The sequence below is a fragment of the Streptomyces dysideae genome (assembly GCF_001514305.1).
In the GTDB taxonomy this organism is placed as follows: domain Bacteria; phylum Actinomycetota; class Actinomycetes; order Streptomycetales; family Streptomycetaceae; genus Streptomyces; species Streptomyces dysideae.
The window spans coordinates 57,672-113,194 of the sequence record NZ_KQ949107.1 but is presented as its reverse complement, the minus strand read 5'-3'; the positions used below and the strand labels follow the sequence as shown (position 1 = coordinate 113,194).

The 55,523-nt window shown below is 71.4% G+C and carries 52 protein-coding genes, 1 other RNA gene and 4 pseudogenes (2 of these 57 cut by a window edge); 27 read left to right on the top strand and 30 right to left on the bottom strand.

What is annotated here, in order from left to right:
- The 3 genes in view from AQJ91_RS37230 to AQJ91_RS37220 are tightly spaced (at most 19 nt apart) and all read left to right on the top strand, a layout consistent with a single transcriptional unit that may run on beyond the window.
- Positions 1-598, top strand: the 3' portion of a protein-coding gene (locus AQJ91_RS37230; RefSeq protein WP_067030775.1) for a Nif3-like dinuclear metal center hexameric protein. The gene continues 269 nt to the left of window position 1, outside the view; the window shows 598 of its 867 coding nt (coding positions 270-867); its start codon lies beyond the left edge, outside the window; the stop codon is at positions 596-598.
- On the top strand, positions 595-1,338 hold the full coding sequence (locus AQJ91_RS37225; RefSeq protein ID WP_079085510.1) for a zinc ribbon domain-containing protein: 744 nt from the start codon (positions 595-597) through the stop codon (positions 1,336-1,338). The genes AQJ91_RS37230 and AQJ91_RS37225 overlap by 4 nt, the downstream gene beginning before the upstream one ends.
- A 19-nt stretch (positions 1,339-1,357) precedes the next feature.
- On the top strand, positions 1,358-2,950 hold the full coding sequence (locus AQJ91_RS37220; RefSeq protein WP_067030768.1) for a bifunctional RNase H/acid phosphatase: 1,593 nt from the start codon (positions 1,358-1,360) through the stop codon (positions 2,948-2,950).
- Here AQJ91_RS37220 and eda read toward each other — a convergent pair.
- Positions 2,925-3,572: a bifunctional 4-hydroxy-2-oxoglutarate aldolase/2-dehydro-3-deoxy-phosphogluconate aldolase gene (eda, locus tag AQJ91_RS37215; RefSeq protein WP_067030765.1), complete on the bottom strand. Its 648-nt coding sequence runs from the start codon at positions 3,570-3,572 to the stop codon at positions 2,925-2,927. The two genes, AQJ91_RS37220 and eda, sit on opposite strands and share 26 nt — an antisense overlap.
- Positions 3,573-3,653: 81 nt before the next feature.
- Positions 3,654-4,436 carry a peroxide stress protein YaaA gene (yaaA, locus tag AQJ91_RS37210; protein ID WP_067030762.1) on the bottom strand — a complete coding sequence of 261 codons (783 nt, stop codon included), beginning with the start codon at positions 4,434-4,436 and terminating at the stop codon, positions 3,654-3,656.
- A 416-nt stretch (positions 4,437-4,852) separates the two neighbouring features.
- Between yaaA and AQJ91_RS37205 the strand changes: the two genes are divergently transcribed.
- Positions 4,853-6,292: an RNB domain-containing ribonuclease gene (locus AQJ91_RS37205; RefSeq protein WP_067030759.1), complete on the top strand. Its 1,440-nt coding sequence runs from the start codon at positions 4,853-4,855 to the stop codon at positions 6,290-6,292.
- Here AQJ91_RS37205 and AQJ91_RS37200 read toward each other — a convergent pair.
- Together AQJ91_RS37200 and AQJ91_RS37195 are read right to left on the bottom strand one after the other, a co-directional pair.
- The gene (locus AQJ91_RS37200; protein ID WP_067030756.1) at positions 6,240-6,848 is read right to left on the bottom strand and encodes a hypothetical protein; all 609 of its coding nucleotides are present in this window, start codon (positions 6,846-6,848) and stop codon (positions 6,240-6,242) included. The genes AQJ91_RS37205 and AQJ91_RS37200 overlap by 53 nt on opposite strands.
- A complete protein-coding gene (locus AQJ91_RS37195) occupies positions 6,845-7,609 on the bottom strand; it encodes a MerR family transcriptional regulator (RefSeq protein WP_067030752.1) in 765 nt (254 codons plus the stop codon). Before AQJ91_RS37195 ends, AQJ91_RS37200 begins: the two co-directional genes overlap by 4 nt.
- A 163-nt stretch (positions 7,610-7,772) precedes the next feature.
- On the opposite strand from AQJ91_RS37195, the gene AQJ91_RS37190 reads away from it, so the two are divergent.
- The 6 genes and pseudogenes from AQJ91_RS37190 (at position 7,773) to AQJ91_RS37165 (ending at position 15,714) form a co-directional block, all read left to right on the top strand.
- Complete coding sequence (locus AQJ91_RS37190; RefSeq protein WP_067030748.1) at positions 7,773-8,348, top strand: Uma2 family endonuclease; 576 nt, start codon at positions 7,773-7,775, stop codon at positions 8,346-8,348.
- A gap of 63 nt (positions 8,349-8,411) precedes the next feature.
- Positions 8,412-9,236, top strand: a complete 825-nt coding sequence (locus AQJ91_RS37185; RefSeq protein ID WP_067030745.1) for an AraC family transcriptional regulator — start codon at positions 8,412-8,414, stop codon at positions 9,234-9,236.
- Positions 9,237-9,255: 19 nt separating this feature from the next.
- Positions 9,256-10,038, top strand: a pseudogene (locus AQJ91_RS58540) (DMT family transporter); the annotation flags it as partial.
- Between the two features lie 115 nt (positions 10,039-10,153).
- Positions 10,154-10,555, top strand: an RNA gene (rnpB, locus tag AQJ91_RS37175) — RNase P RNA component class A.
- 540 nt (positions 10,556-11,095) lie between these two features.
- Positions 11,096-11,896, top strand: coding sequence for a serine/threonine protein kinase (locus AQJ91_RS37170; protein WP_067030739.1), 801 nt, complete (start codon positions 11,096-11,098; stop codon positions 11,894-11,896).
- A 47-nt stretch (positions 11,897-11,943) separates the two neighbouring features.
- Positions 11,944-15,714 (top strand): NACHT domain-containing protein, encoded by a 3,771-nt coding sequence (locus AQJ91_RS37165; RefSeq protein ID WP_067030736.1) that lies wholly within the window; start codon positions 11,944-11,946, stop codon positions 15,712-15,714.
- A 25-nt stretch (positions 15,715-15,739) separates the two neighbouring features.
- On the opposite strand, the gene AQJ91_RS37160 is transcribed toward AQJ91_RS37165, so the two are convergent.
- The 5 genes from AQJ91_RS37160 to AQJ91_RS37140 form a co-directional block, all read right to left on the bottom strand.
- Positions 15,740-16,210: a hypothetical protein gene (locus AQJ91_RS37160; RefSeq protein WP_067030733.1), complete on the bottom strand. Its 471-nt coding sequence runs from the start codon at positions 16,208-16,210 to the stop codon at positions 15,740-15,742.
- A gap of 621 nt (positions 16,211-16,831) precedes the next feature.
- Entirely contained in the window at positions 16,832-17,401 is a 570-nt protein-coding gene (locus AQJ91_RS37155; RefSeq protein WP_067030730.1) for a Fic/DOC family protein, read from the bottom strand.
- Positions 17,398-18,114, bottom strand: a complete 717-nt coding sequence (locus tag AQJ91_RS37150; protein ID WP_067030727.1) for an antitoxin VbhA family protein — start codon at positions 18,112-18,114, stop codon at positions 17,398-17,400. Before AQJ91_RS37150 ends, AQJ91_RS37155 begins: the two co-directional genes overlap by 4 nt.
- 1,247 nt (positions 18,115-19,361) lie before the next feature.
- Entirely contained in the window at positions 19,362-20,615 is a 1,254-nt protein-coding gene (locus AQJ91_RS37145; RefSeq protein WP_067030724.1) for an MFS transporter, read from the bottom strand.
- Positions 20,612-21,757 carry a PLP-dependent cysteine synthase family protein gene (locus AQJ91_RS37140; protein WP_067030721.1) on the bottom strand — a complete coding sequence of 382 codons (1,146 nt, stop codon included), beginning with the start codon at positions 21,755-21,757 and terminating at the stop codon, positions 20,612-20,614. Before AQJ91_RS37140 ends, AQJ91_RS37145 begins: the two co-directional genes overlap by 4 nt.
- 814 nt (positions 21,758-22,571) lie before the next feature.
- On the opposite strand from AQJ91_RS37140, the gene AQJ91_RS37135 reads away from it, so the two are divergent.
- From AQJ91_RS37135 to AQJ91_RS37095, 9 genes are all read left to right on the top strand, one after another.
- Complete coding sequence (locus AQJ91_RS37135) at positions 22,572-22,994, top strand: hypothetical protein (protein WP_067030719.1); 423 nt, start codon at positions 22,572-22,574, stop codon at positions 22,992-22,994.
- 89 nt (positions 22,995-23,083) lie between these two features.
- The gene (locus AQJ91_RS37130; RefSeq protein ID WP_067030717.1) at positions 23,084-23,305 is read left to right on the top strand and encodes a hypothetical protein; all 222 of its coding nucleotides are present in this window, start codon (positions 23,084-23,086) and stop codon (positions 23,303-23,305) included.
- Between the two features lie 203 nt (positions 23,306-23,508).
- Positions 23,509-23,886 (top strand): hypothetical protein, encoded by a 378-nt coding sequence (locus tag AQJ91_RS37125; protein WP_159054737.1) that lies wholly within the window; start codon positions 23,509-23,511, stop codon positions 23,884-23,886.
- 171 nt (positions 23,887-24,057) lie between these two features.
- Positions 24,058-24,666, top strand: coding sequence for a carbonic anhydrase (locus AQJ91_RS37120; RefSeq protein ID WP_067030713.1), 609 nt, complete (start codon positions 24,058-24,060; stop codon positions 24,664-24,666).
- An 84-nt stretch (positions 24,667-24,750) separates the two neighbouring features.
- Entirely contained in the window at positions 24,751-26,223 is a 1,473-nt protein-coding gene (locus AQJ91_RS37115) for a SulP family inorganic anion transporter (protein ID WP_067030711.1), read from the top strand.
- 143 nt (positions 26,224-26,366) lie between these two features.
- A complete protein-coding gene (locus AQJ91_RS37110; protein ID WP_407696982.1) occupies positions 26,367-26,888 on the top strand; it encodes a hypothetical protein in 522 nt (173 codons plus the stop codon).
- Between the two features lie 244 nt (positions 26,889-27,132).
- Positions 27,133-27,831, top strand: coding sequence for a response regulator transcription factor (locus AQJ91_RS37105; RefSeq protein ID WP_067030709.1), 699 nt, complete (start codon positions 27,133-27,135; stop codon positions 27,829-27,831).
- Entirely contained in the window at positions 27,824-29,476 is a 1,653-nt protein-coding gene (locus AQJ91_RS37100; RefSeq protein WP_067030706.1) for a sensor histidine kinase, read from the top strand. The genes AQJ91_RS37105 and AQJ91_RS37100 overlap by 8 nt, the downstream gene beginning before the upstream one ends.
- A gap of 19 nt (positions 29,477-29,495) precedes the next feature.
- On the top strand, positions 29,496-29,804 hold the full coding sequence (locus tag AQJ91_RS37095) for a hypothetical protein (protein WP_067030704.1): 309 nt from the start codon (positions 29,496-29,498) through the stop codon (positions 29,802-29,804).
- 86 nt (positions 29,805-29,890) lie between these two features.
- Here the strand turns inward: AQJ91_RS37095 and AQJ91_RS37090 are convergent, their stop codons facing one another.
- The 13 genes from AQJ91_RS37090 to AQJ91_RS37030 all read right to left on the bottom strand — a co-directional run bounded on the left by AQJ91_RS37090 (position 29,891) and on the right by AQJ91_RS37030 (position 41,901).
- A complete protein-coding gene (locus AQJ91_RS37090; RefSeq protein ID WP_067030852.1) occupies positions 29,891-30,427 on the bottom strand; it encodes a hypothetical protein in 537 nt (178 codons plus the stop codon).
- A 345-nt stretch (positions 30,428-30,772) separates the two neighbouring features.
- Positions 30,773-31,363 carry a copper resistance CopC family protein gene (locus AQJ91_RS37085; protein ID WP_067030701.1) on the bottom strand — a complete coding sequence of 197 codons (591 nt, stop codon included), beginning with the start codon at positions 31,361-31,363 and terminating at the stop codon, positions 30,773-30,775.
- A complete protein-coding gene (locus tag AQJ91_RS37080; protein ID WP_234383266.1) occupies positions 31,342-32,043 on the bottom strand; it encodes a superoxide dismutase family protein in 702 nt (233 codons plus the stop codon). The genes AQJ91_RS37085 and AQJ91_RS37080 overlap by 22 nt, the downstream gene beginning before the upstream one ends.
- A gap of 170 nt (positions 32,044-32,213) precedes the next feature.
- A complete protein-coding gene (locus AQJ91_RS37075; RefSeq protein WP_234383265.1) occupies positions 32,214-33,011 on the bottom strand; it encodes a hypothetical protein in 798 nt (265 codons plus the stop codon).
- A 294-nt stretch (positions 33,012-33,305) separates the two neighbouring features.
- Complete coding sequence (locus AQJ91_RS37070; protein WP_067030698.1) at positions 33,306-35,108, bottom strand: copper resistance CopC/CopD family protein; 1,803 nt, start codon at positions 35,106-35,108, stop codon at positions 33,306-33,308.
- Between the two features lie 167 nt (positions 35,109-35,275).
- Positions 35,276-36,010 carry a DUF1775 domain-containing protein gene (locus AQJ91_RS37065; RefSeq protein ID WP_079085508.1) on the bottom strand — a complete coding sequence of 245 codons (735 nt, stop codon included), beginning with the start codon at positions 36,008-36,010 and terminating at the stop codon, positions 35,276-35,278.
- A complete protein-coding gene (locus tag AQJ91_RS37060; RefSeq protein WP_079085507.1) occupies positions 35,941-36,723 on the bottom strand; it encodes a hypothetical protein in 783 nt (260 codons plus the stop codon). Before AQJ91_RS37060 ends, AQJ91_RS37065 begins: the two co-directional genes overlap by 70 nt.
- A 48-nt stretch (positions 36,724-36,771) precedes the next feature.
- Positions 36,772-37,227: a DUF3093 domain-containing protein gene (locus tag AQJ91_RS37055; RefSeq protein WP_067030837.1), complete on the bottom strand. Its 456-nt coding sequence runs from the start codon at positions 37,225-37,227 to the stop codon at positions 36,772-36,774.
- 41 nt (positions 37,228-37,268) lie between these two features.
- Complete coding sequence (locus AQJ91_RS37050) at positions 37,269-37,793, bottom strand: carbonic anhydrase (protein ID WP_067030695.1); 525 nt, start codon at positions 37,791-37,793, stop codon at positions 37,269-37,271.
- A 20-nt stretch (positions 37,794-37,813) separates the two neighbouring features.
- Entirely contained in the window at positions 37,814-38,485 is a 672-nt protein-coding gene (locus tag AQJ91_RS37045) for a DsbA family protein (RefSeq protein ID WP_067030692.1), read from the bottom strand.
- Positions 38,482-40,545 carry a bifunctional copper resistance protein CopD/cytochrome c oxidase assembly protein gene (locus tag AQJ91_RS37040; protein WP_067030689.1) on the bottom strand — a complete coding sequence of 688 codons (2,064 nt, stop codon included), beginning with the start codon at positions 40,543-40,545 and terminating at the stop codon, positions 38,482-38,484. The genes AQJ91_RS37045 and AQJ91_RS37040 overlap by 4 nt, the downstream gene beginning before the upstream one ends.
- On the bottom strand, positions 40,535-41,140 hold the full coding sequence (locus AQJ91_RS37035) for a copper resistance CopC family protein (protein ID WP_067030687.1): 606 nt from the start codon (positions 41,138-41,140) through the stop codon (positions 40,535-40,537). Before AQJ91_RS37035 ends, AQJ91_RS37040 begins: the two co-directional genes overlap by 11 nt.
- A gap of 89 nt (positions 41,141-41,229) precedes the next feature.
- A complete protein-coding gene (locus AQJ91_RS37030; protein WP_067030684.1) occupies positions 41,230-41,901 on the bottom strand; it encodes a hypothetical protein in 672 nt (223 codons plus the stop codon).
- Positions 41,902-42,176: 275 nt separating this feature from the next.
- Here AQJ91_RS37030 and AQJ91_RS37025 point away from each other — a divergent pair, with 275 nt between their 5' ends.
- Positions 42,177-43,088 (top strand): cation diffusion facilitator family transporter, encoded by a 912-nt coding sequence (locus tag AQJ91_RS37025; RefSeq protein ID WP_067030681.1) that lies wholly within the window; start codon positions 42,177-42,179, stop codon positions 43,086-43,088.
- Between the two features lie 64 nt (positions 43,089-43,152).
- Here the strand turns inward: AQJ91_RS37025 and AQJ91_RS37020 are convergent, their stop codons facing one another.
- The 3 genes and pseudogenes from AQJ91_RS37020 to AQJ91_RS37010 form a co-directional block, all read right to left on the bottom strand.
- Positions 43,153-43,791: a DUF305 domain-containing protein gene (locus AQJ91_RS37020; RefSeq protein ID WP_067030677.1), complete on the bottom strand. Its 639-nt coding sequence runs from the start codon at positions 43,789-43,791 to the stop codon at positions 43,153-43,155.
- A pseudogene (locus AQJ91_RS37015) lies at positions 43,788-44,436 on the bottom strand (DUF3105 domain-containing protein). Before AQJ91_RS37015 ends, AQJ91_RS37020 begins: the two are co-directional and overlap by 4 nt.
- 141 nt (positions 44,437-44,577) lie before the next feature.
- Positions 44,578-44,997 carry a hypothetical protein gene (locus AQJ91_RS37010; protein WP_159054735.1) on the bottom strand — a complete coding sequence of 140 codons (420 nt, stop codon included), beginning with the start codon at positions 44,995-44,997 and terminating at the stop codon, positions 44,578-44,580.
- Positions 44,998-45,111: 114 nt separating this feature from the next.
- Between AQJ91_RS37010 and AQJ91_RS37005 the strand changes: the two genes are divergently transcribed.
- From AQJ91_RS37005 to AQJ91_RS36995, 3 genes are read left to right on the top strand one after another with little or no spacing between them, the layout of a single operon-like run.
- Positions 45,112-45,447, top strand: coding sequence for an ArsR/SmtB family transcription factor (locus AQJ91_RS37005; protein ID WP_067030671.1), 336 nt, complete (start codon positions 45,112-45,114; stop codon positions 45,445-45,447).
- Positions 45,447-46,172: a cation efflux transmembrane domain-containing protein gene (locus AQJ91_RS37000; RefSeq protein ID WP_067030668.1), complete on the top strand. Its 726-nt coding sequence runs from the start codon at positions 45,447-45,449 to the stop codon at positions 46,170-46,172. The genes AQJ91_RS37005 and AQJ91_RS37000 overlap by 1 nt, the downstream gene beginning before the upstream one ends.
- Entirely contained in the window at positions 46,169-46,801 is a 633-nt protein-coding gene (locus tag AQJ91_RS36995) for a methyltransferase family protein (protein ID WP_067030666.1), read from the top strand. Before AQJ91_RS37000 ends, AQJ91_RS36995 begins: the two co-directional genes overlap by 4 nt.
- A gap of 300 nt (positions 46,802-47,101) precedes the next feature.
- Here AQJ91_RS36995 and AQJ91_RS36990 read toward each other — a convergent pair whose 3' ends face one another.
- Complete coding sequence (locus tag AQJ91_RS36990; RefSeq protein ID WP_067030663.1) at positions 47,102-48,598, bottom strand: CehA/McbA family metallohydrolase domain-containing protein; 1,497 nt, start codon at positions 48,596-48,598, stop codon at positions 47,102-47,104.
- 520 nt (positions 48,599-49,118) lie between these two features.
- On the opposite strand from AQJ91_RS36990, the gene AQJ91_RS36985 reads away from it, so the two are divergent.
- From AQJ91_RS36985 to AQJ91_RS36975, 3 genes are all read left to right on the top strand, one after another.
- Positions 49,119-49,892, top strand: a complete 774-nt coding sequence (locus AQJ91_RS36985) for a heavy metal-responsive transcriptional regulator (RefSeq protein ID WP_067030660.1) — start codon at positions 49,119-49,121, stop codon at positions 49,890-49,892.
- A complete protein-coding gene (locus tag AQJ91_RS36980) occupies positions 49,889-50,209 on the top strand; it encodes a hypothetical protein (RefSeq protein ID WP_234383264.1) in 321 nt (106 codons plus the stop codon). The genes AQJ91_RS36985 and AQJ91_RS36980 overlap by 4 nt, the downstream gene beginning before the upstream one ends.
- 143 nt (positions 50,210-50,352) lie before the next feature.
- Positions 50,353-51,312, top strand: coding sequence for a bile acid:sodium symporter (locus AQJ91_RS36975; RefSeq protein WP_199848123.1), 960 nt, complete (start codon positions 50,353-50,355; stop codon positions 51,310-51,312).
- 896 nt (positions 51,313-52,208) lie between these two features.
- Here AQJ91_RS36975 and AQJ91_RS36965 read toward each other — a convergent pair.
- A pseudogene (locus AQJ91_RS36965) lies at positions 52,209-52,601 on the bottom strand (ArsR/SmtB family transcription factor).
- Between AQJ91_RS36965 and AQJ91_RS50815 the strand changes: the two are divergent.
- Positions 52,582-53,750: pseudogene (locus tag AQJ91_RS50815) on the top strand (P-type ATPase); the annotation flags it as partial. The pseudogenes AQJ91_RS36965 and AQJ91_RS50815 overlap by 20 nt on opposite strands.
- A gap of 215 nt (positions 53,751-53,965) precedes the next feature.
- On the opposite strand, the gene AQJ91_RS50810 reads toward AQJ91_RS50815, so the two are convergent.
- The 3 genes from AQJ91_RS50810 to AQJ91_RS36940 all read right to left on the bottom strand — a co-directional run.
- Positions 53,966-54,277, bottom strand: coding sequence for a hypothetical protein (locus AQJ91_RS50810; RefSeq protein ID WP_079085506.1), 312 nt, complete (start codon positions 54,275-54,277; stop codon positions 53,966-53,968).
- A 126-nt stretch (positions 54,278-54,403) separates the two neighbouring features.
- Positions 54,404-55,183 (bottom strand): hypothetical protein, encoded by a 780-nt coding sequence (locus AQJ91_RS54030; RefSeq protein ID WP_159054734.1) that lies wholly within the window; start codon positions 55,181-55,183, stop codon positions 54,404-54,406.
- Positions 55,180-55,523: the end of a ParA family protein gene (locus tag AQJ91_RS36940; protein ID WP_067030638.1), read on the bottom strand. The gene runs 361 nt beyond the window's last position; the window shows 344 of its 705 coding nt (coding positions 362-705); the start codon falls outside the window, past its right edge; it ends in the stop codon at positions 55,180-55,182. The genes AQJ91_RS54030 and AQJ91_RS36940 overlap by 4 nt, the downstream gene beginning before the upstream one ends.

Genomic DNA, 55,523 nt, shown 5'->3' with positions numbered 1-55,523 from the left:
CAAGCACGACATCGCCCTGCACGTCGCCCACACGAACGCCGACCGGGCCGACCCGGGCGTCAGCGACGCGCTGGCCGGGGCCCTGGACCTGCGTGTCGTAGGCCCCCTCGTGCCGGACCCCACCGATCCCGACGGCCGGCGCGGCCTCGGCCGGATCTGCGAACTCGACCACCCCCTCACCGTCCGCGAACTCGCCGCCCGCGCCGCCGAACGGCTGCCCGCGACCGCGCAGGGCATCCGGGTGGCGGGCGACCCCGAGGCCGTCGTCCGCACGGTCGCCGTCAGCGGCGGCTCGGGCGACAGCCTGTTCGACGACGTCCGCGCGGCCGGCGTGGACGCCTTCCTCACCGCGGACCTGCGCCACCATCCGGTGTCCGAGTTCGTCGCGGACCGCGCCCACAGTCCCCTCGCGCTGCTCGACGCGGCGCACTGGGCCACCGAATGGCCCTGGTGCGAGCTGGCCGCCGCCCAGCTCGACGAGATTTCCGACCGCGCGGGATGGGACCTCCGGGTCCACGTCTCGAAGACGGTCACCGACCCCTGGACCGCCCATGCGGCGTCCACCACCGTTTCTGACCCACTGGGAGCCCCCAACTGAACGCCGAGCCTGCCGACCAGATCCGCCTCCTCGACGTCCAGGACCTCGACGTACGCCTGCAGCAGCTCGCGCACAAGCGAAGGTCCCTGCCCGAGCACGCCGAGATCGAGTCGCTGACCAAGGACCTCACCCAGCTGCGCGACCTGCTCGTGGCCGCGCAGACCGAGGAGAGCGACACCGCCCGCGAGCAGACCAAGGCGGAGCAGGACGTGGACCAGGTGCGTCAGCGCGCCGCCCGCGACCAGCAGCGCCTGGACTCCGGTGCGATCACCTCCCCGAAGGACCTGGAGAACCTCCAGCACGAGATCGCCTCCCTCGCCAAGCGCCAGGGCGACCTCGAGGACATCGTCCTGGAGGTCATGGAGCGCCGGGAGTCCGCGCAGGAGCGGGCCGCCGAACTGACCGAGCGGGTCGGCTCCGTACAGGGGAAGATCGACGACGCGACGTCCCGCCGGGACGCGGCCTACGAGGCGCTGGACGGCGAGGCCGCGACGGCGACGAAGGAGCGCGAGGTCATCGCGGGCGCGATCCCCGCGGACCTGCTCAAGCTGTACGACAAGCTGCGCGCGCAGCAGGGCGGCGTCGGTGCGGCGAAGCTGTACCAGCGGACCTGCCAGGGCTGCCGCCAGGAGCTGTCGATCACCGACATCAACGAGATCCGCAAGGCCCCGGCGGACACGGTCGTCCGCTGCGAGAACTGTCGTCGCATTCTGGTGCGTACGTCCGAGTCGGGTCTGTAGGGGCTAGGGGATTTCTGCCGTGCGGGAGTTCATCGTCGAGGCCGACGGCGGGTCACGGGGCAACCCGGGGCCCGCGGGCTACGGATCCGTGGTCATCGACGCGGCGACCGGGGAGACCCTGGCCGAGGCGGCCGAGTACATCGGCGTCGCCACGAACAACGTCGCCGAGTACCGGGGCCTGCTGGCCGGCCTGCGCGCCGCCCGCGAACTGGACCCGACGGCCACGGTCCACGTCCGGATGGACTCCAAGCTCGTCGTCGAGCAGATGTCGGGCCGCTGGAAGATCAAACACCCCGACATGAAGCCGCTCGCCACGGAGGCGGCCCGGGTCCTCCCGGCCACCCAGGTGACGTACGAGTGGATCCCCCGCGAGCAGAACAAGCACGCGGACCGCCTGGCCAACGAGGCGATGGACGCGGGCAAGCGGGGCGAACAGTGGTCGGCGTCGACATCGACGGCCGAACTGGCCACGTCCGCCGCGAGGACCGCGGCCCCTGAACCGTCCGGTCCCCCGGGGGACGCGGCGGCGGGAGCGGCTCGGGCGCGGGCGGCGCTGGCGGGGGGCCGGGGGGTGGCGGCTCGCGGGGCGGCTGATTCGGCGCAGGCGCCGGTTCCGTCGTCGACTGCGGCTGCTTTGGCGGACCCGTCGGCGGCTGCGGCGGCGTCAGCTTCGGTGGAACCGTCGTCTGCGGCTGCTCCTGCTGCGGCCGGTTCCTCGTTGTCCGGGGCTGCCTCTGCTCCTGCTGCGGCTGGTTCCCCGTCGTCCGTCGGCGTTCCCGCTGAGGGCGGTCCAGCGTCGTCCGCCGCCTCTCCCGCTCCCGCTTCCTCCGGCGGCTCCTCTCCCCACGGCACCGCATCTCCCCACGGCACCGCGTCCCACCGGGCAGCGGCGCGCACCGAGGCCGGCGGGGTCGCGAAGGTGCAGGCCGATGCTCGGGCCGCCCGTGCCGTGGCCACCCCCTCCGCCGGGTGGGCCGCCGCCGACATGGGGGCGCCCGCGACCTTCGTGCTGCTGCGGCACGGTGAGACCCCGTTGACTCCGCAGAAGCGTTTCTCGGGGAGTGGCGGCACCGACCCGTCCCTGTCCGACGTGGGCCGGGGGCAGGCCGAGCGGGTCGCCGCCGCACTCGCCCGGCGTGGGACCATCCAGGACGTCGTCGCCTCGCCTCTCGCCCGTACCCGCGAGACCGCAGGCATCGTCGCCGCCCGCCTCGGGCTCGGGGTGACCGTCGACGACGGGCTGCGGGAGACCGACTTCGGTGCCTGGGAAGGGCTCACCTTCGGTGAGGTCCGCGAGCGTTACCCCGACGACCTGACCAGGTGGCTGGCCGACCCGGAGGCCGAACCCACCGGCGGTGGCGAGAGCTTCGCGGCGACCGCGACCCGTATCGCCGCCACCCGGGACAAGCTGATCGCGGCGTACACGGGCCGCACGGTCCTGCTCGTCACGCACGTCACCCCGATCAAGACGTTCGTACGCCTAGCCCTCGGCGCCCCGCCCGAGTCCCTGTTCCGCATGGAACTCTCGGCCGCGTCCCTCTCGGTCGTGGCGTACTACGCGGACGGCAACGCGAGCGTACGGCTCCTCAACGACACGTCGCCCCTGCGCTGAGCGCCACCGCCGCCCGCGCCAGCCGCTCCACCCGCCCCCAGTCCCGCGCCGCCACCGCGTCCGCGGGAATCATCCAACTCCCGCCCACACAGCCGACGTTGGGTAGGGCGAGATACTCGGGCGCGTTGTCGGGGCCGATCCCGCCCGTCGGGCAGAAGCGTGCCTGCGGCAGCGGCCCCGCCAGCGACTTCAGGTACGCCGTACCGCCCGCCGCCTGCGCCGGGAAGAACTTCATCTCCCGCACCCCGCGCTCCAGCAGCGCCACGACCTCCGACGTCGTCGACACCCCCGGCAGGAACGGCACCCCGGACGCCCGCATCGCCGCCAGCAGTACGTCCGTCCAGCCCGGAGTGACCAGAAAACGCGCCCCCGCCGCCACGGACTCCGTCACCTGCCCCGGTGTGATCACCGTGCCCGCGCCGACCACCGCCTCCGGCACGGCCCCGGCGATCGCCCGCACCGCGTCGAGCGCTGCCGGCGTCCGCAACGTCACCTCGATCACCGGCAGCCCACCGGCGACCAGCGCCCGCGCGAGCGGCACGGCATCCGCGGGGTCATCGAGGACGACGACCGGCACGACCGGCGCGAGATCCAGCACGGAGGCAGGGGAAGAGGAGGGCATGGCACCATCGTGCCCATGTCACACAACATGCGCAAAGGTAATTGCATATGCTGCAACGCCCCGTGAGACCTCCAGGCGAGCTCAGTGAACCTCCGTCACCAGCACATCCAGCGACCACGCCTGCCCCGCCTTCACCGGCGCCTGCGCCTCCACCACGTACCCGAGCTCCCGCAGCGCCTCCACCAGCTCCGCCGGCCCCTCGGGAGCGGTCCCGGCCGACAGCAGGCTGCGTACGATCCGGCCCTTCGTCGCCTTGTTGAAGTGGCTGACGACCTTCCGCGTCGGCGCGTGCAGCACCCGCACCGTCGCCGTCCGCCCGGCCACCTCACCCTTCGGTTTCCACGCGGCGGCGTACGCCGAGGACCGCAGGTCAAGCACCAGCCCGTCCCCGGCCACCTCGGGCAGCGCCGACGCCATCGGCGTACGCCAGTGCGCGCCCAGCGCCCCGAGCCCCGGCAGCCGTACTCCCATCGAGCAGCGGTACGAGGGGATCCGGTCCGTCACCCGGACCGCCCCCCACAGCCCGGAGAACACCAGCAGCCACCGGGCGGCCCGCTTCTTCGCGGCCGCGTCCAGCGACGCCAGGTCGAGGGCGTCGTACAGCACACCGGTGTAGATCTCCCCGGCGGGCCGGGCGCCGGCCGTCGGCAGTCCGGCGTTCTTGGCGACCTCGCCCCGCAGCCCCTCACTCAGCCCGAGCACCTCGCGCGCCTTGTCCTCATCGCCGGCACACAGCTCGACGAGCTCGCCGAGAACGGCCTCACGGGCGTCGGTGAGCCCCGGCAGCGACAGCGACTCCAGCTTCAACGGGGCGCCACGACCGGAGGATGCCTTCCCCTCGGAGGGCGGCAGCAGGACAAGCACGGAAGATCTCCTTCTGTTTCGGCTCGTGCGACAGCGTACGGCGTGCCACCCGCAGCTCCCCGCCCTCAGGGCCTGCCCGGCGGATCATGCCGGAGACGCGGGGCCTGGCACGCACATCTGCCGCGTTGTCGTCACTCGCCGACTCCCCCACTCTCGACTTCGCTCGAGCGGGAGGGACCCCCATCGCGTCGACTCCCTCCTCCGCCTTGCAGCTGCACGCTCCCCCACTCTCGACTTCGCTCGAGCGGGAGGGACCCCCATCGCGTCGACTCCCTCCTCCGCCTTGCAGCTGCACGCTCCCCCACTCTCGGCTTCGCTCGAGCGGGGGGACCCCCATCGCCCCCGCTCACCTGCACTGATCAGACACCGTCGTTTTCCTCCGGCCTGATCCGCCGGGCAGGCCCTACGCTCGCTGTATGCCCCGCCGCCACATCCGCGTGACCGGCGCCCCCGAAGCCCCCCTCCGGGCCGCCCTCTCCGCGCTGCGTACCGAACTCGGCGTCTCCGCGAGCTTCCCGCCCGAGGTGCTGGCCGAGGCTCAGCGGCCCGCGCGGACGCCTGCCGTGCCGCCCTACGACGCCACCGACATCCCCTTCTTCACCATCGACCCGCCCACCTCCGCCGACCTCGACCAGGCGATGCACCTGTCCCGGCAGGGCACCGGCTACCGCGTCCGGTACGCCATCGCCGACGTCGCCGCCTTCGTCGTACCGTCGGGCGCGCTGGACGCGGAGGCGCACCGGCGGGTGATGACCCTCTACTTCCCCGACGAGAAGGTCCCCCTCCACCCCGCGCAGCTCGGCGAGGGCGCCGCCGGCCTGCTGCCGGACCAGACCAGGCCGGCCGCCCTGTGGACCGTCGACCTGGACGAGGACGGCCGGACGCTCGCCTTCGACGTCCGCCGGGCGCTCGTCCGCAGCCGGGCCAAGCTGGACTACGCGGCCGTACAGAAGCGGATCGACGACAAGACGGCGGAAGAGCCGCTCGCGCTGCTGAAGGAGATCGGGGAGCTGCGGGAAAAGCTGGAGGTGGACCGGGGCGGGATCTCGCTCCACGTGCCCGAGCAGGAGATCGTCGAACGGGACCACAGCTACCAGCTGACCTTCCGCGCCCCGCACCCGGCCGCGGGCTGGAACGCCCAGATCTCCCTGCTCACCGGCATGGCCGCCGCCGACCTGATGCTCGCGTACGGCACCGGCGTCCTGCGCACCCTCCCCGCCGCGCCGGACGGCGCCGTCGGCCGACTGCGCCGTACCGCCCACGCCCTGCACATCGACTGGCCGCACCACGTCTCGTACGCGGCACTGGTCCGCTCCCTGGACCCGCACCGCCCGCACCACGCGGCCTTCCTCCAGGAGTGCACGACCCTGCTGCGCGGCGCCGGCTACACCGTCTTCCGGGACGGCGTGCTCCCCGACATCACCACCCACTCCGCCGTGGCCGCCCCCTACGCCCACTGCACGGCCCCCCTGCGCCGCCTCGCCGACCGCTACACCGCCGAGCTCTGCCTGGCGGCCGCCGCGGGCACCGACCCGCCCGACTGGGTGCTCGCCGCGCTCGACGCCCTCCCGGCCCGGATGGCCGAGGGCGCGCGGCGTGCGGGGACGGTGGAGCGGGAGTGCGTCGACATCGTGGAGGCGGCGCTGCTGAAGGACCGGGTGGGTGAGCTCTTCGACGGGTGTGTGGTGGACGTGGAGGAGCGTCGGCCCGCCGTGGGGACGGTTCAGCTGGAGACACCGGCGGTCATCGGCCGGATCGAGGGCGACGGTCCGCTGCCGCTGGGGGAGCGGCTGCGGGTGCGGCTCACGCAGGCAGGTCCTCCGGGGACGACGAAAGTGCGTTTCGCGCCCGCGTGAGTTCGTGTACGAGGTGGTCGGCGTCGTCGGCGTGGAAGCGGACGACGCCGATGTCCCGTCGGCGGCCGAGAAAGGTGAAGTGGATGACTGGCTCGGCCAATTGCACGGTCACGGTGGTCTGAGCACCCACGGCGAGATCGAGTTCACCGTCGGCACGCTCGTGCGTCATACGCAGCTCGCGCCGGACGGAGGCGATCGTCTCCAGCGGTATGCGCAGATCGACGTGCGCGGCCCGGCGGATCCGCAGCGTGCCGGAGTCCAGCACATGCGGTCGTACGACGGAGGCCGCGTGCTGGCCGACGACGATCACGACGCCGTACACGTCCAGCAGGAACACCACCGCGTGCAGGGTCGGCAGGTCCCGCAGCAGTACGGACATCCCCACCGTCTCCACCACGCACACGAACGCGAACCCGAACATCACGGCGCCCTGCCCGTGCGTGTACCCGAAGGCCAGCCCGCCGCCCGTCGTCCCGTGCTGCCGCCGGGCGATCCACAACCCCAGGCTCGCGAACAGCCGCAACTCGTGCCAGAACAGGCGGCGCACGGTGTTCACGGCCGCTCCTCGGTGAGAATCCGCAGCGTACGGCGGATGACCTCCGCCTGGGCCGGCGCGAAGTCCGCGTACAGGGCGCGCAGGAAGCTGTCGTCGTCGCCGTTGATGTCCACGCCGTCCGGCAGCATCTCGCGGGGCAGGCCGTCGGCGAGCGCACGGGCGGCCTCGTCCACGCGCGGGTCGGCCGGGTCGGCGTCGGCGAGCTCGTCGAGCAGGGCGTAGACGGCGAGGGCCCGCTGCACGCCGTCCGGCGTCCCGAGGGCGCCGTTCAGCATGGCCGCCATCTGCTCCCGCACCTCCGGCGGAGCCGTGGAGTCGATCAGCGCGAGGATCTCGCGGTCCTTCACGGCCATCGGCGAGTCGGCCACGACATGGCCCATGTCCCGGAACAGGGCGGCCAGTTGGGGCGACACGGGCCCCTCGGCGGTCAGCCCGCCGTCCTCCTCGTCCAGCAGCGCCCGCAACCGGGTCCGCCGCTCCCGGATCGCCGCCTCCTGCCGGGCGAGATCCTCGTCCAGCTCGGTGAGCACCTCGGCGAGATCCTTCCCGGCATCCTCGGCGAGCACGTCCCGCACCTCCGCGAGCCCCAGCCTCAGCTCGGTGAGCCGCCGGATCCGGGCGAGCACGACGGCATGCCGGAGCGTGTAGTCCCGGTACCCGTTGGCCCGCCGCTCCGGCTCCGGGAGCAGGCCCTGATGGTGGTAGTGCCGCACGGTCCGCGTGGTGACGCCGACGGTGGCGGCGAGTTCTCCGATCCGCATGGGATCAGTAGAGACGTTGTCGTCGCGGCAGGGTCAAGCGGGCGGTTCGCCGCCTGACGGGGGCGTTGATGGTGTGCCACGATCGAGGGAACGGTTCCCGATCTCACGGACAGGTGGTCCGGCGATGGCCGAGTCTGGCGAGCGACCGAAGGAGGGGCGTGACATGACTGCTGTGGCACACGAACCGATCACGCAAGAGCTCCTACTGGAGTGGTTTCTCGCCCTGGAGACTCCGGAGGGCTTCCAGGCGGAACTGATCGAGGGGGAGATCGTCGTGACACCGCCGCCGGACGGGGACCACGAGGACTACATCGGCCTGATCGTGGGGCAGGTGATCAGACGGTCCGAAACCGACATGCAGTTCTCCGGAAACAAGGGGCTGAAGCTGAAGAAGGCGGAGGGTTGCCCGAAGGACCACGTGATCCCTGACGGCACGTTCGCCCCCATGGCACTGCGGCTCTACCGGGGTGCCGACCCCTGGATGCCCTGCAACGGCGTCGCCATGGTGCTGGAGGTGACCTCCAGCAAGCCCAAGATCGATCGCGAGGCGAGACGCCGCTGCTGTGCCCGCGGCGGCATCCCGCTCTACCTGTTGATCGACCGCAGCGCCGCACAGGTCACCCTGTTCAGCGACCCGGAGAAGAACGACTACCAGCAGCACTGCACCCTCGCCTTCGGTAAGCCACTCACCCTCCCGGAGCCCTTCGCCTTCGACCTGGACACGACGGACTTCCTCTGAGCCCCGGTATGGAAGCGGCGCCTCCTGGCGTCGCACCCTGTACCGGGGAAAGGGGGACGCCGGATGGGCGAGCAGGCACTGTGGACGCGGGCGCGGCTGGGCCGGGGCGGTCCCCGCCTCGACCTGCTGACCGCCCGCTTCGACCGGCACGTCTACGCCCCGCACGCCCACGACGAATTCACGATCGGCGTGTGCGTCGGCGGCCGTGAGGTCATCGACTACCGGGGTGGCCGTATCCGGCCCGGCCCGGGCTCCATCGTCGTACTCGCGCCGGGTGAGATGCACACCGGCCGCCCCGCCGCGTCCGACGGCTACGCCTACCGCGCCCTCTACGCGGACGTCCCGCTGCTGACCGACGGAACCCTCGGCGGCGGCGTCCCGCACTTCCACGAGCCACTCCTCGACGACCCCGAACTCGCCGCCGCCCTGCGCCTCACCCACACCGAACTCGCCGCCTGCCCCGACCCGCTGGAAGCCGAGTCCCGCATCCCCTGGCTGCTCACGGCCCTCGCCCGCCGCCACTCCACGGCCCGCGCGGCGAGCGACACCGTGCCCGGCGCCGACCGCATCGCCCACGCCGTACGGGACCGCCTCGCCGACGAGCTCACCGCCCCGCCCTCCCTCGCCGACCTCGCCGCCGGCCTGAGCCTGTCCCGCTACCAGCTCCTGCGCGCCTTCCGTACGACGATGGGGATCCCGCCGTACGCCTGGCTCGCCCAGTACCGGGTCGGCAGGGCCCGCGGACTGCTGGAGACGGGACTGCGCCCCGCGGAGGTCGCGCCGCTGGTCGGCTTCGCGGACCAGGCCCACCTCACCCGCTGGTTCCGGCGTGTGCTGGGCGTGACCCCGGCGGCGTACCGCAACAGCGTTCAAGACAGCGGGGGATGAGACGGATCATCGTCGCCGTATGACTGCACGCGGCTGGTTCCTGTTCGCTCTCATGGGCGTGGTCTGGGGCATCCCCTACCTGATGATCAAGGTGGCGGTGGACGCCCCGCTGTCCCCGTCCGTGGTGGTGTTCACACGCTGCGCGCTGGGCGCCGCGCTCCTGCTGCCCTTCGCGCTACGGCAAGGGGGCCTGCCCCGGACCGTCCGGGCGCACTGGAAGCCCATGCTGGCCTTCGCGTGCATCGAGATCATCGGCCCCTGGTGGACACTGACGGACGCCGAACGTCATCTGTCCAGTTCCACGGCGGGCCTGCTGATCGCGGGCGTACCGATCGTCGGCGTCGCCCTGGCCCGCTTCTTCGGCGACACGGAACGGCTGGGCGTACGCCGGGTGTCGGGCCTGGCGCTGGGCCTGGCGGGGGTCGGGGTCCTGACGGTCCCGCACCTCACCGGCGGAGACGCCCGCTCACTGGCGGAGGTGCTGCTGACGGTACTGGGATACGCGACGGCGCCACTGATCGCGGCGAGGTACCTGAAGGACATACCGTCCCTCCACCTCACCGCCCCCTGCCTGGCGCTCGCGGCCCTGGTCTACGCCCCCGCGGCCGCGGTGACCCGGCCGTCCGACGTCCCCTCCCCGGAGGTGCTGGCCGCCCTCGCCGGCCTGGGCGTCATCTGCACGGCGGTCGCCTTCGTCGCCTTCCTGGAGCTGATCAGGGAGGTGGGCCCGACGCGGGCGACGGTGTTCACGTACGTCAATCCGGCGGTCGCGGTGGCGGCGGGGGCGCTCTTCCTGGACGAGGAGCTGACGGCCGGGATCGCCGTGGCCTTCGCCCTGATCCTGGCGGGCTCGGTACTGGCGACGGCGGCCGGTCCGGCGAAGGATCCACGCCCGGTAACATGGTCGACACGGCAGACGAGCCGGGCGGGCGGCCGCGTGAAGTCCCTCAGGGGGCTTCCCGAGGAACGTCCGGGCTCCACAGGGCAGGGTGATGGCTAACGGCCACCCGGGGTGACCCGCGGGACAGTGCCACAGAAAACAGACCGCCCGGCGCTCCGGCGCCGGGTAAGGGTGAAACGGTGGTGTAAGAGACCACCAGTGCCCAGGGCGACCTGGGCAGCTAGGTAAACCCCACCCGGAGCAAGGTCAAAAGGAAGCACCCCGGTGCTTCTGCGCGGACGTTCGAGGGCTGCCCGCCCGAGTCCGCGGGTAGACCGCACGAGACCGGCGGCAACGCCGGTCCTAGATGGATGGCCGTCGCCCCGGGACCCGCGAGGGGCCTGGGGAACAGAACCCGGCGTACAGCCCGACTCGTCTGCCGCCACCTGCGGCTTTGCCTTGGAAAGGGCCTCTGATCTGCGACGGAGGACCTTTCCGATCTTTCAGGAGCTTGCCGTGTTAGGCGGCAAAAAGTCCCTCGGAAGTCTCTCGGACAGAGCTGAAAGTCCCTGAAAAGTCCCTGGAGTGGGGGGACAAGTGGGGCTCCTGAGCTGGCCGTTCGCGACATCGGGGGCGCTGTCCGGCCGCCCTGAGTTCCTGCTCCTCCGCCATGCATGCACTGCTGTGCCAACTGCCACGCCGCCGGCTGCATGACCTATTGATCAGAAACTCATGGGGTTCTCGTCCGCGCCGACCCCCGACATGGTCAGTGGGCGGCAATCACCGGTCGACCCCGGACAGCACCAGCTTTCCCCTCTGCGGTGGTTGGGCCGCCGGGGCTCGGTACCGGGTCTCCGGTGGCCGATCCGTCCGGCGCCGGAGGCTCCGGAAAGGGCTCTGAACTGGTGTTTCGCCGGGTTCTGAGAATGGTCTCCGGAGCTTCCCCGGCGGGCCGGGCGGGTGCGGAAAAGTCACCGGCATGGTGAACTCCCAGGGCTCCGAGGAGCCGACTGAACCGCAAAACACGCCGACCCCGGTGGGCCCCGTACCGCTGAAGACGACGGATCCCACCTCCGTCGGCGGCTTCGAACTCCTCGGCCGGATCGGTGCCGGTCGCCAGGCCGTCGTGTACCTCGGCCGGAACAACCGCGGCGAGAGTGCCGCGGTCAAGGTGCTGCGCGCCGAGCGGCGCCACGACCGCAGGTCGCTCGAGGCATTCGAGCGTGAGGTCGAGACGCTGAGGCTGGCCCCCGACTCACTCAGCCCCAGGCTGTACAGCGCGGGCTGGGACGGCGAACACCGATACACCAGCAGCGAATACCTGACTGGGCCGTCCCTGGAGGAGCTGATCCGGGCGGACGGCCCTCTGAACGGCGCCGACCTACGGCAGTTCGCGGTGAGCATCAGTCAGTTGGTGGTCGAACTCCACCGGCTACGGATCCACCACGGCGACATCAAGCCGCGCCATGTACTCACCGGCCCCGGCGGGCGGCTCTTCCTGATCGACTTCGGAGTGGCCGCGATCGGGGACGGCTCGCTGCGACGCCGTGACCTTTTCAGCCTGGCCTCCGTGATCCTCTACGCGGCAGGCGGGCGTTTCCCGTACGAGGGCACGCCACTGGAGATCTCGACGCGGACGATGGGCGGCCGGCCGGAGGTAGGGGTGCTGCCGGAGCCCTGGCGGGACACGCTGCGCAAATGCCTGGAGCCCAATCGGCGGTTCTGCCCGAGTGCAGCGGGTGTACTCAGGACAGTCGGCCGGTACGGGAGTTGGGCGTAACGTGGATCGCAGACGCTTGTCGGAACATCCGGGGAGGGAACCGGTTCGTGGCGGAACCTGAACCGGCGGAGGGCGACCTCGGCCGTCTGTGCGAAGAACTGGGACGTCTGCTGAAGGACGCGGGGCTGAAGCAGTCCGATGCCATCCGACTCGTCGAGCAGTTCGTCGAGAAGAGCCAATTGCACCCTGCGGCAAAGCTCGGGAGAACACAGATCTCCGCGATTCTGCGGAAGCGTGTCGCGAAAGCCCCGTCCTTCGAAGTTGTGCGCGGTCTGCTGAAGGCCTGCGTCGGCACGGGCCGGATCTCAGGGGTCAGGGGCTCCGAGGCATACTGGAAGGACCTGCACGACCGGGCGGATGCCAAGAGGAACACCCGGTCGGCCAAGGCCGCGCCGGAACTGCCGAGGGTACTGGCGTCCGACCGGGCGGGCCTGGACGCCCAGCGATTCACACCGGTACTCCGAGCCGAGTTGCTCGACACCGCGTTGCGAAAGCGGGACGCACAGAGCGGAGACGGGTCCGGCGGGATCAATGCCGACGGGCAGCGAGTGGTACTGGCACTGACCGGTGACGGCGGTATCGGCAAGAGCGTGCTGCTCGGGCAACTGCTGCAGCAGTTGGAGACCGAGAAGGGCGCTGTGGCACTGCTGTCCTGCGCGCAGCTACCGAAGGACACCCTGTGCCAGGGGTTCGAGAGCGCCGACCGGGCGATCGGCGAGGCCGTGCGGCCCGGTGGCGGGAAGGGGATCATCGACCTCCTCACCCGGCTGCGCGCGGCGTACGGCACGGTCACACTGCTCGTCGACACTCTCGACCTGGTCCTCGACGCCCGGACGCTTCCGGGGCTTTCGTCGGTGCTCGGCGCGGCACTGGAAATCGGCCACGTCGTCCTGACCTGCCGCGACCTTGAGTACCGCGGGCATCTGCGGTACCCCGGTCAGAGCGCGCCCCGCCTGGCCGGCCGACTGGTCGAGAATCCGATGCCGATGCTCTCGGAGACCGAGATCGTCGACTGGGCACAACGCCACCTGTTGCGGGGCGCCGAGGGAACCAGCGGGCTGACTCCGTCCGATGTGGAGTTCCTCAGTGTCCTCCGGGGGCGAGTCGCCGTGCCTGGCGCGCTGCGCCGGATCTGCGCACTGCCCGTGCGGCTGGCGATGGCCTGCGAGGTCTACGCGAACAACGGCCACATTCCGGAGGACCTGACGACCAATCAGCTCCTCGCGGACTACTGGCAGGCCAGGGTGCGGACCAGTGGAGGCCTGTCGGCACCCCACAAGGAGCAGTGGGTCTACGCTCTCGCCGAGCTGCTGCTGACCCCGGAAGGCGTGCTGCGCGTCCAGGTGCCCAAGGGGGAGCTGGACAGGGCGATCAACGAGAACAAGGCACTTGCCGAGGGGATGGGGCAGGCCATCAGCGAAGGCCTGGTCCTCGACGGCGAAACCTACTGGGAATTCTTCCACCAGAGCTTCGGCGAGTACGCGCACTCGCGCTGGCTGCTCAGGCAGGGAACACACAGCGTCGCCATCACCCGACTGCTACGGGCGCTCGGCTCCGGGCACAGCAACCTGTGGCCGCTCACGACCTCTCTGCTCTCCCAGGCGACGCTGTACGACGACTACCGGGACCTGGCAGCACGTGTCCCGGCCGACACGACAGTGGCCGCCAGGACGCAGGTCGTGTCCTCTCTGGGGCGCGTCGAGGAGGACGCCCTCACCGATGCGCTGAAGCGGGTCCGTGCCGACCCGACCCTGATGCGCAGCGTGGCCCTGGACCTCGGCGACGCCCCGGCCCGGCATCTGGGCGCCGCGCACAAAGCACTGGTCGCAGCAGTCGGCGACCATCCGGCCGAGCTTGTCGGGCCCGTGGCCAACGCACTGGCGAGACTGCTGGCCCGTACACCGGCGGAGGAGCTGCCGACCCGCCTGGGGGAGGCCCTGACGGCGGTCTGCGCCGCGCGCCGGCACCTCGATCCGGCCAGTCAGGTGGTCTGGCAGAACCATCCGCACCGCCTGCTGACCGCGCTCCCGGGCGTCGTGGACCAGGACCTCGAACTCGACCTGGCCCCGGACCCGACTCGGAAGAACCGGAAGAAGGTGCCGGAGGAGGTACTCACCGTCCTGCGCGAGACCTATCCGGGCCTGGGCGACCTCGCACGCCGGACGGCGATCCTCGTGCATCTTCGTGACCCGCGGCTGGCGGACCAGACGGCGGAATTCGCGCGTTGTGTCCTCGCGGTCCCCTGCCCGCCCTCGCTCAGCGACGACGACGCCGTACGCACCATGCGGCTGTTCTGGGAGTGCCCGACGGTACGGAGGGAGCGGGGCTGGACCACCTGGCGGCAACTGCTGGCCGCAAAGCTCCCCAAGAACTGGGACAACGCCCAGATCAAGCTGGTGGCCCGGCTCGGTGCGACGGATCTGGATGTCCGTGCGGGCGTGGTGAGCGACATCCTCGAACGCCGTGGGGAGATTACCCGGCACGTCAACGTCCTCAACCAGTTGGCAGCGGATCACGCCGATTGGCTCGCGGGACAGTTGCTGGCACTGGGCTTCGAGGACCCCCGTCGCACCGCGAACCTGTCCTCCGTCGCCTACTGCCTGCAGAACACGGCGCTCCCGCTGGCAACCCGGTTGCGCGTGCTCAGAGCCCTGGACGCCGCCCGCGAGGCCGCCCCCAGGAACGTGTGGCCGGCCCAGGTCGTGTTGGCGGGCGACCTGGTCGAGGAGCACCTGCGGATCTTGAAGGACCTCAAGACGGTGAGGGTGAAGCCGCATGTAGTGCGCAGCATGCTGAAGTCATGGGTGAACAGTGGCTCCACGACGGTGCTGGCCGCCGTCGCGGACCGACTCCGTGAGCTGGACACCGGTCTGAGCGATACGAACGGCCGTAACAGCGAGAGCCTTAAGACCCGGGCTCGGCTGGAGAGCCGGCTCGCACATCTGGACAAGAAGGCACGCGCGTGGCTGTCGGCCGCCGTATTGGAGGGCGAGAGCCAAACAGTGGCGGGTACGGCGGTCAAGATCATTCAGGAGCTTGAGGACCTGCCGTGGGACGAACTGACGCCTTGGCTGTGCGAACTGTTCCGCAGCCCGCACACCGACGCGGTCATGCGGTTGACGCAGATCTTTCTGGACCGGTCCCGCGTCGTCGACGCCGTCTTCACCCAGCATGCGAGGCCGCTACTCGGGACGGCAACCGCCCGTATGCGGCAGGCGGTCGCGACCGACGAGGATCCCAACCTCATCAGAAGCCTCCTGAAACTGATCATCCGGGTAAACGAGCACGCGACGCTCGGGCGGGACGAGGTGATGGAGGTGTACGCCATCACCCGGAGTCGTCTGCCGGACGCGCCGCCAAAGGAGGGGGGATCGTCCACGCTCTCGGCATCAACCGCACCGTCCGCGGAGCGTGAACGGCGGCGGGAGCAGAGCGGCTGGTACTCAGCCGCTCTCCAGGACGTCTCCACCATGTGCGGGGCCCTCCTCGGTACCAGGCTCAGCCGTGCGGAAATCCGTGGGCTGCTGACCGAACTGCTAACCCCGATGCCATCCCAGATCATGGGCAGCACGGTTCGCAACACAGCCGCGACCCTGCTCAAGGGGGTCTGCCACCGTGACCCGGAGGGACTGGACTGGCTGGACGGCCTCTTCGTGCGTACGGACCTCACGCCCGGCATCAAGTACGCGATCGCCAAGGCGGTCCTGAACATCGACGGCAAGCGGCGTGAGGGCAGGGCAGCAGGGCTGCTAGCGCTGCCCGGCTGTCCGAGCGAAGTCGCCGACTACATCCGCGACGAACTGCGCCACTGCGATTAGCGGGGCGCCTTCGGAAAGGCCGAGATCAGGAGACGATCTGCTGCCCAGCCGCCTGAACAAAGGCCTCGACTGCCTCGCGGGCAGCGTCACCGCTGCGGTGGCACTCCTGCTCGTCCTCAGCCTTGTGGATCACGCTTACTCGGTCCAGCGCCTCCTCGGCCAGCCGGACGAGGCCGGGCGACTGGGCGACGAGCCGGAGCCGGAAGAGTTCCTGACGCGCCACTGAGCGCAGCCGGTAGGACTCGACGCGCGCTTCCGTCGCCTCCGCACTGCCAGGATTCTCGTGGGCCCGGTGCCAGCGGTCGAGTTCGCCCCGCCGACAGTGCGCGAGTGCGGCCGCGTACGCGCTGTACGCCGCCATTCGTTCCTCCTGGACGAACCGCCAGCGGGCAAACCGCTCGTTCCGGATGGTCATCCGGTGCTGCACCAGGTAGCTGAAGCACCCGCCGAGGAGGATCCCGACGACGGCTACAGCACTTGTGAGAACCGCTTCCATCCCTGGATGACACCACGTCGGCCGGGCCGCTGAGAACACCGCCCCGTCAGGAGACCCGCCGGACCGCTCCGCCAAGTGAATTGGGCACTGGGGAAGTCGGTGACCGGAACCCTGTGGGTCGTCAGGGCTCAGTGCCGGGTTCTGCGGGACATCGGATCCCGGCTCAGGCCTAAAGTCCTTAAGGACCCTCAGTGGGCATTCAGGGAAGGTTTCTGACGCTGCATCCCCTTTGTGGGTAGCGTCTTCTGTGGTGATTAACGCCGGATAGCCTGTTCATACCTTTCAGCGCATCGGCCCAGCTGACCGTTTGGTTCGCACATGGCGCTCGGATTCCGTCTGGTTTAGGAATAGGGCGAAAACTCCCTACGTGCAGGGAGTTTCCGGGCATTTTAGGCTGTGCGCATTGGTGATAAATGGGGACGAAGACTGCCGGAATGGTCATCGCGAATCGACATCAAATGCCCACTCAGGTCGCTCTGGAACTCAAGGAGTCGGCCTCCCGGGCGGTCCGGGAAGGAACCTGGGACGATCTTGTATGGGAACTCGTCGCTTTCGATGACTGAGCTGAGAGGTCGTGACCGGCAGACCGATCTCGGTGACGGCGCCGCTGGGGGACGCCAGTCAGGCGGGACGTACCAGGGCGTCGAGCATCTGCTCCAGTAGGTCGTTGTTCGCGTTGAAGCTGGCCACCGATGCGGCGATGTTCTCCTCTTGGTCCATGTCCTGCCAGGAGATGGTGTATCCCGCTTCACGGGCGAGTTGGGCGAGGAAGGCGCGCTGGGTGCGGCCGTTGCCTTCTCGGAAGGGGTGGATGGCGTTCACATCGCCGTACAGGTCGGCCAGGGCTCGGATGAACTCCAGGCGGTCCAAGCTTTGCAGGTGGTCGTTGTCGGCGAGCTTGTGGAACACGTCCTTTGCGAAGGAGACGATGTGGATTGACGGGCAGAACGATGTGCCCTTGGAGATCTCGATGGTTCGTAGTTCCCCGGCCCACGGGTACACGCTGCCGAAGATCTGCCGGTGGAACGCTTGCAGGTGTGCAAGGTCGTAGCTGCCAGGCAGTGGCTCGGCGTCCAGGATGGCGAGTTCCACGGCGGCGATGTCCGCTTCGGCCTCGGAGAGCTCGGTTGCGTCGGTGATGCCGAGACTGTTTCGGAGGACGCCGTTGGGCTCGCTGTAGGGGTCGGTCACTCAGCGGCCTTACGGGTGTAGCGGGCGAGGGTGCGGGCGCGCAAGGCTGCGGCGTCGAGCTCTCCGCGTGCGTAGGCGTCGAGGTCGGCGGTGGTGTCTGCGCTGATGCGCAGCCCCTCGGCCTCGGTGGAGCCGATGGCGGAGGCGACCGCCACTCGGCGACGTTGGGCTTGCTCGTTCTGTTCGCGTCGTCGGTAGCCCTCTAGGGATGCGACGTCCACGCGGCGGTGGGTGCCGACCATGCGGAAGTCGATCAGGCCCTTGTCGAGCAGCTTGACCAGGTGCGGCCGGGAAACGCCGAGGGTCTTCGCTGCCTGGATAGTGGACAGCTCCGTACTCTTGGCGATTACCTCGACCGCGCGGCCGGAGGTAATGAGCGCCATGGTCTCCATGAGGACCGCCAGGGCCTCACGTGGCACCTCCATGGTGACCTTGCCCGCTTCGGCGACGGTGATGTGGAACGTCTCGGCACTGCTGGTGAGGGCGTCACGCAGGCATGGCACGGCCTCCTCGACGCTGCGTTTGCGCTGCTCCTTCCGCGTCCGCTGCGCCTGGGTCCCACGCAGTGCGGGCGGGTTCTCAGTGGGGCGCTTGCGCAGCACCTTCTTCCGAGTGCGGGAGGTCTCGATCTCGTGGCTGAGGGTCGTCGTACTGTCGTCGGTGGGGTGCTTCTTCTGCTTGGCCGGTTTCTGTTCCTGGCGGGTCACGGGCATAGGTGCGTCCTCAGTTTTGAGTGACTGCTATCACCCTCAACCATATGAAACAAGTGCACCAAGTGCAATATGTGAAACTACCTGGAGCGGCGGCGCTGCCCCTTGCGGCACCGGAGGGCAGCAGTCCGCGCCTTTGTCCCGCAGGGCGTACGGCCGCAGTGCCATGAACTGTCCGCGCCCGGGTACGGGTCCAGGGTCTTCGCCCCAGCCTCGCGCATCCGCTCAATGGCTGGTTCGGATTGATTGAGGCGAGGAGGCATCCCAACGCCGTACTGACTGACGGCTTGCTTCGCCGACAGCGTAGAAGAGGTCACGGACACTGAGGCCAGGCCGTGTACCGCCAAGAGTTGGAGCTCGCTCCGGCCGCCGCGATCCTGGTCCTGTCGAGACCTGTGGACGGAGCGAATTCGAGTAGGGCCGGCAATGGGCGAGGGCGCCACGTCCTTCGGGCGCACGTACGCCTCCCTCACGCCTGAAGCCTCTCGGCCGAATGTCCCCGAGAAGTCCCAGCGGCCGCATCGAACCCTCCGCCTTATGTAAAGTACCTGGTCAGGCCGGTCGAGGTGTGATCGTCGCCAAGGCTGACCCAAAGTGGGCGTACAGCCCGACTCGTCTGCCGCTCTGTATTTCCGCAGGTCAGAGGCCATGTTTACTCATTAAACAAACTCTCGGGGTCGAATCCGGGTCGAATCCGGGCTGTGGGTATCGTCGCTTCTGTCCGCTACCCATGTGGCATATCCGGGCATTTCGGGTGTCAAATGTGGTTCAGTGCGGTCCTGGAGGAGACATCTTGGATTCCGATGCACTCGGAAGTTCATGTACGAGGTGTCCTCTTGCCGGCCTGCTCTGGCTGAACTTGAGCACCGATGGTGCGTCCTCCAGCGAGCCGTGCCGGGCCGGGAATGGTGAGACAGCCGCCAATGGCGCCCTCTCGGGTGTCGCGGGACGCGCCGGACTGAACCCCCGTGCAGCGGTGAAGAATGCCGTGAATGGGCATGGGCGCTTGTGCGCAGCGCGGAAGTGGCCAACGACGCCGGGCTTCCTGCCGTGATTGTGCGCGCACTTTGGTGGAGCAGGTGGCGCCCCATGAGACGGCACGGTGGGAGTCGCCGACGATGCCTCGCAGCGCGCCCGTACGCAACGGTGCGACGCGGCCGGGGTCGCTGTCGGCTGACGTGCTCGGTACTACGGAGGTGCCGCGCGTGTGTGCGGCACCCTGCGACCGCCTTGGGGGGTTGTTCGTTGCTTCAGGCGGCGGCGAGTTGCGGTTCGTTTCGTGCGGTCAGGCGTCCGGTGTGGGCGAGTGCGGCGATGGAGGCGGCGCAGGCGAGGCCGGTGACGGTCAGTGCGCACCAGGTCAGCCAGAGGGCGTCGTGCCGTTCGGCGAAGTCCCACAGGGCGCCGGTGGCGAGGTTGCCCAGGGTGATGCCGAGGCCGGAGACGGTGTTGTAGAGGCCGTAGTGGGTGGCGACCAGGTGGTTGCCGGAGAGGGTGACCACGGTGTCCATCTCGAAGGGGTAGACCACCGCGCTGCCGGCCGCCAGCAGCGCCACGGCCGCCGCGAGGGCGGTGAGGACGGCGGCGGTGGCGTCGGGAGGGGTGAGTGCCAGGGGGAGGAAGGCCAGTCCCATCGCGGCCAGTCCGCGTACCAGGGCCTGCGCCGGGTTCCAGCGTTGTTTCGCCCAGCTGGTCAGGCGCAGTTGTCCGATGACAGCGACGGCGGCGGAGAGCACGAACAGGCCGCTGGTGGCCCAGGTGCCCCTGCTGCCCAGGGCGTCGGTTGCGGCCAGGGGAAGGGCCAGGTAGACCTGGAAGGTCAGGACGTAGGAGCCGATCATCGCGGTGGAGAAGAGGAGGAAGGGCCGGTTGGCGGCGACCGCGCGCCACTGCGCGAGCACGCTGTCGCGGTCACTGCTCGTGGTTGCGCCGTGGCGTGCGGGCAGTGCCTGCCACTGCAGCAGGGTGAGGGCGGCGAAGATGGCCGCCGCGGTGGTGCACACCAGGCGGAAGTCGGCGGCGAGCAGGGCGAGTCCGACCAGCGGGCCAAGCAGCATGCCGGCCTGGTAGTAGACGTTGAAGGTGGCGAAGGCGTCCACGCGGCGCTCGCTGGCCTCGGCGGCGAGGTAGGCGCGGACGGCCGGGTTGAACAGGGCGCCGGCGAAGCCGGTGGCGGCGGAGGCGACGATGAGGGCGGGCAGGTTGTCGACCCAGCCGAGCAGGCCGAAGCCGACGGTGCGCAGGAGGCAGCCGGCCATGATCGGGGTCTTGTAGCCGTAGCGGTCGGCGAGGGTGCCGCCGATGAGGAACATGCCCTGCTGGGAGAAGTTGCGGACGCCAAGGACGAGGCCGACGGCCCAGGCGGCGAGGCCGAGCTGGCCGGAGAGGTGGGCGGCCAGGTAGGGCATGAGCATGTAGAAGGCGAGGTTGATGGCGAACTGGTTGGCCATCAGCAGCCGTACGGCGGGCGGGAAGGAGCGGGTCTGGCGCCACAGGTGCTTCATCGGGCGGCTCCCGCCAGGTGCGCCGTGCCGGTGCCGCCACCGGCGAGCGGATCGATGATGCGGGTGCAGCGCGTCCAGCGGGTGACGGTCCGGTCGCTCGGGTGGTCGATGAGGTCGGGCTCGTCCTGGGGCAGGTGTCCGAGCAGGTGGTGCTCACGGCAGTAGGTGTCGTCGAAGACGGTGCCGACGTAGCGTTGCGGTCCGTCGGGGAAGACAGCGACGACCCGGTCCTCGGCGGGCAGGGTGCGGGCCAGCCAGCGGGCGACGAGGGCGACCGCTCCCACGCTCCAGCCGCCGGTGGCGTAGTGGTGGCGGGCCAGGCGGCGGGCCGCCCACACCGCCTCGGGCGCGGCGACCCAGTGGACCTCGTCGAAGAGGCCGTAGGCGACGTTGCGGGGGTAGATGCTGCTGCCCAGGCCCCGCATCAGGCGCGGGGCGGCGGGCTGGCCGAAGATGGTCGACCCGGTGGTGTCCACACCCACGACCCGCAGGGCGGGGAAGTAGTCGCGCAGGACGGAGGCGATGCCGGCGGAGTGGCCGCCGGTGCCGACGGAGACGACCAGGGTGTCGATGCGGCCGAGCTGGGCGAGGAGTTCGTGGGTGAGCGGGGCGTAGGCGGCGACGTTGTCGGGGTTGTTGTACTGGTCCGGGCACCACCCGTCGGGGTGGACGGCGAGGAGTTCCTCGACGCGCCGGCGGCGTGCCTCCTGCCAGCCGCCGTCCGGGTGGGGTGTGGTGACGAGGTCGATTTCGGCTCCGTACGCGGTGAGCAGGCCGGTCATCAGGGGTTCCATGCCCGGGTCGGTGACGACGGTGACCGGGTGGCCGTAGGTCGCACCGGCGAGGGCCAGTCCGAGGCCGAGGGTGCCGGAGGTCGATTCGATGATGTGGGCGCCGGGCAGCAGGTGCCCGCGTTCGCGGGCAGCGCGGACCATGTACAGGGCGGTGCGGTCCTTGATGCCGCCGGGGTTGTGGCCTTCGAGCTTGGCCCAGAAGCCGCGCCCGGCGACGGTGAAGGGCTCGCCGATCCACAGGACGGGCGTGTCGCCGACCAGTCCGGCGGGGGTGTGCAGCGGGTGCTTGGCGTCGGCGAGCAGTTGGGCGGGTGAGGTGGCAACGGCAATGCGGGTGGGGTGGTTCATGGCGTGCTTCTCCTGCGGCCGACGCTGCGAGAGGGGCGTCGGCCGTGTGACGGGGGAAGGGGCGGAGGTGATCGGCTGCCGCGCCGTCGTCGTGCCGAGGGCGTGGCGGCGCGGTCGGTCAGGTCCGCCACACGCCGAGATGGGCCCGCGTCTGCCCGGCGGATGACGCGAGCGACGCAGGCGGCGAGCGTTGAGGGACTGGAGATGAGGGCGTCGGCTGGGGGCCGAGGTCTTCGGCGGCCGGGACGGCGTGGACCGCGGGCGCGGTCAGGGCGACAGCACGTGGCGGCTTAACTGTCGGCTCGTCCAGTCCGCAGTGCACACTGCTGCTGTGTGCGGGATCCGCCTGCCGGCCTGTCGCCTGCTGCCCGCGCTGCGGCGCCTGGCCGCAGCTCGCGGAGGACGTGAACACTAGTGTGTCGGCCCGCATGGCCGGGGTTGCTGTCGGACCGTGTGCACAGTCCAGGACATGCACAAGCGCGGCGAGCAACACCAGGAGCACCGCTCCGGTGCGTGCCACGGAGCGGCTGTTTCGAGAGATCGACCCAGCCCGCATGAACGCAAGGGGTAATCAACTGAGTACGTAAGGTTCTTGTCAAAGGCGGCCACTCCACGCGCCTCCGGTCCGCTGTGCGATCGCGAAATTCCCGCGCTACCCATGACTGGCCGGGGGCCTGGGGCGGACATCCGTGCTGGCACCTTCCGTCGCCGCCGATCACCACATCGGGTGAACCCCGGTCCCGATCGGCCGCATCCGCGCCGCGCCGTCCGGTCTCCGGAGGTTTCCTGAGCGGGAGTCCACAAGGAGATCCGGATGCGGCACGTCCCCAGCACAGCCTCCCGCGCGGCAACGCGCGGCCTGGGTGCTGTCGTGCTGCTCGCGCTCCTGGCCCTGCTGCACGCCGCGTTCAGCTCCGGCCCGGCACACCTGTCCGCGCTCGACCTGGATGGTTGCCGGTTGCGTGCCGCCGCCGCAACCGCGCACGACTGCCAGTCGGCGGTGGCCGAGGTCGTGACCGGGGCGGGCGCAGGCGGCCACCACGACGGCGCCGCCGTGCAGTCCTGCGGCGCGTCGGCCTATGGGCCACGCGCGCTCGCGGACCTCTCCCATGCGTCGGCGGCGTCCGGCAGTACGCCCGTCGTGCCCCGGGCCGCATCACCGGACGACGTGTCGCCCGCCGCGGGAGGCGTATCCCTCCCCGGCGCGCCCTCCGGATCACTCGTCCTGCGCTGCTGAGCGGAACCGGCCGCCCGCCCCTGCCCTTCGCGCGGGTAGCCCGCCGGTCTGTCCGCTCAATTCACCCGTAGCACCGCAGGAGCCTGGCCATGCCCATGGACGTATACGCCGCCGTCGGCGCACTCGTACGCGCCGAGATCGCCCGTACGCACACCCCCACCATCTGCCCGCCGGCGCAGAAAGCCTCGGCGCCCGACGAGCCTGTCGCACCGAAGCCCACGACCGTGGCGGCCTCGCCAGTGCCCACCCGGCGGCGCCTGCGTGCACGGGCCGCCGCGGTCCTGCGCCGCCGCACCGCCATCTGCGGATAGCGCCCACCTGCCGCCGGATCCTCACCGGCTCCCTACATCCGGCAAGCTCCACCGAACCGGTTGATTGCTGCTGCAACGCGAGCGCCGGTGTTTCTCATGTCACCTTCTCCGCTTGGGAGTTCAGCATGTCCAAGAGCCGCAGACTGGTAACGTTTCAGCGTCGGCACGAGCGAAGCACCGGGGGTCCAGTGGTGATGCGGCGCATGGCGGCAGCCGTCGTGTTGCTGGCCGCTGCCGTGCTGCTGCACTTCGGTACGCCGCACCATCCCTCGGCTGCTTCGAGTGTGGTGTCCGCCATGGCACCCGCAATCGAATCGGAGTCCCGCAAAGCATCGGGTTCCGTGTCCGCCGGGCCGCACGTCGGCACCGGCGCGCAGCACCACGAGGCGGAGGCCGAGGCGCTTGCCCTGCCACCGCGGACGGGCCACCTCGTCGAGGCTCCGTCGCTCGCCGCTGACGCGGTGATCACATCCGTCGCCGCGCTGTCCGGCACCTCGCGTTCCCGCACCGCGAGAGACGCGCGGAACCCGGGCGCCGGCCCTGCGCCCGACTCCACCGCTTTGCAGGTCTTCCGCTGCTGATCGGCGGCGTGCTGTGCGCGCCCTTCCCGCATGCGGTACCGCCGCCGCGGGACGCGGCGCCCAACCGGGCACCCGCCGTGGCAGGTTGACGCCTGCCCGGGCCCGGGCAGCACGCACTCTTCGCTCCCTTTCGCCCTGCGAGCCCCACGAAGAGTCACGAGGCCGATATCCATGCACACCCTCATCGAGCACGCCCGTACGTTCCCCACGAAGATCGCCGACCAGCGGGAGGAGTTCGCCCGGCTGGCCCGGGGCCAGCAGCCCCAGGCGTTGTTCATCTCCTGCTCCGACTCCCGCGTCATCCCCGCCATGTTCACCGGCGCCCGCCCCGGTGACCTGTTCGAGCTGCGCACCGCGGGCAACATCGTGCCGCCCTACCGCGGGCAGGTCGCCTGCGCCGTCGCCGGATCCCTCGAATTCGCCGTCCAGGCCCTGCGGGTGCCCGACGTCGTCGTGTGCGGCCACTCGCACTGCGGCGCCGTACAGGGTCTGATCCGCGAGCAGAGCATTCAGACGATGCCGCTGGTGCGCCGCTGGCTGTCCCGGGCCGGACACCGCCCCCGCGCCGACGAGCCATGGCAGCTCCAAGGATTGGGCGAGTACCCCACCGCGGTGGCCCAGCACAACGTGCTCACCCAGCTCGACCACCTGCGCAGCTACCCGTTCATCGCTCTCCGCATCTCGTCGGGGCGGCTGCGTCTGCACGGCTGGTACTACACGGTCGAGACCGGTGAAGCCCTGTTCGCCATGCCGGGCACCCGCGCCTTCAAGCCCTTGTGAGCCGACCGGACCACGGCCCCGCACACACCCCCGTCTCGTCCGGTCGCCTGTGACGCGACGTTCCTTCCCCACAGAGAGAACGCCATGACCCCACCCCTTTCGTTCCTTCGGTCCGCATTGCGTACCGACTTCACGTCCTCCCTGGTCGTCTTCCTCGTCGCCCTGCCGCTGTGCGTGGGCGTCGCGGTCGCCTCCGGTGTTCCGGCCGAACTCGGCCTGATCACCGGCATTGTCGGCGGCCTGGTCACCGGGCTGCTGCCCGGCAGCAGCCTCCAGGTCAGCGGCCCGGCGGCCGGCCTGACCGTGCTGGTCCTCACCGCCGTGCAGGACTACGGACTGTCCGCCCTGGGCGTCATCGTCCTGCTCGCAGGGCTGCTCCAACTCGCCCTCGGAGCTCTGCGGTTGGGCCGGATCTTCCGTGCCATCTCACTGTCCGTCGTGCACGGCATGCTCGCCGGCATCGGGCTCGTCCTGATCGCCGGACAGGTCTACGCGCTCGCCGACCTCAAGGCCCCGGGCAGCGGCACCTCGAACGTCGCCGCTCTGCCCCGGCTGGTCGCCGAGGTCCTCGCCTCGGGCCCGGCCCTGACCGCCGTCGGTATCGGCACCGGAACCGTTGCCGTGATGGCGCTGTGGAAGAGGCTGCCCGGCAAGGCGCGCCTGCTGCCCGGCCCGCTCGTCGCGGTCGGCGCGGCGACCCTCGCCACCGCCGCCTTCGACCTGCCCATCGCCCGGGTGCAGGTCAGCGGCCTGCTGGAGGCCATTCAGCCGCCCGGCGTGGGCGACTTCGGCCAGCTGGCCGACGCCGGACTTCTGACCACCATCGTCGCGTTTACCCTCATCGCCTCCGCCGAGTCGTTGTTCAGCGCCGCAGCGGTCGACCGCCTGCACAGCGGGCCGAAGACCGACTACGACAAGGAGCTGATGGCGCAGGGCGCGGGCAACACCCTGTGCGGGCTGCTCGGCGCCCTGCCGATGACCGCGGTGATCGTCCGCAGCGCCGCCAACGTCCAGGCCGGCGCGAAGACCAAGGTCTCCCGCGTCCTGCACGGCGTGTGGCTGCTGCTGTTCGCCACGCTGCTGCCCGACGCCCTCGCACTGATCCCGACTGCGGCGCTCGCCGGAGTGCTCATCCACGCCGGGTTCAAGCTGCTGCCGCTCAAGGAGCTGCGGCCGCTGTGGCGCGACCACCGGGGCGAGGCCGTGGTGCTGGTGATCACCGCAGGGGCGATCCTGGTCACCAACATGTTCGAGGGCGTCCTGATCGGACTGCTGCTGGCGGTGGTGAAAGCGGCCTGGGAGACCTCGCGCGTCCACATCGACGTGGACGACGCCGGCGAGGACGCAGTGCGGGTCGTCATCCGCGGGCACGCGACCTTCCTGCGCCTTCCGCGCATCCTCGACGCCCTGGAGCAGCTGCCCGCCGACCGGCAGGTCGAGCTCAACCTCGCCGGACTGCGGCACCTCGACCACGCCTGCATGAACGCCCTGCAGCACTGGGCCGACCAGCACAACGCGCACACCGTTCAGCCGGAGCCCGCACGCGCCTGGACATGAGCCCGGACCCGTGGGGCGGGGTCCCGGCCGTCCCACGGGCTCCCGCTCCCATACGGATGAACGGTCATGGGCGTTCACCCGTACCCCTTGTCGTATGCCTGGCCGCCGACGCGGACAGGAACACCCCGGAGACGGAGAGGCACGTGCGACAGCACCCCGAGCAGTCACAGCAGCCGCGGCCAGGACGCACCGGCCGGACCCTGCCCGCCGCCCGCCGGATACGCGGCACCGTGCTCGCCGCAGGTCTGGCCCTTGCACCCCTGGCCACGGCGTGCAGTGGCGGTGCGGGCGACGCCGCAGTGAACAGCGATCCGTCGAAGATCTCCGCCGCCCCGGCGGCCGGTGTCGTGGCACCGGCGAAGGTCGAGGTGATCGCCAGTCTGACCGGCTGCAAGGCCAAGACTCGCATCGAGGCGGACGAACTGCGCCAGGGCCTCTGCCACACACCGAAGGTCGACTACCTCATCACCACCTTCCCGGAGGAGCAGTACAAGCAGACCTGGCTGGACTCCGCCGCCATGTACGGGGGCAAGTACCTGGTCGGTTCGCGCTGGATCGTCAGCGCGAAAGAGCCGGAGATGCTGGAGGAGTTCCAGACCAAGCTCGGCGGAACCATCCAGCAGCTGCGGGGCATGGGCCCGGCCCCTGCCCCGAGCACGTCGTAGCGGCAGCCCCGTCTCCCACAGTCGCACGGGTGCATCCCCGCTGATACGACGAGTCCGGCATCCGCCGTCTTCGGCTTCTCCCGGTCGGTGTCCGGCACGGTCGGCCCCGCTCCGGCCGGCAGGCCCCTTCGGGACGGAACCAGGGCGCGTCGGCCCCTCCCACGAGGACCGTTGGCCCCTTGGGCGGCTGCCCCCGCCGGGCGGAGGCTGGCGCTGACAGCCATCCCGGTGCGGGAGGTGCGCCATGGGAAGGGCGACCGTGCTCGTGGTCGACGACGAGCGCAAGATCCGGGACATGGTGCGGGCGTTCCTGGAGCGGCAGCGGTACGCCGTGCTGCAGGCCGGCACCGGGCAGGAGGCTCTGGATGTGGCGCTGCGGCTCAAGCCGGACCTGGTGGTGCTCGACCTGATGCTGCCCGATCTCGCCGGGGAGGAGGTGGCCCGCTCGCTGCGGGAGATCTCCCAGGTCCCGATCATCATGCTGACCGCGAAGGCCGGTGAGGCGGACCGGGTCGCGGGGCTGCAACTGGGGGCCGACGACTACGTGGTCAAGCCCTTCAGCCCCAGGGAACTGGTGGCCCGGGTGGACGCGGTGCTGCGCCGGGCCCGGCCAGGCGGGACGGAGGGCCGGCTGTCGTTCGACGGCGGCCGTCTGGTCATCGACCCGTCGGGCCGCGAGGTGCGTCTGGACGGCGCGCAGGTCGCCCTCACCCGCAGCGAGTTCGACCTGCTCGCGGCGCTGGCGACCACGGCGGGGCGGGTCTTCTCCCGCCGCGAACTGGTGGCCCGGGTGCACGGCTACGACTATGAGGGCTACGAGCGCACCGCCGACGTGCACGTGAAGAACCTGCGCGCCAAGCTGCACGACGATCCCAGGGCCCCGCGCTGGGTGGTGACCGTTCCGGGCGTCGGCTACAAGGTCGGGGCGCGGCCCGATGCCTAGCCGCCTGGCGCCTCCGACGTGGCTGCGCGGTCCGCTGGCCCGCTCGTTCGCGCTGCGGCTGGCCGTCGCCTTCGCCCTGGTGGCCCTGGTGGGCGGCACCGTCACGGCCGTGGCGGTGAACACCGCCTTCGCCTCCCGGCTGCGGCAGTACGTCGACCAGCAGCAGAACGCCCAGGTCACTGGCATCACCGCGGCAGCCGCCAGCTCGTACGCCGGAAGCCAGAAATGGGACCTGAGTGGCCTTCAGAGCCTGGCCGCGGCGACCGGCTCCGGCACGGTGCGCATCCTCACCTCCTCCGGACACGACGTCTGGGAGTGGGACGGTGCCCGGATGCGCTGGAACGACCCGTGGGTCGACGACCACGCAGAGGACGATGACCCTGGCGGCTCCGGACAGGGCGCCTGCGGGTCCTGGCAGCACTGCGAGTCGGGGGGCTCCGGGGACGATGACACGGCAGGCTCCTCGGAGGACCATCACGGGGGCAAGCCGGACGCCGCGGCCTGGCGCGCTTCCGGGGCGGCGACGGTGCGCCCGGCGGCCGACGTCACGCCGCAACCGAGTGACAGCACCGGCCCGGACGGACTCGGTCCCGCCCAGCGGCTGCCCATCGTGGTCGGCGGCACGACCGTCGGCACCGCCCTGGTGCGACTGCCCGAGGTCAACTCGCTGCCCGAGGCCGTCGCCTTCCGCACCCGGGTGGTCCACCTGGTGCTGATCGCCGCAGGAGCTGGGGCGCTGCTCTCCCTCGCCCTGGGCACGTTCTTCGCCCGCCGGACGACCCGCCCGGTTCGGCAGGTCACCACGGCCGCCCGGGCACTGGCGGCCGGCGACCGCCACGCCCGCCTCGATGTGCGGCGGGCGGATGAGTTCGGGGAGATGAGCCGGGCGTTCAACACCATGGCGGATGCCGCCGAGGGCGCCGAACGGCTGAGGCAGGCGTTCGCCGCCGAGGTCGCCCACGAGCTGCGCACCCCGCTGACCGTCCTGCGCTCCCAGGTCGAAGGGCTGCAGGAGGGGGTGCTGGAGCCCGGCCCGGCCGCGCTCACCTCACTGGACGAGGAAGTGCAGCGGATGACCCGGCTGGTGGCGGACCTGCAGATCCTCGGCGCGGCCGACGCCGCCGGATTCTCCCTCCAGCCTGCCCCCGTCGCGCTGGACGAGCTCGTCGAGCAGTCGGTCCGCGACTTCGCCGGCCTCTTTCAAGGCGCCGGGATCGAGCTGCACACCCGTCTGGAGCCGGTCACCGCCCCGCTCGACCGGGTCCGCATCGGGCAGGTCCTGGCGAACGTGCTGTCCAACGCGCTGAAGTTCACCCCGGCAGGCGGCACGGTCGGCGTGGAACTCATCACAGCCGACGGACAGGCCGTGGTGCGGGTTCGGGACTCCGGGCCGGGCATCCCCGCCGACGAGCTGCCCCATGTCTTCGACCGGTTCTTCCGCGGCCGCACCGCCCGCGCCGCAGGCTCGGGCATCGGCCTGGCGGTGGTGCACGAGCTGGTCGCAGCCCACGGCGGCAGCACCGAGGTCGACAGCGAGCCGGACCACGGCGCCGCCTTCACCGTCCGCCTGCCCCTTGAGGCCACATCGCCACCCAACCGCTTCCTCACCGGTCCTTCACAGCCGCCTCCTAGCGTGAAGTCGTAAGCAGGAGGAGGCGATCAGAATGAGGAACACGAGGAGCAAGCGGGCCGTCCTCACCGCGACGATCCTGGCACCCGCACTGGCCCTGACCGGCGGACTGGCCTTCGCCGCAGGCGACAGCGGGAACCACCCCGCGCCGCCCAGCCCGACGAGCCAGGTCACCCGGCCCGGGCACGCCACGACCCCCACGGACCGCGACGACTGCTCGTATTACGACACCCGCACCACATCCCGCGACGACTGCCGGCACGACCAGGGGAACGGCACCCACGTCTACCGGTACGAGCACCACGCGCGGGGCGAGGGCTGCGACGACGGCAGCGATCGGTGAACCGCGACCCGACTGACGGCCGCCCGGGGGAACGGGCGGCCGCACCGTACGAGGGGAGGGCCCGGGCCCCGGGCCGATGCGCCCGGTCACTGCAGTCGAGAGGGCGATTCCCCGGCAGATGAGCACTTGAGTTGATCGTCGATGTCCTGGGCGGTCATGGGTCCGTGGTCGGTCCAGTACTGCCCTTCGGGCACATGGGCAGCCGCGACTTCGGAGACGCTGAACACATTCCCGGTGCCATCGTCCACACCGGCATACTCGATGGAGACATCGAGTTCCTTCGGCAACCGGCGAGGCCCGGCCTCCGGCTTCGAGCTGAGGAAGTCGGCCTTCTGCCAGAGGGTTATCGTGCCGCGTCGCGCCTCGGGGGTCTTCGGACCAGTGGCCTGCCAGAGCGGTTCTTCCGACCTGCCGTCGAACACCTCGACCCGTTCCACCAGGTCCGTGGGGCAGACGGGCGCCTTCACCGAGATCCGTGAGCCGTCGATCCTGATACCGATGTCCAGGGTGTCCGCAGGATCGGACATGCGGTACACGGTATAAGCGCCGAGGCCGAGCGCCGCGAGGAGAGCGAGGCCGAGGAGAGCGAGGCCGAGGACCGAGCCGGCAACGGCGAACCACACGGCGGCTACTACACCCTGCACACCCTCGACCACGGAAAGATCACCGGCATGCTGTCCGTCAACGCCACCAGCGGACAGGTCTGGTACCACGGCTGGCACGGCGCCTTCGAGGAGATGAGCGAAGACTGACCGCCGCCACGGATCCGGCAGGCCATCGGGTCGCCGGAACGCGTGGGCCCGGCCCGGCGGTTCGGCCGGACCGGGCCGCTGCCGCGACATGTCCTGTCAGATCGCTTCGAAGGCGCCCCTCTCGATTGCTCAGGTCGTGTGCTGTGTCAGGTCGTGCGTGGGGCTGTGCTCAGGCCGTGCCCAGTGAGCGTGCCCGAGGCGCGCGAGGCGCCGGTGTCACACGGCGGCCCCCTTTCTCCCCGCCGACCGAGCCCCGCGCATCGTGCGTGCGGTGAGGACCCCGCCGCCCACGGCCACGGTGGCCGCCGCCAGGACGATCAGCGCCGTGGTGCGGTCGAGCCCCAGGATCGTGCTGCTCCCGCCGTCCACGTCCGGTGCAGGCAGGCTCAGGCCCTGGCAGGGGGACGGGGCGGCGACGGGCTCGGCGCCGTCGGCGACCTCGAACTGGAAGGCGCTGCTCTGGGTGTCGCCGTCGGCGGAGGTGACGGTGTAGGTGAGGGTGTGGACGCCCGTGCGCAGCGGGGTGACGGCGGCGCAGGCGACGGAGTCGTCGGCCACGGCGGGCTGCCCGACGGGCACGGCGGTGCCGTCGGGTCCGGTCAGGCCGAGCTTCGGTGTGGTGCCGGACTGGAGCCGACCGAAGGTCAGCGCGATGACGTCGGCACCGGGGGCGACCTCGGCGCCGGGTCCGGGTGTCGCGTCCTTCAGCGCGGTGTGGGCGTACGCGGGCGTGCCACCGAACAGCAACAGCACGCACAGGCATCCCAGCAGGGCGGCCGACGCCCTCAGAAGTCGAAGTCCGCGCATGCTATCCGGTTGTCCATCGCCTTCTGGGGGTGGACCACGATGGCGGCCGCGTCCTTGCCGGTCTTACGGCTGTTGTTCACCGTCGTCATGCCCATCCCCGACTTGTCGGCGGTGAACATCAGGTGCACCTCGTTCGGCGGGGTGGTGGCACCGCCCTTCTCGAACTGGAAGTGCTCCCCGCCGTTGTCGGCGGAGCACGGCGAGGCGTGCAGATGCGACATGTACTCCTCGCCCGGCTTCAGGCCCGTCAGGGACACCGTCACCGTGGTGCCCTTGGGCCCCTGGGCCAGCCAGGCCGTGCCCTTGACGTCGTCCATGCCGGGCGGGCGGGTGTCGAGCAGCCTGAACGCGCCCTTCACCACGTCGGCGCCGGGGATCTTGTCGGCGGGGGTGGCCGACGGGTCGCCCATCGCCATGCCGTCCATCTCGGTCATGTTCGCGGAGGGGGACGCGGACGCCACCGCGTCGGCGGACGCGTTCGACGTGTTCCCGGAGGAGTCGCCGCCGCAGCCGGACAGCAGGGCAGCCGTCGCCACCGCCGTGACGCAGGCGACGGCGAGACGGGCACGCGGGCGGCTGAAGACACCAGCGGGCCGGTCGGGTTCGGGCATCACCGGCCGTACCGCTGACGCGGTGTCACGCAGCGGCGGGCGGCCGGATGTGGGGTGGTACGTGGACATGGAACTCCCGATCGATGACGGAAGGCTGTGCCGCAGCAGCGAGCCGCGCTCTGTCGCGCGGCAGAACAGCGGGCACAGCCCGGGCCGAAGAGGACGGGCCGGCGTGCGTGCGGGCACACCGGCCGTGCGCCTGTCCCCCGGCCGCGGCCGCCGCCGGAATCGGGCCGGTTTCAGGGCCGCATGGCGAGCAGCGGGTCGGGAGACAAGCGGCTGACTGCCGAACGGCCCCTCGGCGGCCCTCTGCGCACGACGGCGTGCTCCAGCGCGGCAGGAGTCTGGCGGTGCTCGGCGCCGCCGACGGCCGCCCGGTGAGAGGGGGCCTCATGGCCGGCCGCCGCACGGAAGATCACCCGGCAGACCCGGCGCAGTGGGGCGAGCAGGGCAGCCGCCAGGGCCCGGCCGATCCGGTGGACCGCGGCCTCGCCCCGCCACAGCCACAGCCCGCACGTCACGGCGGCCACCAGGTGCGCCAGGAGCATCCCGACGGAGCCCCCGTGTGTGACGGCCGACAGCGCATGGACGTCCAAGGGCATCCCGGTCGCCCCGGCGGGTGCCCCAGAGTGGTGCATGAGCATGCCCGAGTGGGAGATCGCCGCCTGGTGCCCCATGCCGTGAGCGCCTGCCGACCCCGGTACACCGGCCGAGGCAGCCGTCGCAGGGGCCAGGCTGAACAGCAGATGGAGCAGCCCCTGCGCGACGACCGTGGCCCCGACCACCGCCGTCGCGCCGCGTTCCCGTCCGGTCAGCCACCACGCGCCCGAGACCGTCCCGGCGAACGCGACGCCCACCGCCCACCAGGGCAGGACGTCACCGGACATCAGGGCATGGCCCAGCGCCGTCGTCACCACACACACGGCCGCGAACACCACGGCCCGCGCCAGACGCAAGGCGTCGCCGGCGCCCGCGGTGGTGCCTGCCGTACGGCAGCCCCGATCCGCTCCACCGCCACGGCGGCGCATACAGGGCATCGGAGGACTCCTCACGACCGGCGGGCTTCCCGTTTCGTACGGATGACCGGCCGAGAGTGTTCACGCCGTGCGACCGCAACCTCCGCCCGTCATTGCGGGCGCGGGGACACGGCCCGCGCGACACCGCACCCACACCCGCCCCGGAACTCCTCCGCCACCGGGTCCAGATCACCTCCTACGGCATCGGATCGGATCGAGCCGGTACCGGTTCAGGGACAGGCGACCACCGCACTGCCGGTGAGCGAGGATGCCGAGACCTCTGCGGGCGACCCGGCGGATGCCCTTGCCGGGACCTCAGGCGGTGATCTTCACGGTCTTCGACACGGTGACCTGGTCGATGTCGGAGACGCGGACGGTGGCGCGCATCGTCCAGGTCCCGGGGAGGGGGAGGTCGAGGCTGTCGCTGCCCCAGTAGCCGCCCTGGTCGACGAGGTCGGCGTCGAGGGGGCCGACGCGCTGGCCGGTCAGGGTGAAGGTGAGCCGCAGTTCGGGGACGGCGACGAGGGGGCCGTCGGCGGCGTAGACCACAGCCTGCACCACGTTCCTGCCCACCAGGCCGGGTTCCAGGGTGATCTGCACCGTGCCGCGCCCTGCGGGAGTGCCCGTGTCGAACGGGATCAGTGTCAGGGACACGTTGGGCTGCCCCGCCACCATGGGCTCCGCGGCGGTCTCGCTGGCGGCCCGGCCCGGCTGGCTGCCGGTCAGCACGGTTGTGGCCACCAGCACCGCGACCGCGATCAGCACCTCGGCCAGCACGGACCGGCGCAGGCCGCGCCGGTGCGCCTCGGGGCCGGGCCCGCCCGTGTCAGGCCCGGAGGCGGGGCCGGGCGCAGGGTCGCGCGGCGGGTTCTGGTCGCCGCCGCCCACGGTGACCAGCTCCGGTACCTCCGCGGGCACGTGCAGCAGCCGCTCGGTCCAGCGCCGGGAGGACGAGGCCGCCAGCAGCATCAGCAGCACGGCGGCGATCTTGATGAGGAGGGTTCTGCCGTAGCCGGTGGTCAGCGCCTCCCAGGAGCCGAGGCCGCGCCAGGACTGGTAGAGGCCGGTGGCCGCGAGCACGGCCACCGAGGTGAGGGCGAGCCGGGAGAAGCGGGCCACGGCGGCGGGTGGGAGCGGGTCGTCGGCCGGGGCCCGGTACAGCGCGGTCAGCAGCGCGGCCAGTCCGCCCAGCCACACGCCCATGGCGAGCAGATGCAGGACGGAGGAGACCATCGCCACGGGCACCTGGATGCCGGCGGAGGCGTGCTCGGCCGCCGCCCAGGTGATGGCGAGGGCGACAGCGAGGACAGCGCCCGCCCCGGCCGTGCGCCGGTCGGCCCCCCGCTCGGGCCGACCGCGCCGAAGGAGCAGGGCCACCAGCAGGAGCAGGGCCAGGCGGACCAGCAGCGCGATGCCCGGCCGGCTGTCCACCGTGCTGCGCAGCAGCTGCGGGTCGAACGCCTTGAGCGGGCCGTCTCCGCTCGCGTACGGTCCGCGCACCAGCAGCAGTGCGACGGTCGATCCCGTCAGTGCCCACCAGCCGGCCAGGATCGGCCCGCGCACTACGCGTGCGGTCGTTGCTCCGGGCCAGCAGGCCAGGGTGAACACGGCGATGCCGATCAGCAGGGCCAGACCGGCGTAGGCGACGTAGCGGCCGATGCCGTAGAGGATGTTGACGGTGGGGTCCACGGCCGGTTGGGCGGCGGCCTGGGCGCGGGTCTGGGACGGTGCGCCGACGGAGAAGGTGAAGGCGCCGGAGACGGCGTGGCTGTCCGCCGACAGAACCCGCCAGGAGACGGTGTAGGTGCCCTCCTTGAGGCCGCTGGTCAGCGGCACGCGGGCGGTGTCCGCCTTGCCGTCGGCGTGTTCGGGGTCGCCCGCGGTCACCGGGCGGTTGTCGGGGTCGAGCACGCGCACGGAGTCCTCGGCGAGTTCGACCGACTCGTTGAAGGAGACGGTGACCCGTTCGGGAGCGCTCTTCAGCACGGTACCCTCGCGCGGGTCGCTGCCGGTCAGCACCGCGTGCGCCGAGGCGGGCACCGCGCCGCCGAGCAGGACACCGGCAAGTACGGCGACCACCACCAGCAGCGCCCTGCCCACGTGCCCGCTCTTGATCATCCGTCGTCGTGCCACGTCGTGTCTCCCGGTCCCGGCTCGTGGATCGCGGATGCGTACGAAAGGTGTCCGCACGCGGTGTTCAACAGCACCCCACCGGCCGGCACGCCACGGACGTCCGGGCGTGCCGCCGGTGCTGGCCCCGCACGCGCTGCGGGGCGGGGAATGGATCAGCCGGCCCCGGAGGTGGCCCGCCGCCTGCTCAGCCACCACCACGCGCCGCCGCCGAGGGCGAGCAGCGCCGCGACCGCCCCGCCGACGATCAGCCCGGTCGAGCTGCCCTCGTCCTTCTCGTCGGCGGCCGCTTGGGAGGCCGCGGCGGGAGAGGCGGGCTCGGTGGCCGACGGTGTCGGGGCGGCGGGCTCGCTCGCGGTGGGGCTGGGGCTGACGGGGGTGGCGCCCGCGGCGGCTGCCTTCAGCTTCAGTACGGGGGCGGGCTCTTCGGGTTCCGCGCCGCCGGTGGGCAGCTCGATCCATCGGGAGATCTTGCCGTCGCCGTAGGTCTCGACGGCCTTGAACGCGAGCTCCCTGGCGTCCGGAAGCTGCCGGACCTTGATCTTGTGCTCGCCATCCGTGCCGGTGGCGATCTCGGGGCCGCCGACCGTGTAGCCGTCGGCGGTCGCCTTGAACTTCCAGCCCTTGGGCGCCTCTTCGAGCGTGACGTCGCCGGGTGCGATGCCCTCGGGCAGGACCACGCGTACCTGCGTGAAGCCCGCGGTGGTGGACTCGGCCTCGGAGACGAAGGTGAGCGTGACGTTCTCGGCCAGGGCCTGCGCGGTGTCGGCCTCGACCTCCACGTGTGCGGCGGCCGGACCGGCCAGGGCGAAGAAGGCTGTCAGCGCGAGGGTGCCGACGATGCCGGCCCTGCGCACAGTACGGCGCAGGGGGTGCGGGGACGAAGACACAGGAGGACTCCTTGCTGGTGATGAAGCCGGGCAGGCCGAAGCCGGGCCCGGAGATGGGGGATGACCGGGACGCGCTCGCGTCCCGGAGGTCCCCTGCGCACCAGCGCATGGTCGAGAGTCCGTGTCCGTGGAGCGGCCGGGAGCGTGAAGCGGCCGACGAGCCGCACGCTGCGCGGCGTGAGCGCGGTGGCACCGGTGAGGCACGGCACCACGCGGGCCAGGGCGGAGGCCGCGGCCGCCCGCACGGTCCGGGCGGCGGCCAGGGCCACGGTGACGGCCGTATCGGCGCGGTGGAGCAGCCAGGCGACCGCGAGAGCGGCTGCCACGTGGGCCGTGGTCATGGCCGTTCCGGCGTGGTGCCAGGCGTGTCCGTCGCTCGTCGCCATCGCGGCATGCCCGGCGTGGCCACCGTGGCCGGGCTCGGTGTGATGGGCGCCGCCCGCCCGGGTCAGGGCGAGGTGCAGCGCGCCCTGCGCGGCGAGCGTGCAGCCGATGACCGCCGGCAGCGAGAAGCGGCGGCGGGCGAAGGGCCAGGCGGCGGCGAACTGGGCGACAGCGAAGACCGCCACCAGGCGCCACGGCACCGCACCCTCGGCAACCGCGTGGTGGCCCAGAGCGGCCAGCACGCTGCCGACGAGCGCGAACAACCCGGCCCGCACGCACGCTCCGGCACGATCCTGCCGCACACCCTCCCGGCCGTCGTACGCCGTCACGTGATCACCTGGCACGGCCGCCCATCATCCTCCCTCGCCCGCCTCATGTCAGGCGGCGGCACGGAGCGCCGCGGCAAGCCGGTCGGGCGCACGGGTGGAGACATAGACGTACGGGGTGGGGTCGTCGGGGTCGGTGACCTCGACGCGGACCGCGGTGGGAATGTAGCTGCGCATCACCATGAAGGCCCGCAGGTCCGCCTTGTGCGTCCGCCAGGCCCGCGCCTCCTCACCGTCGAGGACCTGCGGTTCGCCCAGCGCGGTCAGGGGGATACGAGCGTCGCCGACGACGAGCAGGCCGGCGGTGACCCGGATGCGCATGCTGCCCTGGGCACTGACGAGGAACCCGGCCAGGCCCGTGCCCGCCATCAGCGCGATCAGCGCGGCGATCGGACCGTAGGGCAGGAAGACCAGGGCCAGAGAGAGGCCGAAGAGGACGGCGATGACCCACCAGGCTTTGGGGGCCGTCAGGCGTTCGTCGTAGGCGGGGGTCTTGCGGGTGGTCACGGCGGTCACCTTGTCGTATACGTCGGGTCGGTGCGGGGTGTTCACAGCGGGAGGAAGGCGCTGGCCAGCGGGGCGTACTGCAGGGTGGCGCCGGTGTCGATCTCGTGGAACCAGGCGTGCAGGCGCAGGGTGCGGTCGGCGAGCCGGGGTTTGACGCACGGGTAGCCGCTGAGGGCGTCGAGCTGGGTCAGGGTGTGCCAGTGACCGGCTGCCGTCACCAGTGACGGCCCGTCGTAGTCGGCCACCGCGGCGTCGACGACCGCGCAGTGGGAGTGGCCGCAGACGATGATGTCGGTGACCTCCAGATCCCGGACGGCGTGTTCGACGGTCCGCGACTCGGCGGTCGGCCCCTGGGGGTTGTGGTGGGGGATCAGACCGCCGTAGGTGCGCAGTTCGAACAGGTCGCCCGGGCGGCTGCCCATGACGAGGGCCGGGACCATCCGGGCGTCGGAACAGGCGATGAACATGGCGCGGGGCCGGTGGGCCTGGGTGTTGAGGCCGAGGTCCAGGCCGTGCGCGGCGGCGCGGGCGCGGAAGACGCGGGCCTGGTCGATCAAGTACTGCATGAACCGTCCTCCTTGCCCGGTCAGTCGGTCAGCCGGTCGTCGATGAGGGCCTTGAACTCCTCGTAGGAGCCGGGATTCGGGATCTTCTCTCCGTCGAGGAAGAAGGTCGGGGTGCCCTGCACGCCCAGGCCGAGTCCGTCACGCTGGTCGTCCTGGACGCGTCCGGCGGTTTCCGGATCCGTGAGGTCGGTGTCGAACTTGTTCATGTCCAAACCGAGTTGCTTTGCGTAGCCGCGGAAGACGTCCTCCTTCCAGTCCTGTGACTCACCCCACTCCTGCTGCGTGGTGAACAGCTTGGTGTACATCTCCTCGAACTTGCCCTGGCGGGCGGCGGCTTCGGCGGTGCGGGCGGCGAGTTCGCCGTTGCGGTGACCGGGCATGGGGAAGTAACGGGCGACGAAGGTGACCCGGTCGCCGTACTCGGCGCGCAGCTTCTCGACGACCGGGTGGTACGCGCCGCACGCCTCGCACTCGAAGTCGAGGAATTCCACGATCGTCAGTTCGCTCTTGTTCGGGTCGGTGAGGCGGTGGGTGGAGTCCCGTACCGGCAGGGCCTCGGCGGCGGGCTGCACGTCCAGGCCGCCGCCCCCGCTCCGGCTGTCCGGGGCGAGCAGCAGGTAGGAGCCGAGGGCTGCGGCGAAGCCGGCCAGCAGCACCGCGGCGACGATCAGGTGCTTCTTGATCTTCTTCATGCGTCCTTCTTCGGAGTGCCGGAGCGGGCCGGGCGGCGGTCGCGGGCGTGCAGGCTCGCCAGGTAGGCGTTGTAGGCGGCGAGCGGGTCGCCCGCGTCGCCGCGGTCGATCTGCCGGTCGACGCGGCGGGCCTCACGCAGGTCGGCGCGGATCCACTGGATCGCCAGGATGATCGTGGTGATCAGGACGGGGATGTCGCCGGTGGCCCAGGCGATGGCGCCGGCGTTGTACTGGTCGGCCATCGGATCCTCGACCCAGGGCCTCTCCAGCAGCGTCCACCAGCCCTCGCCGATCAGCGCGGTGGAGCTCATCAGGGAGATGCTGAACCAGGAGTGGAACGGCATCGTCAGGATCAGCACGAACAGCCGCCCCAGGTGGGGCGGTCGGCGCGGGCCGGGGTCGATGCCGATGATCACCCAGAAGAACAGCAGGCCCACGGCGAGGAAGTGCACCAGCATGAACAGATGCCCCAGATGGCTGCGCATCAGGGTCTCGAACAGGGATGTGTAGTAGACGGCGAAGGCACTGCCGATGAACAGCACGCTCGCCACCACCGGGTTCGAGATCACCTTCACGTAGCGGCTGTGCAGGAGTTTCAGCAGCATCTCCCGCGGCCCGTCCGGGGAGTCCTTGGGGGCGGCGGGCAGGGTCCGCAAAGCGAGGGTGGCGGGGGCGCCGAGGGCGAGCAGGATGGGCACCGTCATCGCCAGGATCATGTGCTGGCCCATGTGCACGCTGAACATGACCTTGCCGTAGGTGGCGAGCCCGCTCATGGTGGCGAGCACGGTCACCGCCAGGCCCAGCAGCCATGAAATCGTCCGCCCGATGGGCCACTTGTCGCCCCGGGCCCGCAGCTTGCGTGCGCCGGCCAGGTACAGAAGGGCGGCGGCCGCGGTGCCGAAGGCGAACAGCGGGTCGAAGTGCCACTGGGTGAACAGCGGGGTCCAGGGGAAGTTGCCGAGCGGTGGCGGCATGGCGAAGCCCAGCAGTTCCTCGGCCGGGGACAGGGAGGCATCGTCCGCGCCGGGCGCGGGCGTGCGCGACAGGCCGACCGCGAGGCCGATCGCCGCCGCCATGAGCAGCAGTTCACCGGCGGCCAGCCGGACGAACCCCCTGCGCCTGCCCTCGGCCAGGGCCGGCAGGGTGCGCCGGCGGTGCCACCAGCCGATGCCGCCCAGCACGGCGAGCGCCGCAGCCTTGCCGAGAAGCATCAGCCCGTACCGGCTGGCGAACACCTCGGACAGCGACGGCAGCCGGACGGCGGCGTTGACGATGCCGCTGGCCGCGACCGTGAGCAGCGCCCAGCCGGCCAGCGGGCTGAACCGCCGTACCGCGTCCGCCGCTTGCTCCTCTCGGCGGGCGGCGGCCACCAGCACGAAGACCAGCCCGCCCACCCAGACCGCCACCCCGACCAGGTGCAGGGCGAGGCTGGTCACCGCCGCGTCGTGGTTGCCGGACGCCGAGGAGTGCCCGGCGAAGGCGGGCGGCAGCAGCCCCGCCAGCGCGAGGACGAGCGCCAGACGGGCCCAGCGGGCGGTGCCGACGCCCACGCACAGCGTGGCGATCACCCCGGCGGCGGCCGCCGTCATCGCGGAGGAGCGGCCCTGGGTGTCGGTGGTGACGAAGTCCGCCACGACGTCGGGTGTGACGATGTCACCGACGGGCCGAGCGAACAGGTCGGAGAGGGTGAACACCAGGGCGGCCACCGAGGCGACGACCCACACCGCGGCCGAGACCGCCGCCCAGGTCAGATATCGCAGCTGCGCCGGGCTGAGCCGCGTGCCGCCCGGCAGCAGCACCACGACCAGCAGCAGCGCCCCGACGGTGGCCACGGCCGAGGCGTCCGCGAGCGTACGGGCAGTCGGGAGCCCCCACGCGGTCAGTGCCCCGGCATCCGCGATCCCCGGGACCGCAGTGCTCACGCCGCCGCCGGCCCACACCGCGGCCAGCGCGACGGCCACGCAGGCCCCGGCCGCCGCGGCCAGGACCAAGGGCAGCCGGGGCAGCTGCCGGGCACCGGCCGTCCTGGCCATCTCGGTCGTCTTGGTGTCAGTCGCCATGGCGAGTCCGCCTGCGTCGCGCCGCGTAGACGCCGACGGCCCCGGCCACCGCCAGCACCCCGGCCCCGGCGAGTACCGGCACGGTCATGCCGGAGGAGCCGCCGTCGCCGGCCTGGTCCACCTTCGGCGCCGGGGCGGAGGACGCGGGTGCCGTGTCCTGGGCGGTGGCGGACGGGACGGGCGTTGCCCGGGCGGTCTGTGCGGCCTTGACGGTGAAGGCGTACGAACCGGAGACGGGATGCCCGTCGGCGGACACCACCCGGTAGCCCACGGTGTACCGGCCCGCCGGAGCGCCGGTGTCGAGGGCGAGCGTGACCGTGTCGCCGTCGACCTCCGGCTCGCCCTGGGCCACGGATGTGCCGTCCGCCGCGGTCACGGCGACCTGGGCGTACTTCTCGGTCATGGTGTCACTGAAGGTCAGCGTCACGCGCGGCGGCAGTCCTGCGAGCGAGGCGTCGGCTCCCGGGCTGCGGGTTTCCAGTTCGGTGTGGGCCACGGCCTGGGGGACGGCCGTGGCCAGAGCCACCACCAGGGCGGCTGGTACGACGAGGACGCGTGCCGCGGTGCGGGCGGCACGCCGTTCGGTGACGTACATGGTGTGGGACTTTCTGTCGTCCCCCGGCGGCGTACGGCCGCCGGGACGGGAGGGACCGGCCCTGCGGGGCGGCCCTCCCGTCGCGCCCGTCAGGGCAGGAGCGGGCCGCCGACCGGCATCGGCCGGAGAGGGGCGAGGGATGCGCGTGCACGGCGCGGCGGCGCCCTGCCCTCCCGCAGACGTGTCAGTACCGCCGACCGCAGCGGCGCCGTGGTCACGTGGACGGAGACCTCTGGCCCGGTGCCGTGGACGCGGCCGAGCAGCGGCCAGAGGAACAGCAGCAGACGTCGTACGGCGGCCAGCAGCGGCCCGCTGCGCCACAGCAACTGCTCGCCGACACCCAGCAGCCGGGCGGCGATGATCACGGTGACCAGGTGCCCGGCCAGCAGCACACCGGCCGGTGGCCCGGCATCGGCGCCGTGCTCGACCACGGCGTACAGGCCGGGCGGCGCCGTTTCCTCTCCCGTCACCGCCCGGCAGGCGCCGGGCAGCGCATACGCGACGTGGGAGGCGACCTGCGCGGCCGTGAGGACTGCAACCACCTGGGCGTCCGTCAGCCGGTGCCGGGTCAGCACCGCCGCGCCGGGCACGGCGACGGCGGCGACGGTCGCGATGATGATCCAGCGGGGCGCATGGCTCTGGGTCAGGGCGTGTCCCGCCAGCGGCAGCAGGACGCACAGCACCGCCAGCACACCGGCGCGCATTCCGCGCAGCACACCGGACGCCGGGGAGGCGGAGCCGGTCGGGCGGAGCGGTCGCATGGGGATCGGGCCTTCGAGGAGTCCGTCGTGCGGTCGAGGAGGGCAACGTCACGGGATACGTGTCGGTACGTCTCCGGCAGCCTACCCAGCCGCGCCCGCCCGTCCCGCCGCCGGGTGCCCCTCACCGCGCCTCACCACATGGGCTCCGCGTTTGCGCAGGTCAGCGCCTTGTTATCGGTCATGACAACGGTCACCGATGCAGCCTTTGCGGCTTTGATTCCCGCTGTGCTTCCCTGCGTTCGACGGGCACGGCAGACAGGGGAGGACACGCGGTCATGAGCGGACACGGTCACAGCCATGCGGTGGGCAGTCACGCGGGAGGGCGGTACCGGTGGCGGCTTTCGGTGTCGTTCGCCCTGGTCGGTTCGTTCTTCGTGGTCGAACTGGTCTACGGGCTGCTGTCGGGGTCGCTGGCGCTGCTGTCAGACGCAGGGCACATGGCCGCCGACGTCGTGGCGCTGGGGGCGGCGCTGGTGGCGACCCGGATCGCCACCCGGCCGGACACCACCGGCCGGCGCACCTACGGCTCCTACCGGGCGGAGGTGTTCGCCTCCCTGCTGTCGGTGGCGCTGATGCTGGCCGTCGCGGTCTATGTGGTGATCGAGGCCGTGGGCCGCATCGGCTCCGGCGCCGAGGTCTCCTCCGGGCCGATGCTCGTCGTGGGCGGGATCGGCCTGGCCGTCAACCTCGTGGCCCTGCTCCTGCTGCGGTCGGGCGCCGCGGAGAGCCTGAACGTCAAGGGCGCCTATCTGGAGGTGGTGGCCGACACGGCCGGCTCGGTCGGGGTGATCGCGGCGGGGTGGCTGGTCGCCGCGACCGGGCAGGCGTTCTGGGACACCCTGGTCGCCCTGGCCATCGGAGTGTTCGTCGCGGTGCGCGCCGTCGCGCTGGGCCGGGAGGTCTTCGCCGTCCTCGGCCAGCACGCCCCGGCGGGCATGGACCCGGCCGCGGTCGCCGACGACCTGGCCGCCGTCGACGGCGTCAAGGACGTGCACGACCTGCACCTGTGGACGCTGACCTCGGGCATGAACGTGGCCACGGCCCACCTGGTCACCGCCGACCGCGCCAACGGCCACGCCGTCCTCGACCAGGCCCGCGACCTGCTGCGCGACCGCCACGGCGTCGCCCACGCCACCCTGCAGGTCGAACCCGCCGACCACACCGGCTGCGACCGCGTCGGCTGGTAACAGCACACGGGCACGCCCTCTTCGTCCCCGGCCGGGACCGCTGCCCCGGCCGGGGACGAAGGGCCTACTGTCCGGCCTCGGCGCCCCGCTGGGCAAGCATGTCGGCCATCAGGTCGATCTCCGCCCGCTGCCCGTCCACCATCGTCCGCGCCAGCCGTACGAGCTTGTCATCGCCGGCCGTCTTCACCGCGCCGCGCGCCATGTCGATGCCGCCCTGGTGGTGGGCGGTCATCAGCCGCAGGTAGAGGATCTCGGCGTCCTTGCCGGTGGCCTTGCGCAGCTGGTCGAGCTGCGTGTTGGTGGCCATGCCGGGCATGAGCGAGCCGTCCTTGGCTTCGTACATCGCCCCGTGGCCCATCCACGTCATCGGCGCCCGGGTGGAGGTCTTGTTCAGCCCCCAGCTCTCCAGCCAGCCCAGCAGCATGCCGCGCTGGTTGGCCTGGGTGTTGATGACGTCGTACGCGAGCGTGCGCACCGCCTCGTCGTCGGTGCGGTCACGGACGATGAACGACATCTCCACCGCCTGCTGGTGGTGCACCGCCATGTCCCGGGAGAACCCGGCCTCCACCGACCGGTCGCCGGGCGTGGCTGCGTTCGCCGTGCCCTCCACCGCACGCCACCCCACAAGGAGGGCGGCTGCCAGCACGACCACGATGCCCACGGTGATCAGTACGGGCGTGCGGCGGGTGATGCCGGTACTCATGCCATCTTCCCGCCCGTGCAGGCGGCGCCCGGCTCCGGGGTCTGCTCGCCCTGCACGTACTTGGTCAGGAACTTCTCCACCCGCGGGTCCGAGGCCGCATCGACGCTCAGCTGCTTGCCCCAGGCGGACAGGGTGATCGGGGAGGACTGTCCGGCGAACGGGCTCATCAGCGTGTACGGGGTCTTCTTCACGCGTTCCTTGAGGGTGCTGACGTCCGTGGCGGCGGCCTTGTCGGTGTAGGTGATCCAGACCGCGCCGTGTTCGAGGGAGTGCACGGCGTTGGTCTCGTCGATCTCCTTGTCGTACACGTCGCCGTTGCAGTTCGCCCAGACGGGGTTGTGGTCACCGCCCACCCCCCGGGGACATCTTGTAGTCGACCGGGGTGGTGACGTGGTTCTGGGTCAGCTCCTTGAAGGACTTCACACCCTCGACCGGGGCGGCGGCCGCCGCCTCCTTGGCGTCTTCCTTCTTCTGGGCGTCCTGGACGAAGTACCAGCTGCCGACGGTGACGGCGGCGACGATGACGCCGCTGAGCGTCCAGGTGATGATCCGGTTGCGGCGCTCCCGTGCCGCCTCGGCGCGGCGCATTTCCTCTATCTTCGCGCGGCGGGCCTCGCGCTGTGCCTTGGCTCCGGCAGATCCCATGACATGCTCCCTACTGGCCACCACGCGGGAAACGGCGTGGTGGTGCGCTTCAAACGGTCGGTGGCCTGCACACCCGGGACACGGGGGCAGGAAGGATCGGCGGGCACGGCCATGAAGCACCCGGCCGTGCGGCTGCCCGTCCTAGACCCGCTGAACCTGGAGCTGGTGGATGCCGGGGGCGTGGACGCGAACACCCGGTGCTCCTCGGGCGGAAAGGGACTGCGGCGCCCAGAGCGCGGCGGTCACGTCCACCGCCCGGGGCGAGGGCACCGCCACCGGGGAAACGGTGCTCGTGGCAGCCCCCGCAGCAGGGTGACAGCGCGCATCCCCGGGCCCGTGTTCCGTATCGGGACACACGTGTCCGTCGACCCGCTCGATCGCCGCGGTGCTCATCACGGCGCCCGGCACGGGCGTGGCGGCGGAGAACGCATCACCGGCGGCATGGGTGCACACCGGAAGCACCCACACCAGCACAACAGCGAACAGAGCGGCCCAGCGCAGCACAAGAGAAGGGGCCGCGGCTCTGGCCGCGCCCCGGAAACCCTCGTGCCGGTTGCTCATCGCGCAGATCGTAGCCAAGCCGCGCCAGAGCTGGGGAGCGGGCGCCCTCGCGGGCAACCCCGAAGGGGTTGATTCACGGTTTCCTGAATCCAGGATTCTATGTATCGTCGAGGGGTGCTGACCATCGCCTCCGACATCGACGCGCTGGCCCGGTTCGGACGCGCGCTCGCCGACCCGATCCGCTGCCGCATCCTGCTCGCCCTTCACAAGGCCCCCGCCCACCCGGCCGACCTGGCTGAACAGCTGGCTATATCCCGTACCCGGCTGTCGAACCACCTCGCCTGCCTGCGCGACTGCGGCATCGTCGTCGCCGTCCCCGAAGGCCGGCGCGTGCGCTACGAACTGGCTGACGCCCGCCTCGGCCACGCCCTGGACGACCTGCGCGGCGCCGTTTTGGCCGTCGAGGCCGACCGCACCTGCCCGGACGCCGACGAGAAGGACTGCTGCTGATGGCCCTGCAGGTATCCCTCGGCCCTGCCGCGCAGCGCCGCGCCCAACTGGCCCGGCGCATACGGCTGCTCGTCGCCGCCACCATCGCCTACAACGTGATCGAGGCGATCGTCGCGATCACCGCGGGCACGATCGCCTCCTCCACCGCGCTCATCGGCTTCGGCCTTGACTCGGTCGTCGAGGTCTCCTCCGCAGCCGCCGTCGCCTGGCAGTTCTCCGCCGCCGACCACGCCGTCCGCGAGGCGCGGGAGAAGACCGCACTGCGGATCATCGCGGCGTCCTTCTTCGCGCTCGCCGCCTACGTCACGGTGGACTCGGTGCGGGCCCTCACCGGCACTGGCGAGGCCCAGCACTCCACCCCCGGCATCGTGCTGGCCGCCTTGTCCCTCGCCGTGATGCCGTTCCTGTCGGCGGCCCAGCGCCGCGCCGGCCGCGAACTGGGCTCCGCCTCGGCGGTCGCGGACTCCAAGCAGACCCTGCTGTGTACCTACCTGTCCGCGGTCCTGCTGGCCGGGCTGCTCGCCAACTCCCTGTTCGGCTGGACCTGGGCTGACCCGATCGCCGCCCTGGTGATCGCCGCCGTCGCCGTCAAGGAGGGCCGCGAGGCATGGCGCGGTGACACCTGCTGCGCGGTGCCGATCGGCGCCGACGCGCAGGCCGAGCGAGGCGGGTGCGGTTCGGGCTGCACCTGCTGCGCCCCGGACGGGAAAGAGGGCGCGCGGTGACCGGTTGGGCCTGGGTGGCACTCGCGCTGTACGCGGTGTGGCTGGCCGCCGCCTTCGGCATCCGTACGCTCATCCAGCGTCGCCGCACCGGCGACAGCGGCTTCCGCGGCCTGTCCGGCACTCCCGGCTCGGCCGCCTGGTGGGCCGGAGTGCTCTTCGTCGCGGCACTGCTCGGCGCCTTCGCCGCACCCGCGGCCACCCTGGCGGGCATGCCGGTCCTGGTTCAGGATGCTCCGGCGGTGCACGGCGCCGGTATGGCGGTCGCGGTGCTCGGCATTGTCGGCACACTGATCGCTCAGCGGGCCATGGGAGCGTCCTGGCGCGTGGGCGTGGACGCTGACGAGCGCACCGCACTCGTCAGCGACGGCGCCTTCGCCCGCGTACGCAACCCGATCTTCACGGCCATGGCCGTCACCGGCCTCGGACTCACCCTCATGGTGCCGAACATCCTCGCGCTGGCCGCGCTCGCCGCCCTGGTCACCGCCGTCGAGCTGCAGGTGCGCGTGGTCGAGGAGCCCTACCTCAGCGCGGTGCACGGCCCCGCCTACGCGGCCTACGCCGCAACGGCGGGCCGCTTCCTGCCCGGCCTCGGACGACAGCGGGCAGCCGGGACGGACGTCCATCCCTAGTCCACGCCCCGAAGGCGAGGGAAAGGCCGGGCAGCTGCGGTGGCGTACCGGCCGCCACCGCCGACGCGCACCGGGGCACGTTACAGCGGACCGGACGCCGCAGCGACACCGGGGCATTGGCGGGTCAGCCGCTCCGTTCCTCCTCCGTCAGCAGGGCGGCGACGGCGCCATGTCCGTCGCCGCCCCTGTGCCGACACCGCGTCACCGTGGGCGGCAGATCCGCGCGGACATGACCTGCTGTCAGGCGAGCTGTCGTGCCCGCGAATCGGTCGGCACTGATGCCGAACGCCGCCGGAGGTACTAGCGGACCTGGACGAACACCGGATTCGAGTAAAACCACAGGTCGTCCCACGGGCTCTCCAGCCCGTCGGCGAGCGGCTCGGCCTCGTCGGTGCTCGTGCCGCGGACGCGCGCGTAGAGGTCGGTCTCGACGTTGCGCAGGGTGTACCTGATGACGTATTCGTGCCCCTGCCTGCGCCAGTCGCGGGGACCGAACCGGGCCACGACCTTCGTGGTGGGGTTGGTGTCGGAGTCGAGGTCGGCGCTCGGACCCGTGACCTGTCCGACGATCAGGTCGACGCGCCGGACCTCCGGGTGGTCACCGTTGGCGTTCCGCCCCGCCAGCGGCCGGAACCTGATCTCGATGTCGACATCGGTACGGCTGCGGCGGCTCACGGTGAGGGTCTCACCCATGGCCGCGCTGCGGCGCTGACCGCTCGCGGTGAGGTCGAGGCTGGTGATCAGGTCGCCCGTGCCGACCCAGATGCGGCCGCCTCGCAGCCCGTCCATGATGTCGGCGTAGTCCTGCCTGGCCAGCACGTAGGTCTTGCTGTACTCGCCGGGCCAGAAGTCGGAGCCGCCCCGCGTCCAGTGCACGTGCGAGTCCGAGGTCGCGGTGATCCACCAGCGCCGACCCTCACCCAGCAGCGCGTCCCACAGCCCGCCGACACGAGCCGTCATCTGGTCGAAGCCGCCGTGGGTGGGGTAGTTGCCGTAACCGCCGCGCGCCTTGGCGTTGAGCGGGCCGGCCTGGTGGCCGGGGGCTCCCTCGAAGCCGACGTAGATGTCCGGTGCGACGTTGTTGCCGTTGCGGAACTCGCGCGGCGTGTCCTGCCCGTAGACGCCGAGACCGGTGGCCGAGCGCGAGGTGTGGTGGGCGATCACCAGCGGCTTGTTCCGCATGTCCTTCGCGGTCTTCAGGAACTCGATCATCTTGGCCTCGGTGTCGCGGCCCGGATCGGTGGGGAAGGCGTCACGCTTGGCGAAGCGGCTCTCCAGCTCGTACAGCTGCTGTGCCTCGTCCTTGTGGTGAGGGATCATCAGCGTGTGGTGGTCCAGGGCCGGAGCGTCGAACTCCATTCCCCAGAACTGCAGGACGTCGGGTACGAGTTGACGGGAAAGCAGGAGGTCCGGATACGCCTGCTCCAGGTTCACCTTCGAGTGCGTCGGGCCGCCGTGGTCGGTGCACATGGCCCAGGTGAGGCCGAAGTGCTTCGCCATGATGGCGTTGGTGACGATCGGGTACACCGCGTCGGCGCCCTTGTGGAAGGTGGGCGGATTGGTCGACGTGTCGAAGGAGCCGCTGTACTCGGAGTGCACGTGGTGATCTCCCGCGCGCCACACTCTGCCGCGGGAGCCGCCGCCGTGTCTGCGGTCGTCACCGGCGTCCGCTGCCGCGGGACTTGCCGCTGCCAGCGGGCTCGCGGCGACGAACGTCGCCCCCACTCCCGCGTACTTGACCAACTGGCGCCGGGAGACTCCCGAAGCCGCGCCATCCTCGACGTTCTTGTCCTTCACCGGAAAGCCCTTCGTTCAACGGTCGCGAGCATGCCTGGTCGGCAAGTCTCGAAGCGCACACTGAACGCGGCGTGAACAAGGAGGGGAGCAACGCGAACGAGGACACGGCTGCACTGGAGGTGTTCGGCGGCTGACCGCACGGTGACGCGACGTCGGCCGGCCGCTTCGTGAGAAGGGTTCAGGACTCGACGGCGGATTCAGCCGCACGGCGCAGGCGAGCGTCCGGAAGATCCGCCGCCGTGCCTGTGAGCCGTCGTAACCGGCCGAGCGACCCGATGCCCCCACCGAACCGAGAGCGGCGTGCCCCGCACCGCCATACCGGGCAGTCCCCCAGCTCGCTGCCACAAACCGACAGGCCCCGGCTCTCACCGTCCGAGCCGCCTCCTGCACCACCCTGGGGCCGATGTGCACGAGAGAACGGGAGGCACCCGTGGATGCCGTGGGCGGCCCCGGTCCGGGTGCGGGAGAGAGCTGTGAGGGCTTGACCTTCGAGTCGGGTCGAAGGTTTACGGTCTGTGACATGACGAGCTACCGCATCTCGCAGCTGGCCGAACGCTCCGGCGTGCCGACCACGACACTGCGCTTCTACGAGGACGCCGGACTCCTGACGGCTGACCGCACGCCGGCCGGGTACCGCGTGTACGGCGAGGACGCGGTGGAGCGGTTGGCGTTCATCTCCTCGGCGAAGCTCCTGGGCCTGGCACTGGAGGAGATCCGCGAGCTGTTGGAGGTGCGCGAGGAAGGGGTGTGCGCCTCGGTACGGGCACGGATGCTGCCGCTGGTGGCCGGGCGGATCACGGAGACCGACGGGCGGATCGCGGAGCTGCGGGCGTTCGCCGCCCGTCTCGCCGGTGTCCATGCCGACCTGTGCGGCCCCGCCCCGGCCGGTGCATGCGGGGCGGACTGCGGCTGCACCACCACTGCCGCTCCCGGGCCGGTTCCGGTCCAGCTGTCACGGACACCTCCCGCACCCGAGCCGGACCTTGAAGCCTGGCGCCGTGCCCCGGTGGCCTGCACCCTGGGCGGCGCCGAGCTGGGCGAGCGCACCGAGCAGTGGCAGACCCTGATCGGCAGGGCCGAGCGGCGCGAGACGATCCCGGACGGACTGCGGTTGGTCTTCCCGGCCGGTGCCGACCTCGCGGCCGAGGTCGCGGCCCTCGCGGCGGCGGAGCAGAGCTGCTGCGCGTTCTTCGACTTCACCCTGCGCCTTGCCCCCGATGCCCTCCAGCTGGATGTCCGCGCGCCGCAGAGCGCCGCCGGCATGCTGGCCGACCTGTTCGGAGTGACCGTATGACCGCCTCCTCCTCGCCCCGCCCGTCTCGTGGCCGGGGTGTCCTCGGCGCCGGTACGGCCGCAGTCGCCGCCTGTGCGGTGTGCTGCACGGGCCCGCTCCTCTCCGTCCTCGGCGGGGTTGGCTTTGCCTCGGCGGTCGGGGCGTTGTGGATGCCCGTCCTCGCGGTGCTGGCTGTGGCCTCCGGTCTCGGCGTGCTGCTGATTCGGAGCCGACGCCGGAATGCGGCCTGCCGCACGGCCCCGGCTCGCGCCGACCTCGGCATGCCCACCATCGGCCCGGCTCCGGACCGGTTCGAGACGGCGCAGACCGAGCACTGAGCCGCTGTCCCGCCAGGGCGGGGCGGCTTCCCCGGTCGGGTGGTCTGTGAGGATGGGGGTGGGGCCGCCGCCGGGCGGCCCTCGGTGGGTACGAAGGAGCAGTTCGGGTGTCGCAGCAGGGGCCGCAGGGCCTGGTCGAGCGGATGGAACACCACCAGGTCGCGATCTACCTGGCGGCGATGGCCGCGGGAGCCCTGCTGGGCTGGGCCGCCCCGGCGGCCGGCCCGGGCCTGGAGCACGCGATCAATCCGGTGCTCGGTGCGCTGCTGTTCGTCACCTTCCTCCAGGTCCCGGCGGCCGAGCTGGTCCGCTCGCTGCGCGACGGCCGGTTCCTGTCCGCCGCGCTGGCGGTGAACTTCGTGGTGGTACCGCTCGTGGTCGCCGCGATGTTCGCGTTCCTGCCCGCCGACCAGGCCGTACGGCTCGGGGTCCTGCTGGTGCTGCTGTGCCCGTGCGTGGACTACGTGATCGTCTTCTCCGGCCTGGCCGACGGCTCCAGCCGTCGTCTGCTGGCCGCCACCCCGCTGCTGCTCGTCACGCAGATGGCGCTGCTGCCGGTGTTCCTGTACCTGTTCATGGGCTCGGAGCTGGCCGACATCGTCGAGGCCGGGCCCTTCCTTGAGGCGTTCCTGGTCCTCATCGTCTTCCCGCTGGCCCTGGCATGGGCCCTGCAGGCGTGGGCCGCGCGCCGCCCGGCCGGACAGAAGGTCTCCGACGCGGCGACCACCACGATGGTGTCGCTGATGGCCGCCACCCTGCTCGTCGTGGTCGCCTCCCAGATCCCCCGGCTCGACGACAGCCTCGGCGACGTTGTGGCGGTCGTCCCGTTCTACGTCGTCTTCCTGGTCGCCATGGCGATCGCCGGCAAGGCCGTGGCCCGTCTCTTCCGCCTGGACGCCCCGGCCGGCCGCGCGATCGTCTTCTCCGGCGCCACCCGCAACTCCCTCGTCGTCTTGCCGCTCGCCCTGGCGCTGCCTGATGCCCTGGCCGTCGCCGCCGTCGTCGTGGTCACCCAGACCCTGGTCGAGGTGATCGGCATGGTCACCTACGTCCGCCTGGTTCCCCGGCTGGTCCCCGAAAGGCGCCCTGCCACCATTGCCTGACTCGACCGGGGGTGAATCTCCCGAGCCGGCGCCGGGGCATCAAGCTCGCCAGCAAGGCCCTGCGCTGTCGAAACTCTCATGAGCAAAGCCAGCCGACGTGTTCCCGTCCGCATCCACCTCCTGACCCGTCCACCTCTGCTGACACAGGCCGGCGGGGTGTTCCCATTGCTGCAGGGCCGGAATGCCGCATTCGCGCCGCAGGCCGCTGAGGATGCGTCATGATGGTCCGGACATGTCGGCTCATCAGGCACTCGCTCGCACCGCAAGCGGCACCACCGGCCGCGCGATCGGTGTCGCCACGGCCGGTGTCGCCCTGGCCGCGGGGCTGCACCATGCGACGACGGACGCGTCCTGTCATGGCCTGCCCTGGCGCTGGCGGTCACGGTCCTCACGGGGTGCGCCTACCCCGTACTGCGGGGCGGGGCGAGCGGCAGAAGAGCCTTCGCTCTCGCCGCCGTACAGTCCCTCCTGCCGCTCCGGCTGGAATTCACCGACACCGAGATTCCGTCTCCCGCGCTGGACAGCCACCTGCGGCTGCCGCCCGCCGTTCACCAAGCACCGCTCTGGGCTGCCCGAAGCGGCCCCGTCTCCGACACCGTCCATGCAGTTCTGCGTGCTGATGAGCCTTACGTCCCGCAGGACCCCGGAGAGGAGAACGGCCTCCTCGACCTGCTCACCTCGGCACAGTGGATCCTCGCCATCGCCGCCGGCCTGATCGCGACCGTCCTGCTGGCTGGCCAGCTGTGGCCGCGCAGACGCAGGGACCGCGAGGAGGAGGGGGAGCAGCGCGAGGAGTCGACGTAGCCGGCGCTTGCCCGCTTGCACCTCATGACGCCCCCTGGAGCCGAAAGACAGGCAGCACCCCTGGTCGCCGAGGCGCTGCCCAGAGGCGGTGCTCAGGCGCTCGGCGCGGTAGTGGCTTCGAGCTCTGGTTCCGCCGCGTCGCTCAGGCCGAGGCGGAGGTGCTCGACGTGGTAGATGGCCTGGTCGATGAGTTCGGCGACGTGGTTGTCGTAGAGGGAGTACACCACCGAGCGGCCGTTGCGGGTACCGACGACCAGACCGAGATTGCGACAGCAGGCGCAGCTGGTGGGAGCAAGCGGACTGTTCCATGCCGACCTCTGCGGCCACTCGGTCGCGGGCAGTGGGCCTTCGTGCCGGCGGGCGTGTGATGGGGCCCGACTCCGTTCTGCCGTCCACCGTGAAGGGTCCCGTGTCGATGTCTTCACTCTCACCCGTCCGGCGCCGCCCGCCGCCGCGCGCGAAGCGGTGGCGTCCCGCCGCCGCACCCGGATCCTCGCCCTGCCCGAAGCCCGCTGGGCGGCCGCGGCGCTGGCGCTGTTCCTCATCGTGCTGCCGCTGTACCTGGCCGGGGCGCCGGTCTGGACGTGGGGCCCGCTCTTCGCGGCCGTCTACGCCACCGGCGGCTGGGAGCCGGGCTGGGCCGGGCTCCAGGCACTGCGGGAGAAAACTCTGGACGTGGACCTGCTGATGGTGGTCGCCCCACTCGGGGCGGCGGCGATCGGGCAGGTCCTGGACGGCGCGCTGCTGATTGTCATCTTCGCCACCTCCGGCGCACTGGAGGCGATCGCCACCGCTCGCACCGCCGACTCCGTGCGCGGCCCGCTCGACCTCGCCCCCGCCACCCGGCTCACCGACGACGGCAGAGGAGACCGTGCCGACCGGCCAACTGGCCGTGGGTGAAGTCGTTCTGGTGCGACCCGGTGAGCGGATCGGCGCCGACGGCCGGGTGCTGGACGGGGCCAGCGAGGTCGACCAGGCCACCATCACCGGCGAACCACTGCCCGTGGCCAAGCAGGAGGGCGACGAAGTGTTCGCCAGCACCCTGAACGGCATCGGCGCGCTGCGGGTGAAGGTCGAACGTGACCCGTCCGACTCGGTGATCGCCCGGATCGTGGCCATGGTCGAGGAAGCCTCCGAGACAGTGGACGGCTTCGCCTCCACCCCGGGCTCCGGCGTGAGCGCGACGGTGGAAGGCTGTACCCTCGCGGTCGGCAGTCCCACCCGCGTCCTGGACGGCCACACCGGCCAGCCGGCCATCCCGGTGGCCGTCGGCCTGGAGGAGGACGGGCGGACCGCCGGGCTGGTCGCCCTCGACGGCACTCCGGTGGGTGTTCTGGGCATCGCCGACGGGAGCAGGCCGGGCGGAAGGTGCTGGTGGTGGGCGACGGCGTCAACGACGCCCCCGCCCTGGCTGCCGCCCACACCGGCATCGCCATGGGCCGCGCCGGATCCGACCTCCCCTGGAGACCGCCGACGCCGTCGTCGTACGCGACGAACTGGCCACCATCCCCACCGTCGAGCACCTCTCGCGCCAGGCGCGCCGCCTGATCCTTCGGAACTCGCTCATCGCCGCGGTGTTCATCAGCGGGCCGGTCATCTGGGACCTGGTTGGCACGCTGCCGCTGGGCGTCGCGGGGCACGAGGGCTCCACCGTCATCGTCGGCCTCAACGGCCTGCGCCTGCTGGCCGACGACGCCTGGCGCCGCGCCCGTGCAGGGGCGAGCCGTCGCACCCGCAGGACCGGCTCGGCCGCAGTGGTCAGGCTGGCCCGCAGCGTGATCATCTGTGTCGTGGCCGCTGCTGCGGCTCACAATAACCGCAGTCCGGCCTCTGCGTTCGTCCGTTCCGCTCACGGGGCTTCTGGCTCGGTTGGTTTGACGTCGGGTGGGTAGCCCTTGGCGCGAAGGAATGCGTCGAGCGCTATCGCGACGATGTCGCCGTGTTGGACACCGTGGTCCGCGTGGTAGCGACGGATGCGCCGTTGGAGTTGGAGAGCGTCGGGAACGGCGTAGTTGATCTGCCCGCGACTGGTATGGCGGCCATTGATGACCTCCAGTGTGTCCGGATGAGGCGTCAACGGGTCGTCAGTCAGGTCGGATTGCGCTTCGAGAGCGTCAGCGAGTTCGCGCAGCTGACGGGCGTGGCGCGAGAGATCGGGCATGGGGTACTCCAGTCCGGCCCACTAGTCGACTAGCTAGCCGCCTAGTGGACTAGTGGAATAGTCGGGGGGACGGGTGTCCGCGAACGGGAGAAGCGTTCGCGGACACCCTGAGAGATGAACGCCGCGTCAGAAGCCGCGGGCGCTGAGCCACTCGTCCAGCGCGACCGAGACGATGTCGCCGATGGGCAGGTGGTCCAGTTCGTTGTCCAGCGCGAAGCGCTTGATCCGCTTCTTCAGCTTCAGCGCCGCGGGAACCGACGAGTCGAGGCTTTCGCGCGCGATGATCCGCTGGTTGAGAACGACGGAGACCTCGGGAACGTCCTTGGGACGGCCGGGACCGTGCGCATACGGCGTCCCCTCGCTGGGCGCCTCCTGCGATCGAGTGTCCTGTTCCTGGTGAGCCCCCACACCATCGGTCCTCACCGGGAACGCCGTACCGCCTGCCACCGGGGGAACGGCCGGGCGAATGGCCACCTCGGCGGCCGGAGCCGCACCAGCAGCCGCGGACGTGCCGTGAGACAGGCCATGCTGCGCAGCAGGTCCTGTCGGCTGCGTGGGCTGGAGCGCAGGTGCGGCGGGCTCGGGAGCGGGGGCCACAGACGTCACCTGCCGCTCCATTGGCTCCGAAGCGGATTCCGCCCCCGTCTGGCTGGACGTTGGCGCCGCTTCGGGCGCTGCTTCGATCCGGCCTAGCGCCGACGCCTCGACGTGGACGGTGAAAGGAGCGGACTGACCATCCGGCGAATCGGTGGGATCGCCTGGGTCCTGGGTTGTGGCTTGTTCGGCGGCGTACTGCTCGGGGGTGAGCTCGGCGGCCGGGGGAGGGGGCGGCGGGGTCGCCTTCTTGGCCCCGCCGCCGAGGGTGCGGCCGGTGCGGCGGGCTGGGGGTTTCATGCGCTCGCTCATGCCGTGAGCTCCTTCATCAGTTCGGCGTACTCGCTCAGTTCGGTGGGGATCTCGCCGAAGGCCTCCATGTAGTGCACCCAGGAGTGGATGGTCGTCTCGGCAAGCGGGAACGGCTCGTCACGGTCCGGGCCGATGCCCTCACCCTCGGCGGGCTGAAGCAGCTTGTCCTTCGCGTTGCGGGGCAGGCTGGTGCGGTCGTCGGCCTTCACGAGGACCACGTGGGCGGTGACGTCGCGCTCGTTGCGGGCAGCGGCGCGCTCGGCCTCGTCGAAGGTGGCCACGAGCTTGCGGCGCTCGATCTTGGTGGGGGCGACCGGCACGAGCAGCAGGTTCGCCTCGG

Excerpts from the sequence above, each read along its gene's own strand:
- eda (WP_067030765.1), bottom strand. The coding sequence starts at position 3,572 with ATGCCCTCCTCTTCCCCTGCCTCCGTGCTGGATCTCGCGCCGGTCGTG.
- AQJ91_RS37205 (WP_067030759.1), top strand. The coding sequence starts at position 4,853 with ATGCCCCGCCGCCACATCCGCGTGACCGGCGCCCCCGAAGCCCCCCTC.
- AQJ91_RS37195 (WP_067030752.1), bottom strand. The coding sequence starts at position 7,609 with ATGCGGATCGGAGAACTCGCCGCCACCGTCGGCGTCACCACGCGGACC.
- AQJ91_RS37190 (WP_067030748.1), top strand. The coding sequence starts at position 7,773 with ATGACTGCTGTGGCACACGAACCGATCACGCAAGAGCTCCTACTGGAG.
- AQJ91_RS37185 (WP_067030745.1), top strand. The coding sequence starts at position 8,412 with ATGGGCGAGCAGGCACTGTGGACGCGGGCGCGGCTGGGCCGGGGCGGT.
- AQJ91_RS37170 (WP_067030739.1), top strand. The coding sequence starts at position 11,096 with ATGGTGAACTCCCAGGGCTCCGAGGAGCCGACTGAACCGCAAAACACG.
- AQJ91_RS37160 (WP_067030733.1), bottom strand. The coding sequence starts at position 16,210 with ATGGAAGCGGTTCTCACAAGTGCTGTAGCCGTCGTCGGGATCCTCCTC.
- AQJ91_RS37150 (WP_067030727.1), bottom strand. The coding sequence starts at position 18,114 with ATGCCCGTGACCCGCCAGGAACAGAAACCGGCCAAGCAGAAGAAGCAC.
- AQJ91_RS37145 (WP_067030724.1), bottom strand. The coding sequence starts at position 20,615 with ATGAAGCACCTGTGGCGCCAGACCCGCTCCTTCCCGCCCGCCGTACGG.
- AQJ91_RS37140 (WP_067030721.1), bottom strand. The coding sequence starts at position 21,757 with ATGAACCACCCCACCCGCATTGCCGTTGCCACCTCACCCGCCCAACTG.
- AQJ91_RS37135 (WP_067030719.1), top strand. The coding sequence starts at position 22,572 with ATGCGGCACGTCCCCAGCACAGCCTCCCGCGCGGCAACGCGCGGCCTG.
- AQJ91_RS37130 (WP_067030717.1), top strand. The coding sequence starts at position 23,084 with ATGCCCATGGACGTATACGCCGCCGTCGGCGCACTCGTACGCGCCGAG.
- AQJ91_RS37125 (WP_159054737.1), top strand. The coding sequence starts at position 23,509 with ATGGCGGCAGCCGTCGTGTTGCTGGCCGCTGCCGTGCTGCTGCACTTC.
- AQJ91_RS37120 (WP_067030713.1), top strand. The coding sequence starts at position 24,058 with ATGCACACCCTCATCGAGCACGCCCGTACGTTCCCCACGAAGATCGCC.
- AQJ91_RS37115 (WP_067030711.1), top strand. The coding sequence starts at position 24,751 with ATGACCCCACCCCTTTCGTTCCTTCGGTCCGCATTGCGTACCGACTTC.
- AQJ91_RS37105 (WP_067030709.1), top strand. The coding sequence starts at position 27,133 with ATGGGAAGGGCGACCGTGCTCGTGGTCGACGACGAGCGCAAGATCCGG.
- AQJ91_RS37100 (WP_067030706.1), top strand. The coding sequence starts at position 27,824 with ATGCCTAGCCGCCTGGCGCCTCCGACGTGGCTGCGCGGTCCGCTGGCC.
- AQJ91_RS37095 (WP_067030704.1), top strand. The coding sequence starts at position 29,496 with ATGAGGAACACGAGGAGCAAGCGGGCCGTCCTCACCGCGACGATCCTG.
- AQJ91_RS37085 (WP_067030701.1), bottom strand. The coding sequence starts at position 31,363 with ATGCGCGGACTTCGACTTCTGAGGGCGTCGGCCGCCCTGCTGGGATGC.
- AQJ91_RS37080 (WP_234383266.1), bottom strand. The coding sequence starts at position 32,043 with ATGTCCACGTACCACCCCACATCCGGCCGCCCGCCGCTGCGTGACACC.
- AQJ91_RS37075 (WP_234383265.1), bottom strand. The coding sequence starts at position 33,011 with ATGCCCTGTATGCGCCGCCGTGGCGGTGGAGCGGATCGGGGCTGCCGT.
- AQJ91_RS37070 (WP_067030698.1), bottom strand. The coding sequence starts at position 35,108 with ATGATCAAGAGCGGGCACGTGGGCAGGGCGCTGCTGGTGGTGGTCGCC.
- AQJ91_RS37050 (WP_067030695.1), bottom strand. The coding sequence starts at position 37,793 with ATGCAGTACTTGATCGACCAGGCCCGCGTCTTCCGCGCCCGCGCCGCC.
- AQJ91_RS37045 (WP_067030692.1), bottom strand. The coding sequence starts at position 38,485 with ATGAAGAAGATCAAGAAGCACCTGATCGTCGCCGCGGTGCTGCTGGCC.
- AQJ91_RS37040 (WP_067030689.1), bottom strand. The coding sequence starts at position 40,545 with ATGGCGACTGACACCAAGACGACCGAGATGGCCAGGACGGCCGGTGCC.
- AQJ91_RS37035 (WP_067030687.1), bottom strand. The coding sequence starts at position 41,140 with ATGTACGTCACCGAACGGCGTGCCGCCCGCACCGCGGCACGCGTCCTC.
- AQJ91_RS37030 (WP_067030684.1), bottom strand. The coding sequence starts at position 41,901 with ATGCGACCGCTCCGCCCGACCGGCTCCGCCTCCCCGGCGTCCGGTGTG.
- AQJ91_RS37025 (WP_067030681.1), top strand. The coding sequence starts at position 42,177 with ATGAGCGGACACGGTCACAGCCATGCGGTGGGCAGTCACGCGGGAGGG.
- AQJ91_RS37020 (WP_067030677.1), bottom strand. The coding sequence starts at position 43,791 with ATGAGTACCGGCATCACCCGCCGCACGCCCGTACTGATCACCGTGGGC.
- AQJ91_RS37010 (WP_159054735.1), bottom strand. The coding sequence starts at position 44,997 with ATGAGCAACCGGCACGAGGGTTTCCGGGGCGCGGCCAGAGCCGCGGCC.
- AQJ91_RS37000 (WP_067030668.1), top strand. The coding sequence starts at position 45,447 with ATGGCCCTGCAGGTATCCCTCGGCCCTGCCGCGCAGCGCCGCGCCCAA.
- AQJ91_RS36985 (WP_067030660.1), top strand. The coding sequence starts at position 49,119 with ATGACGAGCTACCGCATCTCGCAGCTGGCCGAACGCTCCGGCGTGCCG.
- AQJ91_RS36980 (WP_234383264.1), top strand. The coding sequence starts at position 49,889 with ATGACCGCCTCCTCCTCGCCCCGCCCGTCTCGTGGCCGGGGTGTCCTC.
- AQJ91_RS36975 (WP_199848123.1), top strand. The coding sequence starts at position 50,353 with ATGGAACACCACCAGGTCGCGATCTACCTGGCGGCGATGGCCGCGGGA.
- AQJ91_RS50810 (WP_079085506.1), bottom strand. The coding sequence starts at position 54,277 with ATGCCCGATCTCTCGCGCCACGCCCGTCAGCTGCGCGAACTCGCTGAC.
- AQJ91_RS54030 (WP_159054734.1), bottom strand. The coding sequence starts at position 55,183 with ATGAGCGAGCGCATGAAACCCCCAGCCCGCCGCACCGGCCGCACCCTC.